Origin of the sequence: Moritella yayanosii, assembly GCF_900465055.1 — a bacterium.
Classification (GTDB): Bacteria; Pseudomonadota; Gammaproteobacteria; order Enterobacterales; family Moritellaceae; genus Moritella; species Moritella yayanosii.
The window spans coordinates 3,460,290-3,517,960 of record NZ_LS483250.1 but is presented as its reverse complement, the minus strand read 5'-3'; the positions used below and the strand labels follow the sequence as shown (position 1 = coordinate 3,517,960).

Below are 57,671 nucleotides of genomic sequence, written 5' to 3'. Positions count from 1 at the left end.
ATTGGTCATGTCACCGAAGATGCCGCCGCGTATACCGGTATTCCGGCTGGATTACCGGTGATAGCCTCGGCATCAGACAAGGCTTGCGAAATTATCGGCTCTGGTGGTAACCGTCCCCACATCGCTTGTTTAAGTTATGGCACCACGGCGACCATTAATATCACCACAGACAAATACGTGGAAGCCACGCCGCATTTACCGCCATTTCCTTCCGCGATCCCACGCCATTATTCTTCCGAGGTGATGATTTATCGTGGTTTTTGGTTGATCAGTTGGTTTAAAAAAGAGTTTGGTTTACGGGAACAACATCTCGCGGATGCCGAAGGTATTGCCCCAGAAGTATTATTCGATCGCTTAGTCACAGACATTCCAGCCGGTTCTATGGGGCTGATGTTACAACCCTATTGGACACCTGGCGCGCGTGATCCGGGTCCAGAAGCTAAAGGCAGTATTATTGGTTTTGGTGATGTGCATACACGAACCCATATTTACCGCGCGATCTTAGAAGGACTTGCCTATGCATTACGCGAAGGTAAAGAGCGGATCAGCAAGCGTAATAAGGTTAACATAACCACGCTACGGGTATCAGGGGGCGGTTCTCAAAGTGATGTGGTGATGCAGTTAACCGCCAATATTTTTAACATGCCCGCAGAACGCCCACATACCTTTGAAACATCAGGCTTAGGTGCTGCTATTGTGACCGCAGTTGGACTCGGGATTTATGCCAATTTTGATCAGGCGATTGCGGGGATGACGCGGGTAAATAAGGTATTTCAACCGCAACCAGAGATCGTGGCGACTTATGATGCACTTTATAAGCAAGTCTATTTGAAAATGTATAAACAACTGCAGCCGTTATACCAGTCTATTCGTACCATCACTGGCTACCCAAAATAATACCGGTTATCCCAAATAGTCCGCTCACCGTTATTTTTCCTGACGGTGTTGAGAACGCCGTTTATCACATCGTTCGTCTCTCAAATTACAGGCATAAAAAAAGCCATGGTTTACACCATGGCTTTATACTGAGATTAATCTAAAGTGATACTTTAAATTAAGCTGCAGCTACAACTTCTAAGTTCACTGTAGCGAATACTTCGCTGTGTACTTGGATGCTGATTTCGAACGCACCAATAGTACGTAAAGCGCCTTCAGGAAGACGAACTTCACTTTTAGCAACTTCAACACCAGCAGCAACGATCGCGTCAGCGATGTCACGAGTACCGATAGAACCGAATAGTTTACCTTCGTCACCAGCTTTAGTTGCAATTACAACAGCTTCTAGAGCGTTGATTGTTGCAGCTTTAGCTTCAGCAGTTGCCTTAATAGCAGCTACGTTAGCTTCTAGTTCAGCGCGACGTGCTTCGAAAGATTCAACGTTTGCTTTAGTTGCTAGAACCGCTTTACCTTTTGGTAAAAGGAAGTTACGAGCATAACCAGCTTTAACGTTAACAGTCTCGCCTAATGTACCTAATTTAGCGATCTTGTCTAATAAAATTACTTTCATTACCTTTCCTCAGAAATGTAGAGTTAGTCTTGACGACCAAACAAAAGCTTACTTATGTAAGTCAGTGTATGGAAGTAGAGACAAGTAACGTGCGCGTTTGATCGCACGACCAAGTTGACGTTGGTACTTAGCACGTGTGCCAGTAATACGACTTGGTACAATTTTACCGCTTTCAGTTACGTAGTTTTTTAACGTAGCGATATCTTTATAATCAATCTCCGTAACACCTTCAGAAGTGAAACGACAGAATTTACGACGACGGAAAAAACGTGCCATAATTAAAATCTCCTAAAATCTTCTCAAATAATTGGATAACTAAATGTTATCCAACAAACAAATACCTATAGCTAAAACGCTATTATTTAGCAGCTGTTGCTTCAGTAGCAGCAGGCGCTTCACGGCGTTCTTCTTTAGCTTTAGCCATTGGAGAAGCTTCAGTAACTACACCTTTAGTACGTAGGAACATGCTACGGATAACGGCGTCGTTAAAGCGGAAGTTGTTTTCTAGCTCATCAATAACATCTTGGCCAGCTTCAATGTTCATAAGAACATAGTGAGCTTTATGAAGTTTGTTGATTGGGTATGCTAATTGGCGACGACCCCAGTCTTCTAGACGGTGGATAGTACCATTTGCTTCAGTGATGATAGCGCTATAACGCTCAATCATGCCTGCAACTTGTTCACTCTGATCTGGGTGAACCATAAATACGATTTCGTAATGACGCATCGTAAGCTCCTCACGGGTTTAATCAGCCTCGGCTCTGGCTTAGTCGGTCCATCGAGGCAAGGAACGTATAGAAAATTGACTAATTTTGAGACCGCGAATTATATAGTGTCACTGCCCACAATACAACTCGACAATGAAGATAATCGTAAATATTTACATTTGTACTTGACGCAACTTGAGTATAGTTCCAGTAAACGAAAGTATTAAACCTAAAGTATTAATCAAAATTCATCTTTTAATTATTGATAAATAAAAGTATTAATAACAAATGCTGATTTATCTTTATATCATCAGACTGTAAAAAACAATGTATAATATGTGCCATATTAAATAATGCATATGCAGGTACCATAGACATTTTCACGGCAACAATATGCTGCCATTAACAAGGATTTGTTATGATCAAAACACTATCACCGTACATGTTATCGTGCATGTTATTAGTCTTGTTCGTTATGAGCTTTTCGAATACTCAGTATTCGCTTGCCAGCGCATACCAACGTGGAGAATTCCATCTTCCAAATATTCTGCCGTCTCAGTAATAAAACCATAGCGCTGATAATAATGTTGCAGATGAGCTTGTGCTGACAGATATAAGTCCTGTTCTGGCCACACTGATTTTGCAGCATTAATACCACGATCTAATAATTGATGGCCGAGTCCTTGTCCACGCCCAGATGCGGCCGTAACCACACGGCCAATCGCCACATCCGGATAACTGACACCTGCTGCTAGGATACGCAAATAAGCCAGTAACTCACCCGCTTCATTATAATGCAATAAATGGCGCGTCTCAGAATGGGTATCTAAACCATCTATATCTTGATAAGCACAGTCTTGTTCGACGACAAAAATAGCCGAGCGTAATTGCAATACATCATAAAGTTGCAAACTCGATAATTCGTTAAACTGACAACACATCCAAGTCATAATTCATCCCATATACTAAAATCAAACATCATCGAGCATGATAACAATAATCCTTACCCTGTGGCGCAAAACTTGAATTGAATAAATAAGTGCGAGTAAATCTTGATTATTACGCTAAGGATTGATTATCATCTAGGTCTAACTCCTGTTAACTAATTTATAGAAGTCATATGCAACCTGAACCGTCGTCATCTCGCCAGTATGTTGAACTTGCTACGTTAGCTCAACGCTTTCAAGCAGCAATATTAGATAAAATCGTTTTCCCGACTATTATGTTAGTCCCGTTTATTCTTGGTTTTGATTTATTGAATCTAAGTGGCGGTATCGATGAAAACTTCACGATCTCATTCGCGACTCAAGTCAAAGTATCGTTACTTGAAATCCTGCTATTTATGGCATTAAACAGTTACCTGCTTAAAGAGTACGGTCAAACCTTAGGTAAACGTATTGTTGGGATTGCCGTGGTCGATGAAAATGGCCTACGCCTAAGCTTGCAAGACATCATTCTCAAGCGTTACCTGCCATTTTGGGTCGCGGCTTATCTGCCATTTTTTGGCTTTGTTATTACTATCAGTAATTTCTTGGCTATTTTTAGAGGTGACCAACGTCGCTGCCTGCATGATGACTTAGCCAAAACAGTAGTGGTGAAGATGCCAAGAGGCCGTAAAATCACGAGTAGTGAAACCCATATCGATAGTGACAGTAAAAGCGCAGCCTCAGACGTAATGGATGCTTAATAACCTAGAGTACTCGGCTAACGAGTAGCATCATGCCGCAAATGATAGTCGATAAAAACTTTAGTGCATAACATAGAGTTAATAAAAAAGCGTCCATTGATCGGACGCTTTTTGTATAGCAACTCATTATTGTTCAACCAATCGGTTAAACCTATTTACGAAACAAGAGCGTATCGTTATTTAGCCTGACGTTGACGTACTATTTCAAACAAGCAAATGCCGGTTGCTACCGATACGTTCAAGCTTGACACACTACCCGCCATTGGAATGCTAATTAGCTCATCACAATGTTCACGCGTTAAACGGCGCAGACCTTTTTCTTCCGCACCCATCGCAATGGCTAATGGACCCGTTAGTTTAGGTTGATATAGATCTTGTGTTGCTTCGCCCGCAGTACCCACGATCCAGATACGACGTTCTTGTAATTCACGCATCGTACGTGCCAGATTTGTCACGGCAATCAGTGGCACTGTTTCTGCTGCGCCACAGGCTACTTTACGCACCACAGATGTCAGTTGTACTGATTTATCTTTTGGTACAATCACTGCGTGAACACCCGCTGCATCAGCACTACGTAAACAAGCACCGAGATTGTGCGGATCAGTCACACCATCAAGAATCAATAATAATGGATGTTGTTCTTTTTCTTCAAGAAGGTTAAGTAACGTATCTAGATCAGTTTCGTTTAATTTCTTACCTTCTTTAACGCGCGCTAATACACCGTTATGACGGCCGCCGTCGCACTTCTTATCCAGTGTGTTACGGTTAACCAATTGCACTGCAATACCAATATCATTTAATTCTGCGATTAATGGTGTTAGACGATCATCTTCACGTCCTTTTAATGCATATACTTCAATGAAACGCTCTGGTTCATGCTCCAATAATGATTTAACTGCATGAATACCGAAAATTAGTTCACTGCTCATTGTATCTCTCTACCTTGTCACTATTATTACTATTGCTATTACTATTTATTAGTATTTGCTTTTTGCTTTGAACGTTCAGCTCTGCCTGGGCGTGATTTAGCCTTAGCTACTGTTTTTTTCTTGGCTGGTTTTTTCTTCGCTGGTTTGGTTTTGCCTTTCGGCTTACTACCCGCGTCAACGGGTGCTTTATCTTTCGCAGCATCAGTTCCCGTTTGCGGTTTCAACTTTTCAGCAAAGCGGGCTTTTTCTCCCGCACTGACCACTGCATCATTATTGGTATCAAGCTTTAATTTATGACGTTTTTTAGCTTTCGGCTCAGCACCTTTTTCCGCTGTGGCAGGTTTGCGCTTACCAGAAAACTCCGCTGGTTTACGTTTACTACGACGACTGTGTGTTACTGCACCTGCGAGCTCAAGGTCAATCTTCTTATCGTTCATGTTGATCGCTAAGACTTTCACCTCAACTTGATCACCGATACGGTATTCGACCCCACTTGATTCACCACGTAACGTTTGACGACTACCATCGAAATTATAGTAATCACCACGTAAGCTAGAGACATGCACTAGGCCATCGATGTTAAGGTTTTTGATCCGCACAAAGAAACCAAAACCCGTTACCGCCGCGATCACACCGTCAAATGTATCACCCAGATGATCTTGCATGTATTCACATTTCAAGAAATCTGATACATCACGCGTTGCATCATCGGCACGACGTTCTGTTAATGAACAATGCTCACCGAGTTTCTCAACATCCGATACTTGGTAGCAATAACCACCCGTGCTCGTCCTGCGCTGAGTTAATGGTTTGCCTGCTTTAATTGCCGCCTGGTTAGCAATTTCAAACTTGATCGCTCGGTGTAATACTAGATCCGGATAACGGCGAATTGGCGACGTGAAGTGACCATACGCAGTTAATGCTAGACCAAAGTGACCGTTGTTTTCGGCTTGATATACTGCTTGTTTCATTGAGCGTAACAGCATCGTTTGGATAAGTTCTTTATCCGGACGCTCTTGAATTCGACTGATCAAATCAGCGTAATCTAGCGGTGTTGGTTTCAAACCACCTCTTAACTCTAGACCGGTTTCACTTAAGAAACGTCTAAAATTAACCAGTTTTTCTTCACCTGGAGTATCATGCACACGCAATAATGCCGCTGCGTTATGCTTGCTTACAAAGCGGGCTGCTGACACGTTCGCTAAGATCATGCATTCTTCAATCAGTTTATGCGCATCGTTACGCACTATCGGTACGATCTTATCGATTTTACGGTGTTCATTAAATACAAAACGCGTTTCTAACGTTTCAAACTCAATGGCACCACGTTCAGAACGTGCTTTTTTCAACACTTTATACATGTTATGCAATTCGTGAAGATGTGGCACTACCGCTTGGTATTCATCACGAAGTTCAGTATCACCATCAAGAATATTGGCTACTTTGGTATACGTTAAACGCGCATGTGAGTTCATCACCGCTTCGTAAAACTTATAACCCGACAAACGACCTGCATCAGAAATGGTCATTTCACAAACCATACATAAGCGGTCAACATGTGGATTCAGCGAGCATAAACCGTTCGATAATACTTCTGGCAACATAGGCACTACTTGCTCAGGGAAGTAAACCGAGTTACCACGGCCTTGTGCTTCTAAATCTAAATCTGAATTGGTTTGCACGTATGAACTTACGTCAGCAATAGCGACCCATAAACGCCAGCCACCGCTTTTTTTACGTTCACAAAATACTGCGTCATCGAAATCGCGGGCATCTTCGCCATCTATCGTTAACAAAGGTAGAGCACATAAATCAACACGCTCTAGTTTGGCATCGTCAGGCACTTCTGGCGACAGTTTTGCCATGTCATCAAGAATATGTTCTGGCCATACATGCGGAATATCATGGGTACGGATCGCCACTTGAATTTCCATACCAGGTGCCATATTTTCACCTAGTATTTCAATCACTTTACCTAACGCAGGTAAGTTATAAGTGGGACGTTTAACAATCTCAGTCACCACCATTTGACCCGCACGAGCACCTAAACGTTCTTCATCACTAATACGTATTTCTTGTTTAATACGACTGTCATCTGGACGTACAAAAGCAATCCCTTTTTCCAGATAAACACGGCCAACCAGTTGCAGTGGTTCCGCATCTAATAAACGTACAAAACGTGCTTCTTTACGGCCTTTAAACTCTTCTTTGACCGGTTGTGCAAGAATACGATCGCCATGGAATAACGTCGACATTTGACGGATAGAGATAAATAAATCTTTACCACCATCATCAGGACGGAAAAAGCCAAAACCATCACGATGACCTAAAACTAAACCTTCTAACAGGTCTAAGTTTTCAGGTAACTCATAGGTTCGGTTACGAGCAAAAATTAACTGTCCATCACGTTCCATCGCCCGTAAACGACGACGTAAAGCTTCTTCGTGCTCTTCACCTTTTAACGTTAATCCAGCAAATATTTGCTCGCGATTAATCGGCTTATCTAAGCTACGAAGATAATCGAGAATGTATTCTCGACTAGGAATAGGATTGCTGTATTTTTCCTGCTCGCGCGTATGGAAAGGGTCTTTACTCATAGAAGGTCCAAATTGGTAGGTATATAGCTCGGATTATATACCCAAAGCACATTAGGATACAGTTTTGTACCCTAAGTAACTCGGTATACGAGAAGGATAGTGCCAAATGAGCATGGGATCGAATCGAAACTAACTCTAAATGATTATGCTGTTAGCTTTTAGGGATATTTAATTCATCGTGTTTAATTGTACTTAGCGGCATTTTTTGCTGCTATAACCACGCGTTTAGGCATTAAATTTTCTAATTTCGCGAGTAATATGGTCAATTTGTTGTGCATCTTTACATCAGCGGTTACGGTATTATACAAATAACTGTATGCGGTTTGATAATCATAAGGGCTGCCATGGCCTTTGATTAATAGCTCAGCCCACTGCACTTTTGCCGGTAAAAACCCCAATTTCGCCGATTGTTCAAACAACGGTAACGCACGTTCTATATCTTGTTGTACAAATTTTCCTTGTACATAATAACGGCCAAGCTGTTCTAATGCACGCGGTAGACCCTGTCTTGCTGCTGCACGCATGAAGTAAATGCCTAACTCGGCATTCTTATCAACACAGACACCCCAGGCTAACATATCGCCCCATAGGAATTGGTAGGTTGGCAATTTTACTAATTCCGCACGGACTTTAATATCAGCAACCAGCTGACACTCATCTGCTCGTACGCGTTTAAGGTGAGTATTCTCTGCAATTAACTGGTTCAGTTCATCATCGCTATATAACTCAATAACACTGGGATAATCACTATATTTAGTGGTTATGTTACCGGCTTTTTCAGCCGCAACAGCACGCTTACCACTGTCAGTAATACGTTGTTCTTTCACGCCAACGGATTGACTAGCTATCGATTGACTCGCCACAGTTTGGTTATCATTTACATCCGCATTAGCGTCATTCATCGCCAATAAAGATACACTCGTGCACGTGACTAACACTGTCATTTTTACATAATACAAAGTGGCCGTTTTCACATAATGACCAATTGTTGTTAAGTTCGTTGTCGGTGTTATAAGCATATCAATCAACCTAAGAGAAAATTTGCAGCGATAATAATTACGGTGGTTATCGTTATATCGACCAAAATCTGGTTTTCTTAACTAAAAAAACCCAAGTTAAAATAACTTGGGTTTCAATTGTCATCCACTTTAACCTAACAGGCTAACTGTAATGATTAACCAGCAACGAATTCTTCACCTAGCGTGATGTTCGCTTTTAGTTCTTCTAACATTGCATCACGTGCGCTTGCTTCAAATTCGCTTAGTTCACCGTATGCGAGTACTTCTTCAACGCCGTTTTTACCTAGTAGTACAGGTTGTGCGAAGAATGTTGCGTGCTCAGAGCCACCATCAACATAAGTACACTCAACTATACCTTGTTCACCTTGTAGTGCGCGAACCAGAGAAAGGCCGAAACGTGCCGCCGCTTGACCCATAGAAAGTGTCGCAGAACCGCCACCCGCTTTAGCTTCAACAACTTCAGTACCTGCGTTTTGAATGCGTGCTGTAAGTGTCACAATTTCTTCAGCAGTAAATTCAACGCCTTTCACTTGAGAAAGTAGCGGCAGAATTGTTACGCCTGAGTGACCACCAATTACTGGTACTTCAACGTCAGCAAGTGAAATGCCTTTAAGCTCACTTACAAAAGTTTCAGAACGGATAACATCCAGCGTGGTGATACCGAATAGTTTACGTTTGTCATAAACACCCGCTTGCTTAAGTACTTCAGCAGCAATTGGCACCGTGGTGTTAACTGGGTTAGTGATAATGCCGATACATGCATTTGGACATACTTCCGCACATTTAGCAGCTAGATTTTTGATGATCCCAGCATTGATATTGAATAGATCTGAACGGTCCATACCTGGTTTACGAGCAACACCCGCAGAGATAAGTACCACGTCAGCACCAACAAGTGCTTCAGTAGGATCTGTACCAGCAAAACCAGCAATAGTAACGTCTGTAGGGATATGGCTTAAATCAACAGCAACACCTGGAGTTACAGGGGCGATATCATAAAGTGATAAATCAGAACCAGCAGGTAGTTGAGTTTTCAAAAGTAGGGCTAAAGCTTGACCGATACCGCCAGCAGCACCTAATACAGCAACTTTCATAGACGTCTCCATTATCTTAATTGTTTATGTAGAATACAATATTCACAAATTCCTTTAATCACCGTTACCTTACTGCAACATTGACTAAAAAACAATTAACAACGCGGATATGCACAATAAATAACTAAATTACACATGAATGTTTAAGTCTTCGCTTTCTATCTATTAACGATTTACTTTCAGGTGAAATGGTTACATTTGCTCACCTATTTCGATGATAACCATCGATAACGAAATAGATGAGCAAATAACAAGGTCAATTAAGATTGGAATGCGAGGGCTTTTTTCTCTAACTGTTTAAATATCAATATCAAGATACCATTCATGCCGAGGTAGATTATACCCGCAGCAGAGAATGCCATTAACGCATCATAGGTTTGACCATTGATTTGATTGGCATAACCCATCACATCCATGATCGTGATCGAACTTGCTAATGAGGTGCCTTTAAGTACCAAAATAACTTCATTCGAATAAGACGGTAATACCCGGCGTATCGCATGGGGCACAATAACTGCTAGGGTTTGCCCGCGGTTCATGCCCAGCGCATTACAAGCATCCCATTCGCCGCGCGGTACTGATTCGATCGCGCCTTTAAAGAGTAGCGCTGAATACGCGGCCGTATTAAACGATAAGGCAATGATGGCGCAAACTTTAGCCTGGCGCAGATAATCCCATAAGAAGCTGTCTTTGATCCACTCAAACTGGGACGGACCACTGTATATCAAAAATATTTGGATCAATAACGGGGTACCAGTAAACAGCAAAATAATAGTCCGAGCTAATAAGTTTAATCCCGGGATCTTATTGATCATCGCCAGCGTTAATAACACCGCGATCATAGAACCAAATAATAAACTGAAAAAAGTAATTTCAAGGGTAGTGCTCAAACCGTTAAATAATAACCAGAAGTGATCTAACGTCATATTGCTACTCCGGCATCAAAACGGTTAATGTAATTATCAAGGTGCTTTAACAACCATTGACTAATCAAAGTAATAATCAGGTAAATCGCCGCAGCCGCCACCAAAAAAGTAAAGGGCTTATAGGTACTACCGGATAATAAATCCGCTTGTTTCATCAACTCAGTTACCCCAATCAGGGAGACTAACGCGGTATCTTTTAGCAGTACCATCCATTGATTGCCTAACCCCGGTAAGGCCAAACGCCATGCTTGCGGCAAGGTAATACGCAAGAAACAACGCACTGGCCCCATACCCAATGCTTGCGCGCCTTGTTGCTGGCCTTTAGGTACTGATTGAATGGCCGCGCGTAACGTTTGCGAAGCATAAGAAGCAAAGATAAGCGACAGTGCTACTACACCACTCCAGAACGGACTGATGTCATAATACTCATCGGTTAATAAAAACAGGATATGGGTGCCACCGAAGAAAATGAAAAATACGATCAATATCTCCGGTAAACCACGTAACACGGTCACGAAAAAACTAATCGGCTTGGCAATAAGTGGGTTCTTTTGCATTTCTGCAACACAGAATAAAATAGCGAGAACCAAGCCAACCAGCAAGGATGTTAGTGCAAGGCCAAGGGTGATTTTTGTTGCATCCAATAATAATTGAAGCTGCAAAAGATCCATAAAAACTCCGGACGTAAAAACAAAAAAGTGCCCCTAAAAGGCACCTTTAAATGAATTCTCTCATTACCACAATAAATTGGCGGTAATTCCCTGATATTGCACTGCAACGCAGGTCGAGATTAAACATTGTTGTTATTTTTTATTTAGCAAAGTATTTTGCGTAAATTTTATCGTAAGTACCGTTCGCTTTAATTGCTTGCAAACCTTTGTTCAGTTTAGCCAATAATTCAGCGTTACCTTTACGTACTGCGATAGCAAAACCAGCACCAAAGTATTTCTCGTCAGTCACGGCTTTACCCACTGTTTCATAGTTACCGCCACTGTGTTTGCTCAACCAATCGTGCGCCACTGCAGAATCTGCGAATACCCCATTGATACGACCATTTTTAAGGTCTAAAAACGCTTTTTGGTACGAGGGGAAATTAAGTAACAATACTTTTTCATCGGCATATGTTTCTGTCATATAAGCTTGGTGAGATGTACCATTTTGTACCCCGACTGCTTTACCGGACAAATCAGCAACAACATTATATTTACCTTTTTCAGCCACCAGTACCGCTGAGTTTTCATAATAAATATCAGAGAAATCAACTTGCTTTTTACGTGCTGGCGTTACGTCCATGGCCGCAATAGCTGCATCATAACGACGGAATTTTAAGCTTGGGATCAGACTATCAAATGATTGGTTAGCAAAACTACATTCCGCTTTTAATTCAGTACAAACTGCGCGCGCGATATCAATATCAAAACCTTGAAATTCGTTGTTTTCATCCATCATTTCAAACGGCGGATAGGTTGCTTCAGTGACGAATTTGATTTGTTCTGCCGCTGTTACTTGTGCCGCTGCTGAAATTAGAATTAATACTGTGAGTAATTTTTTCATTTAGTCGACCTATTCCTAATATTTAAATAATCTAATGTTTTAAATAATTTGTAAATTGCGGCGTTTGTGGTTGCTGGAAGTGCTCAGCACCACCAAATTCAACAATTTCACCGTTTTCAAGATAACAAACTTGACTCGCGACTTTACGCGCGAAATCCACTTCGTGCGTAACCACAACCTGGGTAATACCGGTACTTGCCAGTGATTTAATGATCTTAGCCACTTGATTCGTTACCTCTGGATCTAACGCTGCAGTTGGTTCATCAAATAACAATACTTCTGGTTTCATCATTAAAGCACGTGCAATTGCGACACGTTGCTGTTGACCACCTGATAATGCTAATGGAAATACATAAACTTTATCAGTTAGTTGTAATTGCTCAAGGATCTTCATGGCCTCTTCACGAGCGTGTTGTTTGGTTTGCTTTAAAATCTTAACGGGCGCTTCAATTAAGTTATCCATCACCGACATATGCGGCCATAGGTTGTATTGTTGAAATACCATACCTACTTTTCGTCTTAACATCTGGCTGCGCTTAGCTAATTGTTTATCATTAAGTTTGCCCGAAAAATCAAATGTTTCACCCGCAATACTGATAGAGCCATTATCGGGTGTATCAAGTAAATTAAGTATGCGCAACAAAGAGCTCTTACCAGCACCGCTTGGACCAAGCAGCACTAAGGTTTCGCCTTTCGCACATTTAAGGTCGATGTTTTGTAATACATCCAGTTGACCCCAAGATTTACAGATGTTTTTTAGTTCGATGCTCATAATGGTAACTGAATATAATTTCACTAGATGCGAGTATAATAACCGAATAAACTGCAAAATCAACATAAACATTCACTTTGATGATGTTTTTATGCAAATTTATCGAATTAACCAAATAAGCTAGATACAAATATACCCTGCTGGTATCATATGCATAATTATTCAGTTCATCACGCGTCAAGTTCATTTGCTATTCACTTGAATGACTTAGTAACTGGCTTTATGAACAAGCTATAACGTTAGCTAAGGTTTCATTATAAAGTCGGATTGAATTTAACATTTGCAGCTTGAATTATAGATGAATCAACTGACATGGTAACAAAAATGAGTGAAAAACAAGATCTGTTAGTAAAAGCATTTAAAGGATTATTGAAAGAAGAGCATCTTGGATCGCAAGGCGAGATTGTTGATGCACTAAAGGAACAAGGCTTTGATAGTGTCAATCAATCAAAAGTCTCAAGAATGCTGAGTAAATTTGGTGCAGTACGCACCCGCAATGCCAAAGATGAAATGGTATATTGCTTACCCGCAGAGTTAGGCGTGCCTACCATTAGCAGCCAATTAAAAAGCCTAGTATTAGATATTAGCCATAATGAAAGCCTTATTGTGATCCAAACCAGCCCCGGCTCAGCGCAATTGATCGCTCGCTTATTAGATTCATTAGGCCGTACAGAAGGTATTTTAGGCACCATTGCGGGCGATGATACTATTTTCATTACCCCGACCAGCACCCGCATTATTGCCGACGTAGATAGTGCAGTAAAAGAGTTGTTTGAGTATCTCTAGCGGTAAAACTAGCGTATTACTGACTATGTTTGGCGCTGAGTTGTATCACGCCAAACATCACCATTGATGCATCATTAACGGTTAATCGCGATCAAATAACACCAAATCATGGCTGTCAACCGTGACACTCACCACATCACCAATCACCATTGGCTGTTGCATTGATACCGATAATTCGATTGCGGGCTCTTCCGCTAAAGTAATAGTGCAATGCGTGGTCATCCCTAAGAACTGTTGTTGCGTGATCGTCGCACTCCCCTGCTCGGTGAGCGCTAATTTTAATTGCTGTGGTCGTATTGCTAACAATTTATGCGCACCAACCGTCACCGTTAATTTTTGCTTACCGCTAATAACACCCAATGCGGTGCTGACACTGTATTCATCTAATACTACCGCATCTAAATAGTTAACCTTGCCAAGGAAGTCAGCCACAAAGCGCGTAGCAGGTCGGTTATATAACTCACTTGGCGTGCCGAGCTGCTCAATTTTACCCTGATGGAAAACAGCTAACCGGTCGGCAAAAGCAAATGCTTCTTCTTTGCTGTGGGTAACAAAAATAGCGCTCATGTTATGCGATTTAAGTAAAGCGCGCATCTCTTCAATCAAGTGATGGCGTACTTGGCTATCAATATTAGAGAAAGGTTCGTCCAATAATAGCAACTCTGGTGAATTGGCTAAAGCGCGGGCAATCGCTACCCGCTGTTGCTGTCCACCGGATAGTTGATGTGGATAACGGTCAGCAAACTCGGTCAAATTGACTAATTTCAGCACATTATCCAGCGTCTCTTTTTGCTTGGCTTTAGTTTGCTTATATTGGCTGAATAACACATTATCAGTCACGGTTAAATGTGGAAATAGCGCATAGTCCTGAAAAATCATCCCGACGTTACGCTTTTCAGGCGCGACATTCAGCTCGCTATTGTCAACCACTTGACCATTAATCTCAATACTGCCTTGGGTTGGTGGTAATAACCCGGCAATCAATTTTAACGTGGTGGTTTTACCACAGCCACTTGGTCCTAATAGACACAGGATTTCATTTTTACCTAAATCCAGATCCAGTCCTGTTAAAATATCAACGCCAGCATAACTACAATGTAAATCTGAAATACGTAAAGCAAGTGAAGAAGATGTCGTCATCAGTGCTGTTGCTCCAAAGAACGGTTCAAGAAAATAAGCGGGATCAATCCAACTAACACGATCACAATTGCCGCCAGAGCAGCCTGTTCTAACATTTCATCAGACGCGAACTGGTACACATAAGTGGCGAGTGTTTCATAATTAAATGGACGTAATAACAAGGCAGTAGGCAGTTCTTTCATTGACTCAATGAAGACTAATAAAAACGCCGCTAATACCCCTTTACGGATCAATGGAATATGTACTTTACGGACCATACTATTGGGACTGTGTCCTAACGTACGCGCCACCATATCTAACGACGGCGATATTTTATCAATACTGCTTTCTATCGAGCCAACTGCAATAGCTGAAAAACGAATCAGATAAGCAAAAATAAGCGCAAAGGTCGTACCGGTAAAGACCAGACCGGGTGTCCAGTCCCATAATAATTCCGTTAAGTCATTTAATAAAAAATCAGCCGAGGTCAACGGAATAATGATACCAATAGCTAATACCGTGCCAGGCAACGCATAACCCATGGTGCTAATACGAGCCGGGATCACCGCATATTTAGTGCCGACTAAACGACGATATAAACCCAGTAATATTGCGCAGAGAACCGCTAAGCTCGCCACGACCAGCGCCAGAATTAAACTGTTGGCGCTGTATTGAAAAAACGCTTCCGTCCAAGACTCGGCAAAGTAATGCCATGCATAATTAACTAATACCGCAAACGGTAATAAGAAACCAGCAAACACTAATAACCAACACCAAGCCATCGCCACGTATTTCGCCGCACCAACTAATTGATAACGTACCTCTTGTTCATGCAGCATGCTTTTTTGAAACACTTGCTGTTTACGCCGAGCGAAGCGCTCTAAACCAACAAATAATAAGATCACCGATAATGTCATCACCGACAATTGTGCGGCGGCTGTTAAACTGCCGTGGCCGATCCAAGTATCGTAAACTGCTGTCGTCAGCGTATTTACCGCAAAGTAATTCACCGTGGCAAAATCAGCCACCGTTTCCATCGCGATCAGCGATAAGCCGACAGCAATAGCAGGACGCGCAAGGGGCAACGATACCCGTAAACAACTCGACAATGCGGAACTGCCCAACATACGGCTAGCTTGGATAAGACTGGTTGATTGTTCCAGAAATGAAGTACGGGCTAACAAATAAAGATAAGGATATAACACCAACGCTAACACCGTGGCGGCACCGGGTATGGTTCGAATATCAAAGAACCAATAATCACGGGTACTTTCCCAACCAAATACAGCGCGTAAAGCAATTTGTACCGGCCCAGCATAATCAAACATATCAGTATAAATATAAGCCACGATATAAGCAGGCATCGCCATCGGTAACATCAGCGCCCATTGTAAGCTTTTGCGGCCGGGAAAATCACACATGGCAATAAGCCAAGCAGCAGGCAAAGCAATAATACAGCTGATTAAACAAACCAGAAAAACAAGGATCAGGGTATTTTGAACATAATCGAGGAGAACGGTATCAATAAGGTGTTGAAAAACATCTGCGCTGGGACCCATTGCTTGGTAAAACAATGCCGCAATAGGTAGCGCTAACATAATCGCAATAAACCAACTACTAGAATGCCAAGAAAAGGCTAACTTATGATTCATGAACGGAAAAATAACTCCTGTTTAGATACGCGAAAAGGTTGGCGAGTTACAACGTAACTTTACCAACCTTTAAATCAGTCAATTGGCAACCAATTAAGTTGCAATTTCAACTGTTAACCCCTAACAAGTTTAGGGCTATATGTATTCTACAAGTCGAACTTAACTTCATCAAGTAGTCTTAGTGCAGCTTTACGATGTTTTGCAATTTCTGCGACAGGCATGTAATCTGCGTTAAATTCACCCCAAGATGAAACTAGCTCAGATGCTTTGATACCGGCTTTAACTGGGTATTCCATGTTAACTTCAGCATACATTTTTTGTGCTTTCGCGCCAGATAGGTATTCCATTAGTTTAACCGCGTTACCTTTGTTCGGTGCGTATTTAGCTAATACCATACCAGAAACGTTCACGTGCGCGCCGTGGTTTTCTTGGTTAGGGAAGTTAATGTTAACCGATTCAGCCCAAGCAACTTGTTTTGGATCTTTTAGCATTTTACCTAAGTAGTAGCTGTTACCAAGCGCAATAGTACAAACGCCTTCTTTAATCGCTTTAACTTGTGCACGATCGTTACCTTGTGGTTTACGTGCTAGGTTAGCTTTCACGCCTTCTAACCATTCTTTAGTTTCAGCTTCACCGTGATGCGAGATCATCGATGAGATAAGTGCTACGTTGTATGGGTGTTTACCCGAACGCATACAGATTTGACCTTTATATTTAGGGTCTGCAAGTTCTTCATAAGTGATATTAGCAACGTCGCCATACACTTCACGTGATGTATAAATGTTACGAACACGTGTAGTCAGTGCAAACCATTCGCCATCTGGATCACGGTATTTCGCTGGAATGTTATCTTCTAATACGTCGCTTGAGACTGACTGAGTGACACCACTTTCAACAGCTTCAACTAAGCGGCTGATATCAGTGGTTAGCAATAGATCAGCTTTTGATAAACGACCTTCACGTTTCATTCTATCTACAAGTCCTTTCTTGGCAAATACAATGTTAACCTTCACACCAGTATCTTTAGTGTATTGTTCAAGGATCGGATTAAGCAAATTCGCTTGGCGATTTGAATAAATATTAACTTCTTCACCAGCAACAGCCGTAGCGCTCATGAGTGACGTTGTTAATGCCAAAACAGATAAACCAAATATTCCTTTTTTCATCCTTACCTCTTAAATACGAATTGTTTACATAATTTACAATATGCTGCGGAGTTTATAAGAATATAAAACTTTCCACAAGTGCAAATGATAACAATTCTCATAATTAGTTATGTTAATCTATCATTTACTGATAATGATCAAAAAGAAGTAAATTAGCTGGTTTTACAAAGAAAAAACAGCAAGGACTTAGAGCAATGCATCCATTATCACATTGCTCTTTATTTCAATAATATTAGCTAACACTATCCTCTAGCTATCGCTGAGCATGTTACCTTTATCTTCTAACCAAGCTCGGCGATCTGAAGCGCGTTTTTTGGCAAGTAGCATATCCATCATGGCGAATGTTTTGTCTGCATCATCAATCGTTAAACGGACTAAACGGCGGGTATTAGGATCCATGGTAGTTTCCCGCAATTGTAACGGATTCATTTCACCCAGTCCTTTAAAACGTTGCACGTTGACTTTACCGCGTTTTTTCTCGGCTTCGATACGATCGAGAATGCCATTTTTCTCGGCTTCATCTAATGCATAAAACACTTCTTTACCGATATCGATACGATATAACGGCGGCATGGCCACAAACGCATGTCCGGCTTCAACCATGGTTCTAAAATGTTTATAGAACAAGGCGCATAACAAGGTCGCAATGTGTAGACCATCAGAGTCGGCATCGGCTAAGATACAGATTTTGCCATAACGTAACCCGGAAATATCATCCGAGCCAGGGTCAATACCCAGCGCCACAGAAATATTATGCACTTCTTCTGAAGCAAGTACTTGGGCAGAATCAACTTCCCAAGTATTTAAGATCTTACCGCGCAATGGCATGACTGCTTGAAACTCACGATCACGCGCTTGTTTCGCAGAACCTCCCGCAGAGTCACCTTCCACTAAGAACAGTTCTGAACGCATTGGGTCTTGACCCGAACAATCGGTTAATTTACCCGGTAATGCAGGACCACTGGTCACCCGCTTACGCGCCACTTTCTTACTGGCTTTTAAGCGTTTCTGCGCGTTGTTAATACACAAATCAGCCAGCAGCTCAGCCAGATCGGTATTGGAGTTTAACCATAATGAAAACGAATCTTTAACCACACCAGAAACAAACGCAGCACACTGACGTGATGACAAACGTTCTTTGGTTTGTCCGGCAAATTGTGGATCTTGTATTTTAACCGACAAGATATAAGAGCAACGGTCCCAAATATCATCTGGAGTTAACTTCACGCCACGCGGCAATAAATTACGAAATTCACAGAACTCACGCATTGCATCGAGCAGACCTTGACGTAAACCATTAACATGGGTACCACCGAGCACTGTCGGGATCAAGTTAACATAACTTTCGGTCACCGACTCTCCGCCTTCAGGCAACCAGATCACCGCCCAGTCAGCCGCTTCATGATTGGCATAAAAACAGCCCACAAACGGCGCTTCAGGTATTGTCGGCCACTGTTGCAACGATTCCATTAAGTAGTCTTGCAGGCCCATTTCGAAACACCAGGCATGTTTTTCTTTATTCACTTTATCGTCAAACTTAATGCTTAAACCAGGACACAATACCGCTTTAGCGCGTAAGTTATGTACTAAGCGTTTAGCGGAAAAATTACCCGAATCAAAATAGCTCGGATCCGGCCAGAAATGGACCTTGGTACCCGTGGTACGAATGCCAATGGTACCAATCACTTCTAATTCAGACACCTTTTCGCCATGTTCAAAAGCGATTTGATAGATTTGGCCACCCCGGCGAATAGTGATTTCAATACGTTTCGATAATGCGTTTACCACCGAAATACCTACCCCATGTAGACCACCGGAGAATTGATAACTATCGTTCGAGAATTTACCACCCGCATGTAACTTAGATAAAATCAGCTCAACACCACTCACCCCTTCCACAGGGTGAATATCCACTGGCATACCACGACCATCATCGCTCACTTCTAACGATTGGTCTGCATGTAAGGTAACGGTTATGCTCTGAGCATGACCAGCTAACGCTTCATCGACACTATTATCGATAACTTCTTGGCCAAGGTGATTAGGGCGTACTGTGTCGGTATACATACCGGGTCTACGACGTACTGGTTCGAGACCATTTAGGACTTCAATCGAGCCCGCGTTATATTCTTGAGTCATGAGTTTCTTTTATGCTGTTCGTTACATCTACTTGAATGCAAGAAAGGTTAAAATATCGCTAAGATAGCGTTCAAATCCGATAAAAGCATGATCACCGCCCTGCTCTACCGTTAATTTAGCCGCATTATATTTTGCTGTTGCTTGGTTATAGTCTAACACTTCATCATCGGTCTGTAATAGTGCCCAGATCGTTTCAGGGTGAACTAATGTCGGACAATCCAATCCTCGTAGTTCATCAATGTGCTGTTCGGTAAGGGTAAATACGTGGTCGGTATACGGATTGGTGTTCTCACCTAAATAATCCACCAGCAATTCATAAGGTTTGACCGCCGGATTAACAATGACCGCAGGACAATGATATACCTGATTCACTTTCGTCGCATAATAACCACCGAGTGAACTGCCCACCACGCTTAACTGATAACCAGGATAACCTGCCACAATCGCTTCTATCTGTAACCACGCTTGTTGCGGATAAGGTGATAAATGCGGGATTTCAATAGTTATCTCGGGGTGGTACAAGCCAAGATAATCGGCCAATTGTTGTGCTTTAATCGACTTTGGCGAACTATTAAAACCGTGCAAATAGAGCAGAAGCATGGGAACCATGTATTCATTTACCTCAGCATTGAGGGTGAGTATCGAGGCGTGTTATTACCTCGACAACGTTGATAGATCAGGGCAAAACTAGCCAGAATATGAGTAACCTTTGGATTCTAGGTCGGGATTAAAATCGTTGTTCGACAAACGCCAAACTTGACTGTTAATCGAACCATCACTGTACAACTGCAAATACCGCCAGCCCGGCGCACTAGAATCAAGCGTAAATTCATCACAATGCGGTTTAAATTGGAAGCAAGTCGATGGTGATGCCATAAAGTGAATACCAGCATAGGTTTTATCCAATTGCTGATGAACATGGCCAAATAACACATGATTGGCTTGCGAGTGTTTCTCAAGTATCGCTAAAAATGCATCCGCATTACGTAAGAGATGTTGGTCTAGCCATTTACACCCGACAGGATAAACATTGTGATGTAATACCACTAATGCATATTTATCTGGATGCGCGCTAAGTTGTTCGTCAAGCAGAAGCAGTTGTTCGGGCGCGAGATAACCGGCAGGTGAGCCCGTTAACTGTGAATCGAGTAAAATAATCTGCCAGTCGCCCACAATTTTATATTTATCCGCCAACACACCTTCGGCTCTTAAGGCATCGGACATCAGTGGAATATTGTCGTGATTACCCGGCAACCAATAACACGGCTTATTTAGACGTTTAATATGTTGAGCAAAGTATTGATAAGACGCAGGTGTATTGTCTTGAGAAATGTCACCCGTAGCAAGCACAGCATCAAACGGTTGTTGATTCTGGAGGATAGCATCAATGACATGCCGATAACTCAATTGCGTTTTCACCCCGAGCAGATCTTTCTTAGCTGTGGCAAACAAATGAGTATCTGTCACTTGTAATAAATTAATTACGTTATGCTTTACAGTTAACTTAGAAATATCCGCACCCACAATAATCTTTAACCCTTATCCCTATATGTTATCTAGTAATGACGAATACGACTGCCAATCGACACACTGTTTACAAGATTACTTAGCTACTAGCATACCCTAATACAGGCCAATAAATCTGTTGACCAGCACACATTTCCACAATTCTAATCATCATAGATTCAAATGACTTAGCGATAGAGAGGCCGATTCTCCATTGTAGCGCTACAGCCAAGACTTTTGCAATGTTTGAAAATTCAATTGTAACCACTGGATAGCGATAATAGTCGAGGCGTTATTTATTCGCCCTGTTTGCACCATATTGTAAGCAGTTTCGCGACTCACCACATGTACGCGTATATCTTCACCTTCACTTGCTAAACCATGAACGCCTTCCGCTGTGCTGCTATCGACCTCACCTACGTATAAATCGATAGCTTCACTGCTGCCACCGGGACTAACCAGAAACTGCATAATGAAATCACAACGGTCAATCGTCACACCGGCTTCTTCTAATGCTTCGCGTTTCACGACTTCGGCAGAATCTTCACCTTGTTTATCGATCATGCCGGCCACTAATTCCAGTAACCAAGGTTGTGAGCTTGATTCTATAGCCGGAATTCTTATCTGCTCTATCAGTACCACTTCATCACGACCCGCATCATAAGGGATCACGGCTGCTGCGTTACCCCGTTCAAATACTTCTCGGCTTATTTCACCACTCCAACCACCAGCAAACAGCCTATGTTTAAAGGTATAAGTGTTAATCTTAAAGAAACCATTAAAAACCTGTTGTTTGTTTATGATCTCAATATCAGCAATATCATACTCAGATTGTATTTCTAACTTTCGACTTTTCATTTACATCTCCTAAAATATACTGATAATAAAGGGTTGCGGTGAATACCATGTGGGCTGCTAGGGGTTAAGGATAATTCCTAGTAGATATACATAATTCCATATCGACATTGATTCAACGTTTAAAACTCGAGCTTTGAGATAACACCTAGTATAAGATGGAAATCATCCGATTAATCTAACTATCTCTTTTGGATAATTATTAATTTGACTAAGCAGTATCATTATTTATTGTTATGCGAATTCATAACGGCCACTATTTACACTTAAGGTAACCACCAATGAAGTTTAATAAAATTCTTCTAGCCTGCGGTCTGGCATTTTTTGCTCACTCAGCCAGTGCTGATAATTTACAGCAAATATTTCAACAAGCCTTGACCAAAGATCCTCTTTACTTAGAAGCACAAGCAAACCGAGATGCCGCACTAGAGAAAATTACTGAACAAGAAGCAGCTAACTTACCACAAATTGGGCTAAGTGCAGATCTGGGTTACGGCATTACGAGTGATTATACTACCGCAAATACAACCTCTAACGGTAATGCATTAACAGGCTCAGTTGGCATTGGTTTAACCCAATCATTATATGAAGAAAGTAATTTCATTAATGTTAGCCAAGCTGCTAAGCAAGCAGAACAAAGTGAACTTGCAGTGCAAGCTGAGCTGCAAAATCTGATTTTACGCGTAGCAAATGCGTACTTCAGCGTATTGGGCGCTAACGATACCTTAGAATTCTCTAACCGTAATAAAGACGCGGTAGAGCGTCAACTTGAGCAAACAACGCAACGTTATAATGTCGGTCTAACAGATAAAACAGACGTTTTAGAAGCGCAATCCAGCTTTGATTTATCGGTGGCAGAGGTCATTAATGCTGAAAATACCTTAGCCAACAGCTACGAGTCATTAACTGAAATTACCGGTTTAACCCATATTAACATTGCGACGTTAAATACCGCACGCTTTAGCCCTACAGCACCAGACGGTCAACGTGATAACTGGTTAGCCACAGCTAACAATCAAAACTTAGCCATTCAGATCCAGCGTATTGCCAAGCAAATTGCCGAAGGTAACGTCGAGCTAGCAAGCTCTGCGGATAATATGTCATTGAACTTAGTGGCAAATGCTGGCGCCCAGTACACCGGCTACGGCGATGATTATAATAATGGTGGTGCAGGTTTAGAAAGCACAGTTTCTTCTGCTAATGTCGGCATCGAATTTAGCATGCCGCTATACACAGGCGGCGCGGTAACGTCGGCAAAGAAACAAGCCGCTTATCAAGTCACAGCAAGCCAAGAGCAATTAACCAGAGCGAGTCGTGAAGTACAAACTAAAATTCGTACTTTTTACAACAACGTAACTGCCGGATTAAGCTCTATTAAAGCTTACGAGCAAACGGTTAAATCTTCGCAAAGTGCTTTAGAAGCAACGCAGGCTGGCTTTGGTGTTGGTACCCGTACCATCATTGATGTGTTAGATGCGACAAAGACGTTATATCAATCGAAACAATCATTGTCCGCATCGCGTTATAACTACATCATTAGTATGTTACAGTTGAAACAAGCCGCTGGTACGTTGAACGCTGAAGATATTGATTTAGTCAATGCTGGGTTAGAAACGAGCAACTAAGCAACACGTAACACGTAACACGTAACACGTAACACAGAATACCCAGGCGACCATGTGTGTCGCCTTTTTTATAACTAAAACCTTCTGTAACAGCCACGAAAAGACCAATTAAACGTATAAATATTAGTTGCTTGATTGTGTTTATAATATTAACTCGCGCGAATGAGATTTTTCCATGACAGACAAAAATAAAACCAACAACACCATGGTAAGTAAAGAAAACACCAAGTTTGAAGGGCGGTTTCTACATCCTAAACACTGGCCATTACTGTTAGCCGCCACTGTTTTGTGGTTTACATCCTTATTACCGAACAATATTCAAAATATTCTGGGTCGTGCATTAGGCCGATTGGTCGCGAAAATTGTACCCAAACGTCTAAAAACAGCGCAACAAAACCTAGCGCTGAGCTTTCCGGATAAATCGACGGCCGAAATTACGGCATTAGCCAAAGAAAATTTTGAATATACTGGTTTAGCCGTTATTGATACTGCTAATGCCTGGTTCTGGCCTGATTGGCGTATTAAGCAAAACATGGTTATCGAAGGACAAGAACATATCGACCAAGCCAAAGCGGATGGTAATGGTATGCTGATCTTGGGATCGCATTTTTTATCGCTGGAAATATCAGCGCGTATCTTTGGTCTATTACGACCCGCCTATGCAATCTATCGTCCAAACAAAAATCCATTGATGGAATATTTACAATGCCGTGGGCGCACCCTGTCAAATAAAGCCTTAATCAATCGCCGAGATATCAAAGGCATGTTACGCGTACTCGATGAAGGTGAACCACTATGGTATGCACCAGATCATGATTATGGTCCTCGTCGCAGCGTGTTTGTACCATTTTTTGCGGTTGAAAAAGCTTGTACCATTACTGGCACCACGCTGTTTGCCTCGGGTAAAAATACGAAAACCTACCCAGCATCTTCTTGTCGTCTTCCGGATGGCCGTTACAAGTTAACGATCCGCGCACCACTCGAAAACTTCCCAACCGGGAACCAAGTGGAAGATGCCACTATCTGTAATAAAGAATGTGAAAAATCTATTTTAGAGCAGGTGCCGCAATACATGTGGTTACATCGCCGCTTTAAAACCCGTCCAGAAGGTGAGCCGAGCTTGTATAAGTAATCGGTTTCATCAACATAGTCCAATACATAAAGATCCTATTGATGAAACACGGTAATGTGCACATCAATAGGATTTTTTCGTTTAACTACAGCGCAAACAACTGCTGCCAATAGTCTGTCACGACTTTTCGTTGCGCCGTAAATTCACTATTCGCAACAATTCCTTTCTTACCTAATAAATTAAGTCGATGGATCTCATCACGCATTTGGCAATAACTTGATGTTAAGCTCGCGCCTAACTCTTCAGTCATTAACCCTTCAGCCACACAACGGCTAATAATACGGACATTATCAGGCCACAGCTGTAGCTTGGGTATCTGCGCAGCATGATTTAACACAATATACTGCATCATAAATTCAATATCGGTAATACCGCCTTCTGATTGCTTAATATCAAATTGGTCGGCATTGGCGTTGAGTAAATGGTTACGCATTTTCAAGCGCATTTCCACCACTTGTTTTTGCAATTCGGCGGTATCTCGCGGTTTGGCAAGAATACTGCGTTTCACCTCGTTAAACCGTTTTTGAATTAACTTATCACCATAAACAATACGCGTACGCACTAATGATTGATGCTCCCAGGTCCATGCTTCGTTACTCTGATAATCCAAGAAACGCGATACCGGACAAGCCAGTACCCCTGAGTTACCCGATGGGCGTAAACGCATATCCACTTCATACAAAATACCCGTGCTGGTGCGGGTACTAAATATATGAATAATACGTTGCGCGAGACGTAGATAGAACTGACGACTATCAATCACTTTTGCGCCGTTGGTCATCCCTGCGGTTTCACAATTATGAATGAACACCAGATCCAGATCAGAACCATAACCCAGTTCAATACCCCCCAGCTTACCGTAAGCGACCACCGCAAAACCTTTCTTACCGGTTTCCACGACATTGTGCGGTATACCGTGTTTCTCTTCTAACTGTTGCCATGCTAGGTTGACCACGTTATCAATCACAGCTTCCGCCAACCAGGTCAGGTGATCACTCACTTTCATTAACGCTAACTCACCCGCAATATCGGCGGCAGCAATACGCAGTAATTGGGTTTGTTTAAATTGACGTAATGCTTCGAGCTGCTGTTCCTGATCTTCTTCCGGGATACGCAGCATAAACTGACGTAATTCACTGCGATATTCATGCAATGGCGTGGGGTGATACAAATGCGATGGCACCAACAGCTCATCTAATAAAATCGGGTGACTCGACAACTGCTTCGCCACCATCGGACTGGCACCACATAAACGTAATAACTGGGTTAATGCTAAGTCATTTTCGACTAACAATTCTAAATACGCAGTGCGATTTAAGATCTTTAATAACAACGCAATAATACGGGGTAACAACGCCACAGGATCATCCGCTTTCAGGATCGAAAACAGCAGTTTAGGCAATAATTTCTCGATCGTTTGTCGACCTCGAGGGCCGACGGTTTTACGGGCATAGTCGCTCTTAAAATGATTTAAGTCGTGTGCAAAAGTTTGTGCATCTTGCTGTGTTAAACCATATTCAGCCAATAAAGTGACCACTTCATCCGTTGACAGCTCCAAATGCCATAAATCTAATGCGGGTTGTGACTCTTCATTATCCTCATCATCGCCACCAATCACCTGACTAAACTCGCGATGGATCGCTGCCATCACTTGATAAACATGCACATAAAAACTGTCCCAATCAGGGTAACCTAATACACTAATTAACCGACTGCGATCTAACGCTGACTGCGGTAAAGTTTGTGTTTGTGTATCATTTATTTGCTGGAGAATATTCTCGACTTGACGCAAATAACAATAACTCTCGGTAAGCACGGTATAACTCTCTGCTGAGATCTCACCAAGCGACTGTAATACTTTCAGCGTCGCTAACAAGGATTTAATTTGTAGTACCGGTTCACGCCCCCCCCGAATAAGCTGAAAGGTTTGCGCCACGAATTCCACTTCTCGAATGCCACCACTGCCCAGCTTAATATTATCTTTCAACCCTTTACGACGTACATCTGCTTTAATCATGGCTTTCATATTACGCAGCGCATCAATAGCACTAAAATCCACATAACGACGATAGATAAACGGACGCAGCATTTTTTCGAGTTCAACTCTGGTTTCTGCATTACCTCCCAAAGCACGGGCTTTCACCATGGCATAACGTTCCCAGTCTCGCCCTTGGTTCTGGTAATATTCTTCAAACGCATTAAAACTCATGACTAAGGGGCCAGAGTCGCCAAACGGACGCAAACGCATATCAACACGGTAAGCGAAACCATCGGCGGTGACTTGGTGTAATGCGGCAATTAATCGCTGGCCTAAGCGCAGGAAGAATTTTTGATTCGTCACCGTACGGCCAGCGCCGACAGTCTCGCCGGCTTCTGGATAAGTAAAAATAAGATCAATGTCAGATGAGAAATTCAGTTCGCCACCCCCTAACTTACCCATGGCTAAAATAACCAACTGCTGCTGCACACCTTCGGGGTTAACAGGTGTGCCCTGCTCTGTACATTGCAGTTGATATAACCAGTCCAATGCACCTTCGATTAAACAGTCAGCAAGGTGAGAGGTGTGGGTTAAACTTTCCGTTAACTGGGCAAATTGTAATAGCTCTCGCCAAGCGATAATACACATATGAAAACGGCGAAATTTTCGTATCGTACGTAATAATGTCGGTTCAGAATCACAAGCCGTTAACAACTCACATAAGTGCGCTTCGACGTGTGCAGTTCGGGATACTTGTGAGAGTAGACCAGATTGCCAAATATCGTTAAGTAAATCAGTATTGTTAATACAACTTTCCGCAATAAAATCACTTAACGAAAACACCCGTTGGCTCTGCGCAATTTGTTCGGCAGACAACAAGGCTAAGTCACGCTCATTGCGCTCACACCAACGCTGCCAATACATACTTCCTGTATCCGCTAATACATCCACAATTTGACATTCTGTACTCATAAACGACATCCCTATAATTAAGGCTTGAGATCCAATTAATTCAACAATTTAAACCGGCTGTTCATATCAACAATGCACATATAGACATGCTATGCCTTACATGCTATTACTTAGCGATATTAATTTATCATTAGTACACGATTATGGCAGCTAAAATCGTAACAGAAGGTAACCTTTTATGTCTGTTTTTGAAACTATCTTATCGTCGGATCTGTTGCTGTTTTTACTTGCCGACCTTATCATCGCCTTAGCATTTTTATCTGCAATGCGCTTTTTCACCGGTGCAATCGACAACATAGATACCATAGATGAACTGGCCAAACGTGACAACTTTGCTTTTGGTATTAGTTTAGCGGGTGCTATTTTTGGTTTAGGCATCGTGCTTTCTGGAGCTATTTCAGGTGAAAAAGCCGCCACGCTACCCATCGAAATATTAGGGATGAGCCTGTATGGTCTCGCCGGATTAGTACTGATCAAACTGGGACGCTGGATCTATGATCGCGTTTCTCTCAATCAACTCGATAAAAATGCCGAAATTGCCCAACGTAACGTCGCCGTGGCGATTGTCGATGCCTGTGCAGCAATTGCCACCGCCATTATTATTCGTTCGACGCTGGTTTGGGCTGAAGGCTTGGAACTCATCACCTTCGTTGCTATCTTCTGCGGTTTCCTTATTTACCAAACTATTATGTTACTCATGACCCGTTACCGTGAACACTGTTATTCACGTGGCAATCTCGGCACCTCCATGCAGCAGGCTTTTAAAGATAATAATATTGCGGTGGCACTGCGACATGGCGGCTATCTTATTGGTGTTGCGCTCACGGTAACGATAGCCAGCAACTATATCTATTATGATACCGCCAATCTCCTGACCACATTAGGCTCGTGGATGCTGTTTAGCTTTGTCATGCTGACCACCTTTACTCTCCTTGCCATTATTGCCAAAAAAATAATTCTCAATGGCGTTAATATTAATAAAGAAGTAGATTTACAAAATAATGTTGGCATCGCCGCGATGGATATGGCCATCAATTTATCCATCGCGTTCATTCTTATGGCATTATTAATTTAATATTGTGACGAGATATAGTGGGTAGTTTATTGAATAGATTGAACTTTATGTTAGTAGTAAGACCAAACAAAGTGATCGCTAGATATAAAATAGTATAAATTAAACGCAAGTCGCTTGACATATTATGTCTTGAGGCTTAAAGTTAAACTTACTTAGACATAATATGTCAAAAAGGAACCAGATGAACATACATAAAATTGCAAATTATCTTAATGATCTTGGCGACAAGTCTGACACCGGCTATCAATTTGACTGTACCCCAATTTCTGGTGATGTTGATGTACTACGTGTCGACGTTGAAGGTCGTGAAGAAATTCCCATTTTTGTTTCTGTCACTGATGAGCAAATTCTTTGTATTGCTTATTTATGGGGCGAAGACGAAGTTAAAGCAGAAAAACGAGTCGACATGCTAGAAACGATGTTAGAACTTAACATCCCAATGCCACTGTCATCATTCGCTAAAATTGGTGATATGTATGTAGTATACGGCGCATTATCAGTGCAATCAACCATGATCGATATCGAGCATGAATTAGTTGTATTAAGTGATAACAGTCTCGAAGTTATTACTGAATTATCAGATTATTTAGTTTAACCCCTACTTCGAAGGAGAAGTTTATGAGCATTTTTAAGAAAATTATGACTGCAATCCGTGGTGGCGCCCGTGAAGTAGGTGAAGGTATTGTTGATGCAAACTCAATGCGTATCTTCGAACAAGAAATTCGCGATGCCCAAACTCATTTAACCAATGCTAAACGTAATTTAACTGACGTGATGGCAAAGCAAATGCAATCAAGCCGTGAACTTGATCGCGTTAAAGCAAACCTAACAGAGCACGAAGGTTATGCGGTACAAGCCTTAAATGCCGGTAACGAAGCGTTAGCACTAGAAGTGGCTGAAAAAATTGCTCAACTAGAGCAAGAAATTATCGAACAGCAACAAAATTTAGATAGCTTTACGAGCAGCGCAACGAAACTAAAAGACTTAGTGAAGAGAAGTGAACGTCAATTGTCAGAGCATCAACGCCAACTAACGATGGTGAAAACCACGGATAGTGTACAAAAAGCCACATCCGCTATCACTGACAACTTTAGCGCCAGCAATTCAAAACTGCTCAGTGCCAAAGATTCACTCGAGCGCATCAAGCAAAAACAACAAGATTTTGATGATCGTATGCTTGCCGCTGATGAATTACAAGCAGAAGGCAGCGACCAATCATTAAAAGCTAAATTAGCTGAAGCAGGTATTGGCCAGCAACAAAGCAGTGCTAACTCGGTACTAGAACGTTTGAAAGCAAAGCAAAATAGCTAAACTTAATAACAACATAGACTGAACACAGCCATAACGTTAATGGCGTATCAACAACGCCATTAATTTTTAATAGGAGCAGCCTACGTGAAAACGTGCTGTTCCTTTTTGTCATGCCGCTATATGACAGGAATAATAATGAGCTTCTTCAAAAAATTATTTAAAAAATCCGAATCCACAACCCCAACCCGCGATCTCAACCATGTCAGCAAGTTAATTCTTGGTGATATTATCGAATTTAGCGACAGTTTCACTTTACCCAGTGAAGTGCGTCAGCACAAATTTGAAGTGATCGGGATTGAAACGCTGGAGTTTGAGCACCAACATTACCCACGCTTTAAGCTACAAGGTGAACAACAAACGTATGTTTGGTTGTCACTGCCTGGTCACGATCACAACAATTTCCAACTCAGTCTGGAGCTCACGCGTGAAGAAGTCTCACAGTTATTCGATTTAGACTTATTCAGTGATGTGTTTGAAGAAGGCTTTACTGAGTTACCTAGCCAACTGCCCGTCTCGTTAGGTGATTGGCATGCTGAACGTTATTACCAGCAAGATATTGCCACTGTCGGTTATCACCATAGAACCGACTTTAGAACCTCAGCGCCGTCGCAATATACCGATGAAAACCCAGGTCGGGAGTTTGAGTTTTATCACTTACATGATGCTAAAGAAAACAAACTAATCGATATTATGGTACATAATAACGGTGATACAGATGTGTACTTGACCGTACAGCTTGGTAATGACAGCATTACCGGATACTGGCCAATAGCATAAACACAGGACAAGGCAGATTAAACATGGTTAAATCACGTGAGTTACCGGAAAAATGGCTATCATCCCAAAAGGCGATGAAAGCCGTTCAGGTCGCATTTGATATGGATGAAAAGATCCAATACAAGATCCGAAAAGCGGCACTCGATCATAACTTAAGCCCATCAGAACAGATCCGCGACATTCTCGGTTTAACCGTGAATAAACGCCCGAAAAGACCGCGTCTGACCGTGTCGTTAAATAGCCAAGATTATATTGAGTTAGCTGAAAAATATAGCTTACAACCAGATCAGCAATTAGAAATTAAAAAGTTAGTGATTGAAGATCTGGTGAAATTTTCAGAATAATTCGTCAAACAAGGCTTTATCGGCTCTTATTGATATTTCGCTCTGTGAGGTGAGGTGAGAAGATGTGCTATCAACTATCAATCACGGTGAGCCGTGGCATCTACATGCCACTGCTCACCACTTGTTTACTCTGTTAACCAATAGGGGCGCATGGTTAATGCTTGATGCCGTGTTTGTTCCATCGCATCCAGTAATGAACGCTGACGACGGTCTAACAACTTATTAATTTGCAACACAATCGCTTCTGGTTGCTGCCGAACCACGATCATCAACATATCTAATACGGCTAAATCCTCAATGCCCTGCAAAATATCTTGCCAAGGTAACCGGAATTTATCACGACATTCCGATGCATAATGGTGGCTAAAACAGTGCCCAATTAACAAATTTTGTTTTAATTTTGTCTGCAGCTGTAAATAACCAGCGGCATCCAATTGCGCTTCAGATAAAGGCGAATCAAGTACATTTTGCCAACTTGCTTGTAAATGGCTATTTGAAAATGACAGTATATGACCACTATCAAGCTTGACACTGCTTAAACCTTGACTTAATAGCTGACTGATAGACAGCATAATGCGGGCATATCTTGAGCTATTAAACAGTGTGTCAATGTCGGTAAAATCAATATAACTGCTTTGGAGTGCTTGTAACTCTTTACTAATGCGCTTATGTTCTGGGAATTTACGCAGCAATTGGCCATTATTGATCAGCACATGCTGCAATTGTGTCGCCCGATCAACATTTGACAGCTGCTGTTGCAACCAATTTAATTCTGTCTGCTTAAGGGCAATCTCAGGCAAGATATTAATATACGTGCGCATGGTCTGTTGGATCAACGTTACCCCAACTAATACTTCCGCGAGTGCACCGATATCCTGAGTGTCCAAATACAACTGTTCATGATGCTGCCAATGCGCATAACTTTGAGTCAGAGTCGTTAAAAAAATGTCAGCTAAGGTTTCTTTTTCGCGTTTCGGTATCGTTAGCACCAGGGGCTTAACTTGAGGATGATATAATCCCGCAAGTTGATAACCACGTTTTGCTTTACTGACATTACCCAAACGCACGTTATCTAATTGGGTGATCTGCTGGGCGAGCGTAAAGAGATCAGCAATAGTACCGCGCACCAATTCTAATTCAATTTCACAGATCGGGTAGCTATTGTCACCACTGCGCGCCATACCTTGATCAAATACCACTTCAATCTCAGCACGGTTAGGCAACTGTATATGCCACATAGTCCGTTCAAAATCTGTGGTGAATAAATCGACAAGATCTGCTTGTAGCTGGGCAATATTGGTATTTGGTGGCCATATTTCCGCTGGAAAATCCACCAGTGTTGGCACATCACCATCTAATGGTAAATTATATTCTGGGCGCTGATGTAACCCGCCACGCACAATACCAGCAGTTTTAATCGTTTGCTCGGCAAAATTTAAACTTTTACGCGTGCGTAAACCAAAGTCGAATTGACGAAATTGGGATGTCGTTGTATCAAAATAGGTATTAGATAAAGGCTTAACAGCCTGCTCGAGTATCACATAATCAGCTAATAGTATTTCTAATTGTGACTTAACCTGTGGTTTAACAACAAATTTTATTTCAACTTCCGTACTCATCCAGCCTCGCTAAATTCATAAACGATAAAATAATGCCAAGATAAAACAGCGTATCCCGCACTTTAAAGTATAAAACTTACCAATTATTTTAAAAGCTGTCTAAGGTTAAATACCTAATTAGTGAATATTATTAGTCGTTAAAAACAGACATATATTGATATTGGTCTAATTCAATCGCTAATTAAGTAATTTTTATATTGCAAACTCGTGAGAGTGGTTTAACATTCCCGACATCTTCAAAAGTGCACATATTATTGTCACATACATGGATTATGGCTATGCCAGTAAATACTATTTTAGGACTTTTTGCTAAGTCGCCGATTACCCCCTTACAAGAACACATCACGAAAGTGCATGAGACTTGTGAATTACTTGTGCCATTTTTTGCTGCAACGACGCAACAAGATTGGGATAAGGCTGAAACTATCCGCCAGCAGATCTCACAATGTGAACGAGAGGCTGATGTATTAAAACGTGAAATCCGCTTAAAGCTACCACGCGGTATCTTTATGCCTGTCGCTCGCACCGATATGTTAGACCTACTGACTCAGCAAGATAAGATCGCCAATCTCGCAAAAGATATTGCAGGGCGTGTTATCGGTCGCAACCTGCTACTTCCGGCCGAAATCGCTGATGATTTCACGCTGTATCTAAAACGTTGCATTGATGCAACCGCGCAGGCTAAAAAAGCCATTAATGAACTAGATGAACTACTTGAAACTGGCTTTAGAGGCCGTGAAGTCGATCTTGTTGAAAACATGATCAACGAACTTGATTGTATCGAAGATGATACCGATGCAATGCAGATCGTATTGCGTCAAAAACTACGTAAAATTGAAAATAACTACAATCCAATTGATGTTATGTTCCTTTACAAAATCTTAGAGTGGGTTGGTGGTTTAGCCGATCAAGCCGAAACTGTTGGCTCACGCCTCGAACTAATGCTAGCGCGTAATTAAGATCACTATAGGTATATAAATAATGGAAATCATTCAAGCATACGGTCCTCATCTACTGTTTCTTGCGGCTATCTTCGGTCTTTATATGGCATGGGGCATTGGTGCCAATGACGTAGCAAATGCAATGGGGACCTCTGTAGGCACCAAATCACTGACCGTAAAACAAGCGATCTTTATTGCCATCATCTTTGAATTTGCCGGCGCTTATTTAGCCGGTGGTGAAGTAACCGATACCGTTCGTAAAGGTATTATTGACCTTGCCGTATTTAAAGAACAAGGCCGCCCTGATGCATTAGCATTTGGTATGATCGCGTCGCTACTCGCAGCGGGCACCTGGTTGATGATCGCATCAATTTTTGGCTGGCCGGTATCAACGACACACTCAATTATTGGTGCCATCATCGGTTTTGCGGTTGTCAGTGTCGGTCCAGAAGCCGTACAGTGGGATAAAGCCGGTGGTATTGTGGGCAGTTGGGTGCTCACACCAATACTCTCAGGTGTCATCGCTTACATCACCTTTATGAGTATTCAAAAACTCATTTTTGATACCAAAGATCCGCTGGCTAACGCCAAACGTTACGTACCTTTCTACATGGCTCTAACGACATTTGTTATTGCCATGGTCACCATTAAAAAAGGCCTTAAACATGTCGGTTTACATTTAACTACAGGTGAAGCGTTAGCCGCATCGGCAGTGATCAGTCTACTGATTGCTATTGTGGGTGCCATTTATATCAGCAAACAGAACTACAGCCCAAGTAATGACGAAGACATGCACTTCTCTAATGTAGAGAAAATATTTGGTATCTTAATGATCATTACCGCGTGTGCAATGGCCTTTGCGCACGGCTCTAACGATGTAGCCAATGCGATTGGTCCATTAGCCGCGGTGGTCTCTATTGTTCAACACGGTGGTGAAATTTCCGAAAAAGCCGAGATAGCGTGGTGGATCTTACCACTTGGTGGTTTCGGTATCGTGGTTGGTCTAGCGACTATGGGTCATAAAGTGATGTCAACTATCGGTACCGGTATCACCGAACTAACCCCAAGCCGTGGCTTTGCTGCGCAGCTAGCAACAGCGACAACGGTTGTTATTGCCTCAGGCTCAGGTTTACCTATCTCGACCACACAAACGCTCGTTGGGGCTGTGTTAGGTGTAGGTATGGCGCGTGGTATTGCGGCACTCAATCTAAACGTCGTCAGAACGATCGTGATCTCTTGGGTCGTGACACTACCTGCTGGAGCAGTGCTGTCAATTATCTTCTACAAGATCTTAGAAGCTATCTTTGTAGTGTAATTGGTTACATTGTAATGAAAAGGCCATCAGAATATTGATGGCCTTTTTTTGTAAATCCACTCAATTTATATTTTTGTGACGGTAAACTAGCATTTGAGGCTTGTCGAAATTCGATTTTATACTTATTATGCTTACCATAATACTTCGTTTACGGGACATCTTGTGAAGATTAAACAACTCATTATAGCAACACTGCTAACACTCGTTAGTGTATCTAGCTTTGCAAAAGAAACACGTTATATCAGTGATGATGTAGCGATTTATATGCATTCAGGTCCGGGGACCCAATATCGAATTATTGGTACGGTCAAAGCCGGTGAAGCGGTCACCTATTTACAAACGAATGCTGGCTCTAACTTTACGCAGATCATCACTAGCAAAGACAAAACCGCGTGGATTGACGGTAAATCACTGTCTCGACAAGTGAGTTTGAAAATACGGACACCTAAGCTACAAGCTGAACTGGCAAAAACCAAAGCAGCATTAGCGAAAATAAACAGTAAAAACACCGCGGCTATCGCCAAGTTAACGGATGCTAACCGTGATGAACTAGCAGACAAAGAAGCGGGCATCGCTGCGCAAGCGAATAATATTGCTTCTTTAACGGCAGAAAACAGCGCATTAACTGCAGAAGCAGTGCGTTTACGTGAAGAAAATGAGCAATTATCTACCCGCCTAGATACCAAAGAAGAAGATGAACAACATCGCTTCATTATCCTCGGTGCACTCATTCTTGCTGCTGGTTTAATTGCTGGATTAATCATTCCATCAATTCGCTTCCGTCGCAAGAAAAATAACGGCTGGGACTAATCGGTAAATCGCCTGACGCGGTACTCGCTCTGAGGCACTAACTACGCCGCTAATCGCCAGATGAAAAAAAGGATATTCCGGTGAATATCCTTTTTTATTAACGCTAATTTATAACACTATTGTTACCTGTATAGGCATTAAACAGTGCTGATATTATGAATGCTCGTTATTTAAAGATTTCATCACGCTTAAACACCAATTCAATGTCCGTTGATTCCGCTTCACAATAGTAATAACCATCGCTATCAAACGCCTTCAACTGCTCGATCTCTGTTAACTGGTTAGCAATAATGTACCGCGCCATGAGACCTCGTGCTTTCTTGGCATAAAAGCTAATGATCTTAAATTTACCCGCTTTACAGTCTTTAAATACCGGCGTGATCACTTGGCCTTTTAAGCGCTTTTTTTGCACTGCTTTAAAGTATTCATTAGACGCTAAGTTAATTAACACTTTATCGCCTTGTGCGATAAGTGTTTCGTTAACTTTATCGGTAATGATATCACCCCAAAATTGATACAAGTTAGTACCACGTCCATTGGCAAGCTTAGTGCCCATTTCTAAACGGTAGGCTTTAATCAGATCCAACGGTCGCAATAAACCATATAAACCAGATAAAATACGGAAGTGCTGCTGGGCAAACACCATATCGTCAGCGCTAAAGCTTTCAGCATCTAAACCCGTATAAACATCACCTTTAAACGCAAACACGGCTTGTTTGGCATTCTCAGGGGTAAAGTCTCTCGACCACTCGGTAAAACGAGCGGTGTTTAATCCCGCTAATTTATCACTAATTTTCATCAACGAAGCTAAATCCATTGGCGTTAATTGACGACAAACGTCAATCAGTTCTGCCGAATCAGCCGTCAAGTCTGCTTGGCTATACTGCTCGATGACAGACGGCGTCTCAAAATCGAGGGTTTTAGCCGGTGATACCACTATTAACATAACTCTTCCTTAAACTTGTTTTTAACTGACGTTGACTATTACAAGGCTTCAATCGTGACTCCATCCAACATCCCATCACTGCTCCCTTGACCTTGATTTAACTTAATCATTAAGCGTAAATCATTGGCTGAATCAGCATGATGCAGGGCTTCGGTATAACTGATCATACTACTGTTATAAAGCGCTAATAACGCTTGGTCAAAGGTTTGCATACCCAATTCTACCGATTTCGTCATTACATCTTTAATTTTATGCAGCTCATTGTTACGGATCAACTCACTGATCAATGGCGTATTCAATAAGATCTCGAATGCTCCTCGTCGACTGGTCCCTCCCTGCACGGGAATTAATTGCTGCGCAACAATGGCTTTTAAATTCAGCGACAAATCATATAACAATTGCGCATGTTTTTCTTTTGGTACTAAGTGCAAAATACGATCAATGGCTTGATTAGCATTGGTGGCATGTAACGTCGCCATACATAAGTGACCAGTTTCCGCAAACGCCAAGGCAAATTCCATGGTTTCTTGCGAGCGGATCTCTCCAATAAGAATGACATCAGGCGCTTGGCGCAAGGAACTCTTTAACGCATTTTCAAACGACTCGGTATCAATCCCCACTTCACGCTGGGTGACAATACAACTGCCATGTTCATGCACAAACTCAATCGGATCTTCAATGGTTAAGATATGCCCCGATGAGTTTTGATTACGATAACCCACCATCGCTGCTTGGGTGGTGGATTTGCCCGAACCCGTCGCGCCGACCACCAATATTAAACCACGCTTCTCGAGTGCCGTGTGTTTTAATATTGGTGGCAGGTGTAATTCATCCATGGTCGGGATTTCGGTTTCAATACGACGAATAACCATACCAGCTTTTTCTAATTGCCAAAATGCACTGACACGGAAACGACCAATATCTGGCATAAAAATACCAAAATTAGATTCTTTGGTACGACAAAAAGAAGCATACTCATCCTCAGACATGGCTTCTTTGACTAAGGCTAACGATTGCTCTGCGGTTAATTTATGTTCCGAGATTGCACGTAATGACCCGTGAACTTTAACTGTCGGCGCAATCCCCGCAGAGATATACATATCAGAACCGGCAAGCTTTTTCATGGCACTAAAGAGTTGCGGTAGCATCCCCATGTTATTCATCCTTAAAATTTTTGTTGATCAACGGCTCTAATGCGCGCTTCTTCGCTGGTGACAATACCCATATTAACCAATTCTCGTAACGATTGGTCTAAGGTTTGCATACCGTGCATCATACCCGTTTGGATCACCGAATACATTTGCGCGACTTTATCTTCACGGATCAAATTACGGATAGCGGGAGTGCCCAGCATGATCTCATGGGCTGCCACTCGACCACCACCGGTACGTTTTAATAGGGTTTGCGAAATGACCGCGCGCAATGATTCCGACAGCATAGAACGCACCATGGCTTTTTCTTGTCCTGGAAATACATCAACAATACGATCAATGGTTTTCGCTGCAGAGGTGGTATGCAAGGTACCAAATACCAAGTGTCCCGTTTCAGCGGCGGTTAATGCCAGACGAATAGTTTCTAAATCGCGCATTTCACCTATTAAAATGATGTCGGGATCTTCACGTAACGCCGACCGTAATGCGGCATTAAAACTTTTAGTATCGCGATATACTTCACGCTGATTAATTAAGCTTTTTTTATTTTTATGGACAAATTCAATCGGATCTTCGATGGTCAATATGTGCTTATGCTGGTGCTCATTAATATGATCTATCATCGCAGCCAGTGTGGTAGATTTACCCGAGCCAGTTGGCCCAGTCACCAATACTAAACCACGCGGTAGCTCGACAAGATCATACAAAATATCTGGCACGCTTAACTCGGCCAGAGTTTTTATGTCACTGGGAATAGTACGAAAAGTTGCTGCTGGACCACGGTGTTGATTAAACGCATTAACACGAAAACGGGCAACATTATTAATTTCAAAAGAAAAATCGACTTCCAAATTTTCTTCGTAGTCTTTACGTTGTTTATCATCCATAATGTCATAAATCAGCGCATGCACTTGTTTAGCGTCAAAAGCTGGTAAGTTTATTTTACGTACATCACCATCCACACGGATCATTGGAGGTACACCCGAAGAAAGGTGTAGATCTGATGCGTTATGCTTTACACTAAATGTAAGTAACTCTGTAACATCCATATTCTTCTTAACCTCATTGCAAGTAACATCATGACTAGTATATCAACTCGATTACAACAGGTTCTGACTCAAATTGAAAACGCGGCAAGCACATCTTGTAAAAAAAGCGGTGAAATTAACCTGCTTGCAGTAAGTAAAACCAAACCCGTCGAACAAGTGATGGCAGTTTACGCACTGGGGCAACGTAAATTTGGTGAAAACTATCTGCAAGAAGCGGTAGAAAAAATTACTCATCTGCAGCACGATGGTAATTATGACGATATCGAATGGCATTTTATTGGTCCAATTCAATCGAATAAAACCCGTCCGATTGCCGAGCATTTTGATTGGGTGCAAAGTATCGACCGTTTAAAAGTGGCGCAACGACTCAATGATCAACGTCCAGCAGATATGCCTAAATTGAACGTGTGTATTCAAATTAATATCAGTGCCGAAGACAGCAAGTCTGGCGCTAACGTGCAACAAGCACGCCGGTTAGCGGAACAAGTGGCTAATTTACCTAACTTGGTGTTACGTGGGATAATGGCGATCCCAGAAAAAACAGCTGATATCGACAAGCTTAAATCACAATTTAGCCAGCTTGAATCGTTGTATTTATCACTTCAGCATCAATATAACCAAATAGACACTTTATCGATGGGCATGACCAACGATATGGAACTTGCAATTGCGCAAGGTAGCAACATGGTACGTGTTGGCACAGCCATTTTTGGCGCACGCGACTGATCACTCCGTTTTATGGAATTAAACAGTAACGAGCAAGTATAAGGAATTAAACAGTAATGATCACGAATAAAAAAATCGCCTTTATCGGTGCAGGAAATATGGCGAGCAGCCTTATCACAGGCATGATCGCAGATGGTTATCCTGCCGAGTTAATTTATGCAGCCAGTCCAACACGAGCGCGCTTAGATGTATTAGCAGAAAAATTTGCCATTCATACCACCCAAGACAATCACGCGGCTGTGGCGGCGGCAGATATCATTATTCTGGCGGTAAAACCGCAATTGATGGCAGCGGTTTGCTCCCACCTTGCAGAACAAAGTAGCAATTACCGTGGTAAGTTATTTGTGTCGGTTGCCGCAGGCGTAACCGTTGAACGTTTACAGAGTTTACTGGCTGATAATCAACCTATCGTACGGTCGATGCCAAATACCCCAGCGTTAGTTCAAAAAGGCATGACGGGTTTATTCCCATCACCAGAAGTGTCTGATAACGATATCAAAACGATTGACCAGATCATGATGGCGGTTGGTAAAACATGCTGGGTAGATAACGAAGCTGATTTAAATACTATTATTGCCGCAACGGGCAGTTCACCGGCTTATTTCTTCCTTTTCATGGAAGCAATGCAAGACAGCATTATCAGCATGGGATTTAGCAAGCAGCAAGCAAGAGAGTTAGTCCAGCAAGCGGCGGCAGGTTCAGCCGAATTAGTGATCCAAAATCCACACATTGATTTAGCCACATTACGCCAAAATGTCACCTCAAAAGGTGGCACGACAGCAGAAGCCATCCGTACTTTTGAAGAACACGATCTACGCGGTACTGTCAATACAGCAATGCAAGCAGCGGTGTCCCGCGCTGAAGAAATGCAAAAACTATTTTAACGATTAACCAACGAACAATTAACTCACCACCAATTAACTTGAAGGGTAATTTATGAACGCGGCTAACTTTTTGGTCAGTATCTTATTTGAAACATACATCCTCATCATACTACTACGCATATGGTTACAACTGGCCCGTGCTGATTTTTATAATCCAATGAGCCAATTTATTGTCAAAGCAACCCAACCCGTTGTCAGACCATTACGTCGCGTGATCCCAAGCCTAGGCGGCCTAGACCTCGCTTCTGTGGTATTTGCTTATGCAGTAGCCTGCGTGATGATTTATACCTTATTCGGTCTGCAAACGGGTGCGGTCGCACCTATCCAAGATGTAGTAATCTTAGCTGCTATCAAACTGGTTAAACAATGCTTTAGCTTAGTTTTCTACGTTTTGATCTTACGTGCAATTTTAAGCTGGGTTAGTCAAGGCAATAGCCCAGTTGAACACGTATTATCACAACTGAGTGAGCCAATTTTAACGCCTATCCGTCGTATCATTCCTGCTATTGGGGGTCTTGATCTATCAATGTTAGTGGCGATTTTAGGCCTGCAATTTTTACAAATGTTAATTGGCGATCTTACCGGTCTACCGTTCTAATACCAATTGCATTAAATAAGTGATCAATTATTTCGCCGGGAAAATTGACAATAACAAGACGTTAATTTCCGTAACTAGTTATTCTAATTACAAAATTAACAACGCAGTTAGTGACAGTTTTAACCAGAAAGAATGATCATCTATTTATTGTGATTGGTATAATAAGCCAGTATCAATGCCGGGGAAACCTTGCATTGATACGTGACTAATTCAAGTTAGCTATACTATTTATATCCAACTATATATCCTCTTTGCTCAAATTTAATTTCGGAGCCAACATGCCAGCATTATTGAAATATTTATTACTCTCTATTACCTTACTCGTCTCAGCAACCGCCAATGCAGAACAAATGCAAAAACTGGGTGATTGGGATGTGCATTACATTGCTTTCCCAAGCACATTCTTAACCTCTGACATCGCCTCGGATTATGCTATCAACCGGAGTAAATACCTCGGTATTATCAATATTTCAGTGCTTGATAGCGATACCTTAAAAGCGCAAGCGGTTACCATGACAATAACAGCACGTAATTTACTCGGTAATATCCGCGAGTTAGACGTGCGTGAAATTCGCGAAAAAAATGCTATTTACTACATTGCAGAAGTGCCACATCGTAACGAAGAAACTTACCGTATCAAGGTAACGATAAGCAGCGGTAATCAAACCCAAGAGCTAAAATTCCAGCAGAAGTTTTATGTTGATTAGGCTTTATCAGTGATCGCTGATCCTGTATAACCTGACCCGTAGAGGAGTGGTATAACTCATCTCATTTAACTTTTTTTTATAAATAATAAAGGCGCACCATGTCTAAAGTTGTTCTCGCTACTGGTAATCCAGGCAAAGTTCGTGAAATGTCAGCACTGCTTGCTGAATTTGGTCTGGAAGTGCTGCCACAAAGTAACTTCAATATTGTCGAAGCGAATGAAACTGGCACCACCTTTATTGAAAATGCCATCATCAAAGCGAAACATGCAGCAGCATTAACGGGTCTGCCTGCGATTGCTGATGATTCAGGCTTAGCCGTTGATGCGCTACAAGGTGTACCCGGTATCTATTCTGCCCGTTACGCCGGTGTAGATGCCAGTGATCGTGATAACCTACTTAAGTTATTAGACGCACTTAAAGGTGTACCAACGGCGCAACGTACCGCACGTTTTCATTGTGTATTGGTCTACATGACCCATGCAGAAGATCCAACACCGTTAGTCTGTCACGGCAGCTGGGATGGCGTTATAACCCAGCAGCCAAGTGGTGAAGATGGGTTTGGTTACGATCCTATTTTCTTTGTGGAGTCGGAAGGCTGCACATCCGCAGAACTGACTAAACAACGTAAAAGTGAGTTGAGCCATCGCGGCCAAGCGTTAACCAAATTGTTAGCGGCAATGCACGAACAGCACACTCGATTAGCCACAAAATAATGACAGATACCATGATGACGACGACAACTGATACAGTAACAACTGTAGATCAGATTACAAATATGCCAATGCGACTACCGCCATTGAGCTTATATGTGCATATTCCATGGTGCGTACAAAAATGTCCGTACTGTGATTTCAACTCACATACGCAGAAGGGTAAGATCCCGGAAGACGAATACATTGCCGATCTACTGGCTGACTTACGCAGTGAATTACCACGCGTATTCCAACGTTCATTGCATTCGATCTTTATTGGCGGCGGTACACCCAGTTTGATCAGCGCTGCAGGTATCGGCAACATACTTGATGGTATTGAAGCCATGATCCCATTTAGTGACAATATCGAGATCACCATGGAAGCTAACCCTGGGACTGTCGAAGCCGATCGTTTTCACGGTTATGTCGCCGCCGGTGTTAACCGCATCTCGATAGGTGTGCAAAGTTTACAAGCCGAAAAGCTTAATTTATTAGGCCGTATCCACGATCCTGATGAAGCGATCCGCGCGGCCAACATTGCCAGCGAATCCGCGTTAAACTCGTTCAATTTAGATCTGATGCATGGCCTGCCACATCAAGATCTGAACGATGCCTTATATGATTTGAATAAAGCGGTCGAATTAGCGCCTCAACATCTGTCTTGGTATCAATTAACCATTGAGCAGAACACCCAATTTCACTCTAAACCGCCCACCTTGCCGGATGAAGATGTCCTTTGGGATATTTTTGAACAAGGCCATGCACTCTTGAGTGCAGCCGGTTATGAGCAATATGAGATATCCGGTTATGCGAAAGCCGGTAACCAATGTCAGCACAATTTAAATTATTGGCGTTTTGGTGACTATATCGGGATTGGCTGTGGCGCGCACGGTAAGCTAACGGAACCAGAAACAGGTCAGATAGTCCGCCGCAGTAAAGTAAAGCACCCACGCGGTTATATGGACGCTGATAACGCCTTTTTAGACAATGAACATGTCGTAGCCCAAGATGAACTGCCATTTGAATTCTTCATGAATCGTTTTCGGTTAACCGAAGCAACCCCGAAGCAGGATTTTTGTGACTTTACCGGATTGCCGTTGTCCACGGTTAGTAAGCAGATTGACGCCGCGATAAAAAAAGGTCTACTCACTGAAACCGCAACCCATTGGCAAGTGACCAAACTGGGTCATCGTTATCTAAATAGCTTATTCGATCTGTTTATTTAGAGTAAAAGGGGCGCAATAAGTAACGGCTGCTCACGAGCAGCCGTTACCGTTAGAAAATTGAATGGCCAAAACGTTCACTAAACAGCTCTAACAATGCCGTGCCCGCCAACGAATTACCTGAATCATTCAGTTCTGGCGACCACACACAAACCGTTAATTCGCCGGGGATCACGGCAGCAATACCACCGCCAACGCCACTTTTCGCTGGCATGCCGACACGGAAAGCAAAATCACCTGATTCATCATACAGACCACACGTAGCCAACAACGCATTTAAGCGGCGCGTACAACGTTCACTAACCAGGCTTTTGTTGCGATGACAAGGTATCCCTTTTCTCGCTAAAAATGAGAAGGCAGTCGCCAATTCCACACAATTCATATTAATCGCACAATAGCTAAAATAGCTCTGTAATACCGTTTCGACGCTATTAGTAAAGTTACCGTGTGATTTCATCAAATAAGCGATAGCCGCATTACGCGCCATGTGTTCAAATTCTGAATCTGCCACATTGTGATCAATATAGATATCAGTCGAGTTAGCCAGTTTTCGCAGTAATTCCAACATCCGTTGTTTCGGTGCAGAAAGGCGACTTTGCAACATATCAGCCACCACCAATGCGCCCGCATTAATAAATGGATTACGCGGTTTACCTTTTTCAAACTCTAATTGAATAAGTGAATTGTAGGCTTGCCCAGAAGGTTCTCGTCCCACCCTGGTCCATAATTCATCTTCAGAAAAACGGGTTAACGCCGCAGTCAATGCAAAGACTTTGGAAATACTTTGGATTGAAAAACGGGTATCGGCATCACCGGCCGTAAACACATCACCGTTTGCCATGCACACAGCAATACCTAATTGATTGGGATTAACGTTCGCTAACGCTGGAATATAACTGGCAACATTACCTTCGCCAATGAGTGGGCGGATTTCGACGAGCAATTCTTCTAGAGATGCGTTAGATAGCATAAATAACCTATTTAAAATGCGGTGTTCGATGTGCTGTAGAAAGCGGGAACAACAATGGAAAAATAGCAGCTGTCGAGCGTAGACATAAGACAACAAATAACCGACCGTGTTAAGGTGATATACCTGAAAACAGTCGGTTTTAGGGACTAGTAAATGGGCTTATTCGCCTTCTTCACCGTACCACAAATCAAATAATGGACTAACAATTAGGTTTTGAACACCTTTTGCTTCTAACCAAATTTTCACTTGTTCACGTTGTTCCTCTGTACATTTACCGTGGGTCTCAGTACAAACCATACCATCCCATTGCAAGTTACCGTCAGCAGCAAAAGCCAGTTTGTTCGGATCGATAACTTCAGCAATGAAACCATCTAAGATAGCGTCAATTTGCGCGTCAGTTGTCCCTTCAGCGAAGTCCCAAGAAAGATCAAAACCCAATTCTTTAAATTCATCAACATGGAGTTTTTTACGTAGACGACGATTACGATTTTTAGCCATTATTACCTCGAATTATTTAGTACGTTTATACATAATATCCCAAACGCCGTGCCCTAAACGGTGACCACGTAGTTCGAATTTAGTTAATGGACGCCAGTCTGGACGTGGCACAAAATTCCCTTCTGTTGCGGTATTTTCATAACCTGGTGCAACAGCCATTATTTTAATCATATGCTCGGCGTAGTGTTCCCAGTCCGTCGCCATATGGAAGATACCACCTAAGCTAAGTTTTTGGCGAATACTTTCTGCAAATTCTGCTTGTACAATGCGACGTTTGTGATGACGCTTCTTATGCCAAGGATCTGGGAAGAATAACTGCATGCCACCTAAACTAGTATCAGGGATACAATCCGCTAATACTTCAACTGCATCATGGCAAAATACGCGCAAGTTGGTAATGCCGTGTTCACCCGCAGCCATCAGACATGCACCAACACCGGGTGAATGCACTTCGATACCGATAAAGTTTTTCTCTGGTGAGCCCGCCGCCATCTCGACTAACGATGCGCCCATACCAAAGCCAATTTCTAATGTTACAGGGTTATCGTTACCAAAAACTTCAGCAAAGTCGAGCATTCCCATGTCATGATCTAGACCCATAGTCGGCCAAAAATCTTTCATCGCGGCGTCCTGACCTTTGGTTAAACGCCCTTCACGTAATACAAAACTTCTAATCTTACGGATGCGTTTGCCGTCTTCAGTTAATTCAGGATCCGCAATTCTTTTATGTTCAGTCATCTTTTATCCAGTCGCCGTTATGACAGTTTAATCGCCATAAACATTATAAATTTATCGGTTAATTTGGGCATTATCCAAAGATAGCTGAATTTGGCAAGTTTTGTGTGGCATAATTTCACCCTAAATCCCCATATTTGCTAAAAACACCCGATGACATCGCTACTAGAGAATAATAAAGACACATTTGCCCCGCGGGTACTTGCTTGGTTTAAAGACTTTGGCCGTAAGGATTTACCTTGGCAGCAATATCACGAACCTTATCCTACATGGTTAAGTGAAGTGATGTTACAACAAACCCAAGTCAGCACCGTGATCCCTTATTTCACCACTTTTATGCAAAAATTCCCCACCGTCACCGATTTGGCGAATGCGCACATCGATGAGGTTTTACACTTATGGACCGGACTGGGTTATTATGCACGCGGTCGTAATTTGCATAAAGCTGCGCAGTTGATCCGCGATCAATATCAAGGCCAGTTCCCAACCGAGTTTGCACAAGTATTAGCCTTACCCGGCGTGGGACGTTCAACCGCTGGCGCGATCTTGTCATTATCATTAAATCAGCCCCACCCAATTTTAGATGGCAACGTCAAACGCGTATTAACCCGTTGGGGCGCAATTGAAGGTTGGTATGGTAAGAAGGCTGTTGAAAATACCCTGTGGGCGTTATCTGAAGCACTCACACCGCAACAACAAACCGCTGATTATAATCAGGTGATGATGGATCTAGGCGCTACAGTTTGTACCCGTAGCCGACCTGATTGTGATATTTGCCCGGTTAATGATGATTGCAAAGCCCGCGCGATGGGCACCCCAACTGCATTCCCAACCCCGAAACCGAAGAAAACAATTCCGGTGAGAACGGTGCAAATGCTATTACTAAAGCAAGGCTCAACGGTGTGCTTACAGCAACGACCACCGGCGGGTATTTGGGGCGGTCTCTGGTGTTTCCCCGAGCGCGATGACACTGTATCGCTGGAAGAACAACTCGCAAAATTTGGCATTAGTGAGTTTAGCACCCAAGAATTAGTTGGATTTAGGCATACATTTAGCCACTTCCATCTTGATATTAGTCCATTGTTAGTGGAAATAATTGCCACAACAAGTACACAAATAATGGAACCTCAAGGGACTCTTTGGTATAACATAGAGCACCCGGCAACTGTGGGATTAGCAGCTGCAACTAAAAAATTATTAACATCTCAAGCATTGAGAGAGGCATAACATGGCTAGAATGGTTTTCTGCACACGCTTACAAAAAGAAGCGGAAGGTTTACGTTTTCAACTTTATCCTGGTGAAGTAGGTAAACGTATTTTTGATCATATTTGCCAAGAGGCGTGGTCTGAATGGCAGCAAAAACAAACTATGCTGCTGAACGAAAAAAAATTAAACATGATGGATGAAAAAGACCGCATATTTCTTGAACAAGAAATGGTCAAATATCTGTTTGAAGGTCAAGACGTGATCATTGACGGCTTTACCCCAAAAGCTTAATTCGATTGCCTAGCGTGATACTCTAGCGCTAGGCAAGTTTAACCCAGAGAACCAATCAGTCCCATGGCAATATTCCGCACACTACTAATCGCTGTCAGTTGCAGTGTCTTAAGCGCCTGCTCGATAAGTGACTATCAGCATTCAGTCGAACTCGCTAGTCTCAATAATACCACTCAAGCGCTAGCACGACTTTCTTATCAGCAGCCAAATTACCGCGCCAAAACCGAAAAATCCGACGACAAAGACAATACGGCGCTTAACACCTTACAAGATAATTACCGCAGCCAAGTAACCAACCTTTGGGGTGATACTGAACGGTCGTTTTCAACCAATTATCGCTATATCAAATATACCAACGATTACCGCAGTCGCTCCATTATCGACTTTCAACAAGGTAACGTCCGTGTCGAGACACTCGCACAACCAAATAGTCAGCAATACCTTAAGCAGGCGATTGAGTACACTCTACTTGCCCCTGAGCAACCTGCATACACAGATTTCTACACCAGTTATAGCTCTGAAGTTAAAGGGAAGCCATTTCTTTATCTACAAGTTAAAGATCATGATGGCAAAGCCATAAAATGGCATTGGCGCGCCTCTCGTTATGCTAACTATCTTATTCAGCACCAGCGTAAGCAAATAACGATCAATGGGCGTTCAGTAGACGCTGTGACGTTTACATTAACCGCTAACCATACCAAGGTGCGCATGCAGCGTTATCAAACCCTGATTAAACAATCAGCGCAACGCTATAGCATTGATAGCCACATAGTCACCGCCATGATCCAAGTTGATAGTTTATTTAATCCGTATGCACTCAGCAGCACGGGTCGTATTGGCTTAATGCAAATTTCCAGTTCTATTGGCCAAGATGTATTTCATCAGCAAAAGAAATATCCCTTTAAACCGCAACCAAACTGGCTATTTAATAACAATAATAACCTGGATATTGGCAGCAGTTATTTATCTTTACTAGATAAACAGTATCTGAAAGGGATAAACAACCCTAAATCTCGCTATTATGCCATGTTGGCAAGTTATATTGCCGGACCAAAAAACATGCTGCAAACCTTCTCAAAGAACAAAAAAGAAGCATTCACCATCATCAATGGCTTATCTTCTTACGAGGTTTACCAAAGTTTCACTAATACTCAATCTCGCGCCGATATAAAAAACTATGTATCCGCAGTAAACCGTCATTTTCGTCAACTTAACCGTTAAACGTCAACAAAACACACGTATTGATGGTTAATCAGCCAGTTCATAGGGTTAACCTATATTATTTTCACTAAACTTGGCGAAACAGTTGACTGAACGACCTAAATTATATTTAATAGCGCTCCATTGCCCGAATAGCTCAGTCGGTAGAGCAGAGGATTGAAAATCCTCGTGTCCCTGGTTCAATTCCGGGTTCGGGCACCAAAATTGGACAGCATAAAAAAGTGTAATATTGACTTGTTTTTTTAAATGAAGATGATATTATGCGACACGCATTTAGTGCCGACTTAGCTCAGTAGGTAGAGCAACTGACTTGTAATCAGTAGGTCGCCAGTTCGACTCCGGCAGTCGGCACCATTTGCCCGAATAGCTCAGTCGGTAGAGCAGAGGATTGAAAATCCTCGTGTCCCTGGTTCAATTCCGGGTTCGGGCACCATATTAATAAATAGAGATATACTACTATCTTTATGAAAAAGCATTTAGTGCCGACTTAGCTCAGTAGGTAGAGCAACTGACTTGTAATCAGTAGGTCGCCAGTTCGACTCCGGCAGTCGGCACCATTTGCCCGAATAGCTCAGTCGGTAGAGCAGAGGATTGAAAATCCTCGTGTCCCTGGTTCAATTCCGGGTTCGGGCACCATATTAATAAATAGAGATATACTACTATCTTTATGAAAAAGCATTTAGTGCCGACTTAGCTCAGTAGGTAGAGCAACTGACTTGTAATCAGTAGGTCGCCAGTTCGACTCCGGCAGTCGGCACCATTTGCCCGAATAGCTCAGTCGGTAGAGCAGAGGATTGAAAATCCTCGTGTCCCTGGTTCAATTCCGGGTTCGGGCACCAAATAATTCCCCTTTAGTTCAGTTGGTAGAACGGTGGACTGTTAATCCATATGTCGCTAGTTCAAGTCTAGCAAGGGGAGCCAATTAAAAAGACCCAGTTATTTATATAACTGGGTCTTTTTTTATCCAAAATTTAAATACCATGTCCCCTACTCCTGCATTAGCTGAACGCTTTAATTTATAGCTATAAAAAAACCGAACACAGGGTTCGGATCTCGGTACAACCAACAACGATAAATATAACGTCAACTGGTCATGCCTATATGCTTACTGCTAATTAATTAGCAGTAATACTAATTTCTACACGACGGTTAGCAGCACGACCACTTTTTGTCTCATTAGACGCAATAGGACGACGCTCACCATAACCACGCGTTGATAAACGACCTGATTTGATACCACGTTTATTGAGGTACTCACTGACAGATTCAGCGCGTTCTTCAGACAGTGTTAAATTCGATTGTGCGCTACCGACACTATCCGTGTGGCCAACAATACGCAGTGATGACTTAGGATACTCATTAAGGATTTTAGCCACGCTGTTTAAACTTGAGTAAATATTACCACTTAAATTATAACCCGCGGTTTGGAAACCAATCCCCTTCGCCATAATCAACTGCAATTCATTCTCACCCACACGCTTAACTTGCACACCAGAGCCGATCAGCTCTTGACGTAATTCTTCTTCTTGACGATCGAAGTAATGACCAATACCACCGCCAATCGCCGCACCACCTAATGCACCAAACAAAACAGCGTTTTTCTTACCTGTCGAAGCGCCAATTAATGCACCCGCAATAGCACCGCCAATCGCAGACTTGGTGGCGGTATTCGTTTCTTCTTCGCCTGTTGTCGCATTTTGGCGAGCACAGCCAGTAAGGGCAGCAACAATCATTATTGCGGTTAGTGTTTTTTTCATCATTAAATAAGCCTTAAATATAGAAACGATATTGGAAGTTAGTGATCGCGAACACTGTAACTTAAATAAACTACAAGCGCATCAGTATATTTACTAGTTAATTAACCGAATCAGCACAAATAAGTGATATCACTCTCACTATTTTACAAGCTTAGTCACTTCTTACACAGTTTTACACTGCCTCACCTTGAATTGTGACAGTGCGCACTCATCTATTACTCTGTATCAACATACAATGATGCGAATGCGTTTTCTTAAAAAGGATACCTATGTATAGCTTTCTCAGAACATCATTAATTCTAGTACTAATGCTAGCCGGTAAAGCGCCGCTCGAAGCCGCTAGCATGCTTAGCCTTAATCAAGCCTCTAATAACGGCAGTGCCACTAACCGAGTGCGCACACAAATAAGCAAAGACTTAGCCGGCCTTTATCAATTGTCTGATATAAGTAACACTCATATCATTCAACCTTATTCCGATTTTGATTCGCTTTATTCATTAGCTAAAGCAGCACAAGATGAACTCGCCACACTCACCCAACAAATCGCATTAATGTCACAAACCAATGCCGTGATCCCAGCCATTAAAAGTATTGAACGTGCCCAAGCCAAAATCACCAATAAGCATGATGGTGCGGTAGAAAAAATCACCGATTTAGCCCGTAGTTCACTGATTGCTAAAAACAGCCTACAGCTAATCAGCGCGTTTGAGTTACTCGAACAAGAAACCGATATAGTACAAATAAAGAATCGTTTTAATAACCCCAAACAAAATGGTTACCGTGATATCAATTTATTAGTACGACTACCTAAAACCCAGATGGTGGTTGAAGTGCAGTTACATTTAGATCGTATTGAAGCGATTAAGAATGGTCCTGAACATGACAATTACGTCAAGATCCAACAAATCAGTCATAATGCCCAGCAGCAACAACGTGAAATTTCTGAAATTGAAGCATTTAAAGTGGCGCAGTTAAAAGTAGAATCAACCAATCTGTACCAAGTGGCTTGGCAGCAGCAGTTGATGGTTGAACTCAAAACCAGTTTTAAACAAATGGCATAACCGCTTATTGAGTATATTTAAGTTAACCATATCCTAGTGACGAAAGGCGCCATTAACCAAACGCTCTAAGAAACTTTTAAGCGCCCTGCCCTGAAAACCAAATAAGAGATCAAACGTTTATTTATTTTCTTGCCAAAAAAAATGAGGCCTCCATTGGAGACCTCATTTTAACAATTCTGTGTGTTTATTATTCGGTAATAAACTCGCGCAGTTTTTTCATGGCATTTTTTTCTAACTGACGAACACGTTCAGCAGAAACACCATAACGATCAGCTAAGTATTGCAGTGTGGCTTTGTCTTCCGCTAACCAACGAGATTTAACGATATCTTGGCTACGTTCATCTAATTCAGAAATTGCGTTAGTTAAACGTCGAGATGCGCTTTTATCCCAGTTTTCACGTTCTACTTGTAGCGCTACATCCGAAGAGTTGTCCTCCAAATACTGTGCTGGCGAAAAACTCGTTGAACCAGAGTCCTTATCACTATCATCATCAGCGTATAAATCAAATGCTTGATCTGAGTAAGACATTCTTGATTCCATTTCCACTACATCTTTAGTAGAAACGCCAAGGGTCTCTGCAACGGTTTTCACTTCAGCACTGGTAAACCAGCCTAAGCGTTTTTTTGATTTACGTAAATTAAAGAATAGTTTACGTTGCGCTTTAGTCGTCGCAACTTTTACTACACGCCAATTACGCAGTACAAATTCATGGATCTCAGCTTTAACCCAATGCACGGCAAAAGACACCAGTCTTACACCTACCGCGGGATTAAATCGTTTCACCGCTTTCATTAAGCCGATGTTGCCTTCTTGGATCAAGTCAGCTTGAGCAAGTCCATAACCTGCGTAACCACGAGCAACGTGAACTACAAAGCGTAGATGTGACATGATCAACTGACGTGCAGCATCAACATCACCTTCATTCTGCAAGCGTTCGCCTAGTTCCTTTTCTTGTTCAGCAGTCAACATTGGAATATTATTCACGCCTTGGATATAGGCTTCAATGCTACCCTGAGGAACTAATGCCATACTTTGCATATCTTTGCTCATCAACAATTCTCCCCTTATTACACATTAATCTGCGCAATCTTATCACGACTGAGGCCTACCGACAAATTCAACCATCAGCATAACTGCACAAATAAACTATATTTTCTTAAATATTAAAAATAGTTGTATTAAGTATTTAAAATAGATAATTCAGTTTGTTGATAAACAGATAAATATCACCATATCTAACGACAGCTGTATTATTTATGTACAATCAAGTTTAACCCTAGATTGGAAAATTTCTAGTCTCATTACAGACAATTACATTAACATGACAATTGAAAATTAATCAATCGGCTAATGCTAATCTTTTAGTATGACTTTAACTTATCGATAAGATTCAACACTTCGCTAACCGTCTCTAAATTAGTATTATCTTCATAAATAACAAAGGCAGCAAGCGCTGCCCTTATCACACCTTTCCTGCGATTTATCGTCAGTCAGATACCATTTACTACAAATCAGATACACCCCATTAATGCAAGTCAGGTATAATACCCACTTGTGGCATATCTGCTAAGCCAACATCACGAGCATGTTGCTCAAAGCCTTTATTTTTCCAAAAGAATGCACCTGGCATAGTGGTCGGAATAACAAGTACATAAAACAGCGCACGACTGACGGTTGACGCTAATGCAATGGATGCCATTGGCAATAACCATAACAGACTTAAGATACCAGATGGTGCTAATACAGCCAGTAAGGTTACCGCAAAAATATTAATGGCCACGGTAAGATTACGTAACTTATACGTTTTACCAAATGTTGTGCATTGTACGTAATGCGAAGCCGCACCTTCCCCCTGCTCTACATTGAGGTGTTTAGCATGTGAATAGAGACCAAACGCTTCAATCACTAAACCGGTGATGGCAACAGGCGCTAACTCGGTAAGTAATGGATAAAGCTCAACGCCACCCATCACAGCGACCAAAGCCGTTAATAGCGACCCGAGTGCAATTGCAGAACCAACAAACGAACAAGCGGTTTGCCAATGATCCCAGAACGGACGCGCTTTGATACGGTAACTGCGGTACATGTAAAATATACCACCAGCACTACCGATTAAGGCCAGCACACCAAAGACATTCGCCACATAATTAAAGATGTTAACGTCAAAGTACCAAGCGAGCCCTTGGAAGAACATAAATGCGCCCATGAAGCCAAAGAATAAGGCCACACCTAAGCCCTCTCGACTGACAGGAGAATGTGCTAGGTTGTTAAAGCCACGATAGAAACGCTTAGGTTTACCAAGATGCAGTGTCGACATTAATAAGCCAATCGCTTGCATCGCCATTAATATAACCAGCAATGACAAACCCGCGCCAGATCCTGTAAATCCAGTTAAGCTTTCGATGCCCAGTAATGGGCCAAGAAAGATAAGCGCAAATGCGCCCATCGCCGCTTGTGAAAACAGGGTAAATATCACCAGTGGATTTTCACGTGAACTCAAACGACCCAAGTTCCACGATTGTTCCTTACCGTCTTTTTCATCCACCACCGAGCGGAACGAGCCATCATCTTGTTTATGGTATTTAAGCGGCATGTTATCAGTACGCGTCATTTCACGCTGAGTACTGGTGGTCTGCTGGAAACGGATATTCGGTTGGGTGATACTAGGATCAGGAAACCCCGGCATCGATGTTTTCGCCTGAATACGGTTTTCAGGGGTATTTTCCACCACCCCAAAGTTAAGTGCATTACCCAGGCATGCGGCGACACACGCTGGTTTTAACCCGACTTCCAGACGATCTACACACATATTACATTTGGTTACTTGACCTTTAATTGGATCGAGTTGTGGCGCATTGTATGGGCAAACCCAAGTACAATAACCACAACCAAAACAAGTATCCGGATCTTGCAATACCGCGCCATATTCAACATGTTTGGTATAAGCTTTGGTTGGACAACCTTTTAGACAAACCGGATCATCACAGTGATTACACGCCATGGATATATTAATACGTTTGTAATCAGGGTAACTGCCACTCTCGACATAGCCCACACTGCGGAAGGCAATATGTGCAGGGTTGTCATTCTTTTCACTACACGCGGCTTCACACGCGTGACAACCAATACAGTTATCCGCGGTAAAGTGGAAGGCATGCTGTTTATTACGATTCGGGTTATCACCTACCGCTTTATTTTCATTAATATTCATTGAACGACCAACCGGCAGTTTACCTTCGGTACGTTCGATTAAATCAATTTTATTGCCGTAAGTATTAACATCAAATATTTCTACATCTGCTAATTTGGCGTAATCTTGCTCACCAACACGGTGCTCAAAGATCGGCGTACCATCTTTAACAACCGGTTTTTCTGGCGCCCCGATTTGATCAAGGCGGTCTCTAAACTGTTCTAATTTATCTAACATAATTTATCCCTGTTATGTTCTCGCTCTAGTCGCTATAAATAAACGTAACTGTCTATAAAAAATCATGTACAAAAATAGCTAGTACGTACGTCTCTCACGGTTCATTTTCGCGGCCAGTTTCTGATCTACATGCTCAATACGAATTGAACTCTGTTTGAATGCAGGTTGACGTGAATGCGGATCAAGTAGACCTAACGACAAGCGATTAACACAATCATGGAAATGGAATGGAATAAATACCGCGTTTGGTGCCACACGCTGGGTTAATTGCACCATGACGATCGCATCACCTCGACGCGAAGCCAAACGCACATAACTTTGATGTTTGATACCCAGCTTGGCAGCGGCGTCTGGATTCATTTCCATATACGGGGTTGGACTATATTTGTTGAGATTACCCATTTTACCGGTACGGGTACGGGTGTGAAAATGTTCCACCACACGACCACTGTTTAACCAGAATGGGTATTCATCGCAAGGGTGTTCATTATTATCAATCCAAGGCAGTGGAATTAAATTGGCTTTGCCTGTTGGCGTGGCAAATTTACCATCGGTATATAAACGCGCGCCTTCGTCATTGTCCGTGGCACCTTCTCGATACGGCCACTGTAGACCACGGGCTTGTTCGATTTTTTCGTAAGTCATGCCTGAAATATCAAGATTACGGTCAGCACCTTTGGACAGCGTTTTCATTTCTTCAAATGCTTCCTCTGGCGTGGCAGGAAAGGTTATTTTTTTACCATTTTCAAAACGCTTCGATAATTCAGAGAAGATCCAGAAGTCAGATTTAGAGTTCCCTTTTGGCGGCTGCACATTACTGACGCGGTTAACGCGGCGCTCGGTATTGGTGAAGACCCCTTCTTTCTCGGCCCAAACTGCAGCAGGTAAAAACATGTGCGCGTATTGGGTAGTCTCTACATCTTGATAAGCGTCCTGCACCACTAAGAAATCTAACTTCTCTAATGTTTTACGAATACGCGAAGTATTCGGCATCGAGGTCATTGGGTTGGTCGCCACCAGCCATAGCCCTTTAATTTGACCTGTTTCTATCGCAGGAAAAATATCGGTTTGTGCTAACCCGCGTTTTTTCGGGAAGAACTCTGGGTCAATGCCCCAAAATTCAGCAATATCGTTACGATCCTTTTCTTTCTCTAATGCGCGATAACCCGGTAAGCCAGAACAAGAAGACCACTCACGTGTGCCCATCGCATTACATTGACCAGTAATAGATAAGCTAGTGCCACCCGGAACACCAATATTACCCGTGATCAGCGATAATGAATTACAACCCGTGATGGCGTCACTGCCATGGGTACTTTGATTCAGGCCCATGGTCCAGATACTCATGGCACGACCTGCGTTAGCAAATAAACGGGCCACATGACGGATAGTATCTTCATCGATACCACAGATCTTAGCGGCTGATGTCGGGTCAAAATCGGCGACACAGGCTCTTAACTCTTCAATGCCATTGGTGTGTTTTTCGATATAGTCTTTATCTTCGAGGCCTTCTTTTAAGATCACATGCATTAAAGCATTTTGTAAAACGATATCGGTACCAGGACTAATCGGCAAATGGATATCGGCAAACTGCGCCAGCATAGTGACTCGCGGATCAACCACGATAAGCGGGAAGTTGCGCTGTTCTTTGGCTTCTTTTAACCGCCAATAAATAACGGGGTGCTGCTCTGGCAGGTTAGAACCCCAGGCAATTAGGCAATCGGTATGCGAAAAATCATCGTAACAGCCAGGAGGGCCATCCGAACCAAATGAGCGTTTATAACCCGATACGGCAGAGGCCATACATAAGGTGGTATTACCATCGTAATTATTGGTACCAATACAACCACGCGTTAACTTACCTAGGGTATAAAACTCTTCCGTTAATAACTGCCCTGTAGAGACAATGGCAAATGCATCTTTACCATATTGGTCTTGAATCGCTTTAATTTTTTCGCCCATGGTATCGAGTGCTACATCCCAACTTATTTCTTTATACGGCTCATGAATTTGATCGCGCACCAGGGGATGGTTACCACGTCCTGCTGCGTCAAATAACTCATGCTCAAAGATACCTTTAATGCACAACTTACCTCTGTTTACATCAGCGTCAGCCACGCCCCGACTCGCAACTGCATTCCCTTGCTCATTAACACCGATCTCGATAGAACAACCTGTAGAACAATATCCACACGTTGTATATTTCCATTCTTTAATCTGTTTATCCGCAATGCGAATAGGCTTTTGATCCTTGCGTCCGAAAATCATAAGACGTCTCCATTGAATTGCTCAGCACATTGTTTATTGTTTTATTTTTATAAATACATTCTCTATCAAGACAAGTGAGCAATAACCAAGCCAGCTTACTTTAAACACCTATAAAAAGAATGATGTTCTTCTTAACCTGCATAAACACAGAGATCTTCCTGCCTATTGCCCACACCCCCTCGTTTTAACGACATCTATCCGCAACCACTCAGCCTTAGCTGCACCATGGCTGTGCGAGAATGAAAAAACTGGTGCAACATCACACTACTTAATCATCTAAAAAACCTTATACAAATCAATGTATATAAACAAACACTTAAATATCAATAACTAACACTTGAATTA

54 protein-coding genes and 8 tRNA genes (1 of these 62 only partly in view) are annotated in these 57,671 nt (G+C 42.3%); 31 read left to right on the top strand and 31 right to left on the bottom strand.

The genetic code is table 11. The features are described 5' to 3' along the window. Positions 1–897, top strand: the 3' portion of a protein-coding gene (locus tag MORIYA_RS16320) for an FGGY-family carbohydrate kinase (RefSeq protein WP_112716857.1). It extends 711 nt beyond the left edge of the window; 897 of the gene's 1,608 nt are visible here — the last part of the coding sequence; the start codon falls outside the window, past its left edge; the stop codon is at positions 895–897. 157 nt (positions 898–1,054) lie between these two features. Here the strand turns inward: MORIYA_RS16320 and rplI are convergent, their stop codons facing one another. From rplI to MORIYA_RS16300, 4 genes are all read right to left on the bottom strand, one after another. After that, a complete protein-coding gene (gene rplI / locus MORIYA_RS16315; protein WP_112716855.1) occupies positions 1,055–1,507 on the bottom strand; it encodes a 50S ribosomal protein L9 in 453 nt (150 codons plus the stop codon). A gap of 48 nt (positions 1,508–1,555) precedes the next feature. Next, a complete protein-coding gene (gene rpsR / locus MORIYA_RS16310; RefSeq protein WP_006030173.1) occupies positions 1,556–1,783 on the bottom strand; it encodes a 30S ribosomal protein S18 in 228 nt (75 codons plus the stop codon). 82 nt (positions 1,784–1,865) lie between these two features. Then, positions 1,866–2,234 carry a 30S ribosomal protein S6 gene (gene rpsF, locus MORIYA_RS16305; protein ID WP_112716853.1) on the bottom strand — a complete coding sequence of 123 codons (369 nt, stop codon included), beginning with the start codon at positions 2,232–2,234 and terminating at the stop codon, positions 1,866–1,868. Positions 2,235–2,687: 453 nt separating this feature from the next. Continuing rightward, positions 2,688–3,164 carry a GNAT family N-acetyltransferase gene (locus MORIYA_RS16300; protein ID WP_112716851.1) on the bottom strand — a complete coding sequence of 159 codons (477 nt, stop codon included), beginning with the start codon at positions 3,162–3,164 and terminating at the stop codon, positions 2,688–2,690. A 170-nt stretch (positions 3,165–3,334) separates the two neighbouring features. Between MORIYA_RS16300 and MORIYA_RS16295 the strand changes: the two genes are divergently transcribed. Next, positions 3,335–3,901 (top strand): RDD family protein, encoded by a 567-nt coding sequence (locus MORIYA_RS16295; RefSeq protein ID WP_112716849.1) that lies wholly within the window; start codon positions 3,335–3,337, stop codon positions 3,899–3,901. Between the two features lie 176 nt (positions 3,902–4,077). Here the strand turns inward: MORIYA_RS16295 and rlmB are convergent, their stop codons facing one another. From rlmB to artP, 8 genes are all read right to left on the bottom strand, one after another. Beyond that, positions 4,078–4,830 carry a 23S rRNA (guanosine(2251)-2'-O)-methyltransferase RlmB gene (rlmB, locus tag MORIYA_RS16290; protein WP_112716847.1) on the bottom strand — a complete coding sequence of 251 codons (753 nt, stop codon included), beginning with the start codon at positions 4,828–4,830 and terminating at the stop codon, positions 4,078–4,080. A 41-nt stretch (positions 4,831–4,871) separates the two neighbouring features. After that, positions 4,872–7,427: a ribonuclease R gene (rnr, locus tag MORIYA_RS16285; protein WP_112716845.1), complete on the bottom strand. Its 2,556-nt coding sequence runs from the start codon at positions 7,425–7,427 to the stop codon at positions 4,872–4,874. 182 nt (positions 7,428–7,609) lie between these two features. Further along, on the bottom strand, positions 7,610–8,446 hold the full coding sequence (locus MORIYA_RS16280) for a tetratricopeptide repeat protein (RefSeq protein ID WP_112716843.1): 837 nt from the start codon (positions 8,444–8,446) through the stop codon (positions 7,610–7,612). Positions 8,447–8,601: 155 nt separating this feature from the next. Continuing rightward, positions 8,602–9,540: a malate dehydrogenase gene (mdh, locus tag MORIYA_RS16275; RefSeq protein WP_112716841.1), complete on the bottom strand. Its 939-nt coding sequence runs from the start codon at positions 9,538–9,540 to the stop codon at positions 8,602–8,604. Positions 9,541–9,800: 260 nt separating this feature from the next. After that, positions 9,801–10,466: an arginine ABC transporter permease ArtM gene (artM, locus tag MORIYA_RS16270; protein ID WP_112716838.1), complete on the bottom strand. Its 666-nt coding sequence runs from the start codon at positions 10,464–10,466 to the stop codon at positions 9,801–9,803. After that, the gene (gene artQ / locus MORIYA_RS16265) at positions 10,463–11,137 is read right to left on the bottom strand and encodes an arginine ABC transporter permease ArtQ (RefSeq protein ID WP_112716836.1); all 675 of its coding nucleotides are present in this window, start codon (positions 11,135–11,137) and stop codon (positions 10,463–10,465) included. Before artQ ends, artM begins: the two co-directional genes overlap by 4 nt. A 139-nt stretch (positions 11,138–11,276) precedes the next feature. Next, positions 11,277–12,020, bottom strand: a complete 744-nt coding sequence (locus tag MORIYA_RS16260; protein WP_112716834.1) for a transporter substrate-binding domain-containing protein — start codon at positions 12,018–12,020, stop codon at positions 11,277–11,279. 31 nt (positions 12,021–12,051) lie between these two features. Then, positions 12,052–12,792, bottom strand: a complete 741-nt coding sequence (gene artP, locus MORIYA_RS16255) for an arginine ABC transporter ATP-binding protein ArtP (protein ID WP_112718649.1) — start codon at positions 12,790–12,792, stop codon at positions 12,052–12,054. A gap of 324 nt (positions 12,793–13,116) precedes the next feature. Between artP and argR the strand changes: the two genes are divergently transcribed. Further along, a complete protein-coding gene (argR, locus tag MORIYA_RS16250) occupies positions 13,117–13,578 on the top strand; it encodes a transcriptional regulator ArgR (protein ID WP_112716832.1) in 462 nt (153 codons plus the stop codon). 81 nt (positions 13,579–13,659) lie between these two features. On the opposite strand, the gene MORIYA_RS16245 is transcribed toward argR, so the two are convergent. From MORIYA_RS16245 to nudF, 7 genes are all read right to left on the bottom strand, one after another. Beyond that, positions 13,660–14,718 (bottom strand): ABC transporter ATP-binding protein, encoded by a 1,059-nt coding sequence (locus tag MORIYA_RS16245; RefSeq protein ID WP_112716830.1) that lies wholly within the window; start codon positions 14,716–14,718, stop codon positions 13,660–13,662. Next, complete coding sequence (locus MORIYA_RS16240) at positions 14,718–16,349, bottom strand: ABC transporter permease (RefSeq protein ID WP_112716828.1); 1,632 nt, start codon at positions 16,347–16,349, stop codon at positions 14,718–14,720. The genes MORIYA_RS16245 and MORIYA_RS16240 overlap by 1 nt, the downstream gene beginning before the upstream one ends. Before the next feature lie 146 nt (positions 16,350–16,495). Next, on the bottom strand, positions 16,496–17,515 hold the full coding sequence (locus tag MORIYA_RS16235; RefSeq protein ID WP_112716826.1) for a Fe(3+) ABC transporter substrate-binding protein: 1,020 nt from the start codon (positions 17,513–17,515) through the stop codon (positions 16,496–16,498). 249 nt (positions 17,516–17,764) lie between these two features. Beyond that, positions 17,765–19,654, bottom strand: coding sequence for a DNA topoisomerase IV subunit B (gene parE, locus MORIYA_RS16230; RefSeq protein ID WP_112716824.1), 1,890 nt, complete (start codon positions 19,652–19,654; stop codon positions 17,765–17,767). Positions 19,655–19,681: 27 nt separating this feature from the next. Further along, positions 19,682–20,254 carry an esterase YqiA gene (gene yqiA, locus MORIYA_RS16225; protein ID WP_232011649.1) on the bottom strand — a complete coding sequence of 191 codons (573 nt, stop codon included), beginning with the start codon at positions 20,252–20,254 and terminating at the stop codon, positions 19,682–19,684. 87 nt (positions 20,255–20,341) lie between these two features. Further along, complete coding sequence (gene cpdA / locus MORIYA_RS16220; protein ID WP_112716820.1) at positions 20,342–21,178, bottom strand: 3',5'-cyclic-AMP phosphodiesterase; 837 nt, start codon at positions 21,176–21,178, stop codon at positions 20,342–20,344. Positions 21,179–21,382: 204 nt separating this feature from the next. Beyond that, positions 21,383–22,018: an ADP-ribose diphosphatase gene (nudF, locus tag MORIYA_RS16215; protein ID WP_112716818.1), complete on the bottom strand. Its 636-nt coding sequence runs from the start codon at positions 22,016–22,018 to the stop codon at positions 21,383–21,385. A gap of 278 nt (positions 22,019–22,296) precedes the next feature. Here nudF and MORIYA_RS16210 point away from each other — a divergent pair, with 278 nt between their 5' ends. After that, positions 22,297–23,640 (top strand): TolC family outer membrane protein, encoded by a 1,344-nt coding sequence (locus MORIYA_RS16210; protein ID WP_112716816.1) that lies wholly within the window; start codon positions 22,297–22,299, stop codon positions 23,638–23,640. A 175-nt stretch (positions 23,641–23,815) separates the two neighbouring features. After that, positions 23,816–24,772 carry an LpxL/LpxP family Kdo(2)-lipid IV(A) lauroyl/palmitoleoyl acyltransferase gene (gene lpxL, locus MORIYA_RS16205; protein WP_112716814.1) on the top strand — a complete coding sequence of 319 codons (957 nt, stop codon included), beginning with the start codon at positions 23,816–23,818 and terminating at the stop codon, positions 24,770–24,772. Between the two features lie 85 nt (positions 24,773–24,857). Here lpxL and glnE read toward each other — a convergent pair whose 3' ends face one another. After that, complete coding sequence (glnE, locus tag MORIYA_RS16200; protein ID WP_112716813.1) at positions 24,858–27,722, bottom strand: bifunctional [glutamate--ammonia ligase]-adenylyl-L-tyrosine phosphorylase/[glutamate--ammonia-ligase] adenylyltransferase; 2,865 nt, start codon at positions 27,720–27,722, stop codon at positions 24,858–24,860. 178 nt (positions 27,723–27,900) lie between these two features. Here glnE and MORIYA_RS16195 point away from each other — a divergent pair, with 178 nt between their 5' ends. From MORIYA_RS16195 to MORIYA_RS16175, 5 genes are all read left to right on the top strand, one after another. Beyond that, positions 27,901–28,797: a DUF350 domain-containing protein gene (locus MORIYA_RS16195; protein WP_112716812.1), complete on the top strand. Its 897-nt coding sequence runs from the start codon at positions 27,901–27,903 to the stop codon at positions 28,795–28,797. Positions 28,798–28,978: 181 nt separating this feature from the next. After that, positions 28,979–29,392 (top strand): YjfI family protein, encoded by a 414-nt coding sequence (locus tag MORIYA_RS16190; protein WP_112716811.1) that lies wholly within the window; start codon positions 28,979–28,981, stop codon positions 29,390–29,392. A 23-nt stretch (positions 29,393–29,415) separates the two neighbouring features. Then, complete coding sequence (locus MORIYA_RS16185) at positions 29,416–30,108, top strand: PspA/IM30 family protein (protein WP_112716810.1); 693 nt, start codon at positions 29,416–29,418, stop codon at positions 30,106–30,108. A 135-nt stretch (positions 30,109–30,243) separates the two neighbouring features. Next, positions 30,244–30,885, top strand: a complete 642-nt coding sequence (locus MORIYA_RS16180) for a hypothetical protein (protein ID WP_112716809.1) — start codon at positions 30,244–30,246, stop codon at positions 30,883–30,885. Positions 30,886–30,908: 23 nt separating this feature from the next. Then, a complete protein-coding gene (locus MORIYA_RS16175; protein WP_112716807.1) occupies positions 30,909–31,229 on the top strand; it encodes a hypothetical protein in 321 nt (106 codons plus the stop codon). A 125-nt stretch (positions 31,230–31,354) separates the two neighbouring features. Here MORIYA_RS16175 and MORIYA_RS16170 read toward each other — a convergent pair whose 3' ends face one another. Continuing rightward, positions 31,355–32,848 (bottom strand): CYTH domain-containing protein, encoded by a 1,494-nt coding sequence (locus MORIYA_RS16170; RefSeq protein ID WP_112716805.1) that lies wholly within the window; start codon positions 32,846–32,848, stop codon positions 31,355–31,357. Between the two features lie 278 nt (positions 32,849–33,126). Between MORIYA_RS16170 and MORIYA_RS16165 the strand changes: the two genes are divergently transcribed. From MORIYA_RS16165 to MORIYA_RS16155, 3 genes are all read left to right on the top strand, one after another. Beyond that, positions 33,127–33,807, top strand: a complete 681-nt coding sequence (locus MORIYA_RS16165) for a TIGR00153 family protein (protein ID WP_112716803.1) — start codon at positions 33,127–33,129, stop codon at positions 33,805–33,807. Positions 33,808–33,829: 22 nt separating this feature from the next. Further along, positions 33,830–35,104, top strand: coding sequence for an inorganic phosphate transporter (locus MORIYA_RS16160; RefSeq protein WP_112716801.1), 1,275 nt, complete (start codon positions 33,830–33,832; stop codon positions 35,102–35,104). 162 nt (positions 35,105–35,266) lie between these two features. Further along, entirely contained in the window at positions 35,267–35,914 is a 648-nt protein-coding gene (locus MORIYA_RS16155; RefSeq protein WP_112716799.1) for a TIGR04211 family SH3 domain-containing protein, read from the top strand. A 166-nt stretch (positions 35,915–36,080) separates the two neighbouring features. On the opposite strand, the gene yaaA is transcribed toward MORIYA_RS16155, so the two are convergent. From yaaA to MORIYA_RS16140, 3 genes are read right to left on the bottom strand one after another with little or no spacing between them, the layout of a single operon-like run. Further along, positions 36,081–36,860: a peroxide stress protein YaaA gene (gene yaaA / locus MORIYA_RS16150; protein ID WP_112716797.1), complete on the bottom strand. Its 780-nt coding sequence runs from the start codon at positions 36,858–36,860 to the stop codon at positions 36,081–36,083. Positions 36,861–36,898: 38 nt separating this feature from the next. After that, complete coding sequence (locus MORIYA_RS16145) at positions 36,899–38,014, bottom strand: PilT/PilU family type 4a pilus ATPase (RefSeq protein WP_112716795.1); 1,116 nt, start codon at positions 38,012–38,014, stop codon at positions 36,899–36,901. A gap of 11 nt (positions 38,015–38,025) precedes the next feature. Continuing rightward, positions 38,026–39,060, bottom strand: coding sequence for a type IV pilus twitching motility protein PilT (locus MORIYA_RS16140; protein ID WP_112716793.1), 1,035 nt, complete (start codon positions 39,058–39,060; stop codon positions 38,026–38,028). 30 nt (positions 39,061–39,090) lie between these two features. Between MORIYA_RS16140 and MORIYA_RS16135 the strand changes: the two genes are divergently transcribed. The 6 genes from MORIYA_RS16135 (at position 39,091) to hemW (ending at position 43,893) form a co-directional block, all read left to right on the top strand. Beyond that, positions 39,091–39,786, top strand: a complete 696-nt coding sequence (locus MORIYA_RS16135) for a YggS family pyridoxal phosphate-dependent enzyme (RefSeq protein WP_112716791.1) — start codon at positions 39,091–39,093, stop codon at positions 39,784–39,786. Positions 39,787–39,842: 56 nt separating this feature from the next. Continuing rightward, positions 39,843–40,670 (top strand): pyrroline-5-carboxylate reductase, encoded by an 828-nt coding sequence (gene proC, locus MORIYA_RS16130; protein WP_112716789.1) that lies wholly within the window; start codon positions 39,843–39,845, stop codon positions 40,668–40,670. 52 nt (positions 40,671–40,722) lie between these two features. Further along, the gene (locus MORIYA_RS16125) at positions 40,723–41,268 is read left to right on the top strand and encodes a YggT family protein (RefSeq protein WP_112716787.1); all 546 of its coding nucleotides are present in this window, start codon (positions 40,723–40,725) and stop codon (positions 41,266–41,268) included. Positions 41,269–41,546: 278 nt separating this feature from the next. Next, positions 41,547–41,975, top strand: a complete 429-nt coding sequence (locus tag MORIYA_RS16120) for a DUF4426 domain-containing protein (protein ID WP_112716785.1) — start codon at positions 41,547–41,549, stop codon at positions 41,973–41,975. Between the two features lie 98 nt (positions 41,976–42,073). Further along, complete coding sequence (locus tag MORIYA_RS16115; protein ID WP_112716783.1) at positions 42,074–42,688, top strand: XTP/dITP diphosphatase; 615 nt, start codon at positions 42,074–42,076, stop codon at positions 42,686–42,688. Next, a complete protein-coding gene (gene hemW / locus MORIYA_RS16110; protein WP_408632087.1) occupies positions 42,688–43,893 on the top strand; it encodes a radical SAM family heme chaperone HemW in 1,206 nt (401 codons plus the stop codon). Before MORIYA_RS16115 ends, hemW begins: the two co-directional genes overlap by 1 nt. Before the next feature lie 49 nt (positions 43,894–43,942). Here the strand turns inward: hemW and glsB are convergent, their stop codons facing one another. The 3 genes from glsB to trmB all read right to left on the bottom strand — a co-directional run bounded on the left by glsB (position 43,943) and on the right by trmB (position 46,096). Further along, a complete protein-coding gene (gene glsB, locus MORIYA_RS16105; RefSeq protein WP_112716781.1) occupies positions 43,943–44,860 on the bottom strand; it encodes a glutaminase B in 918 nt (305 codons plus the stop codon). A 159-nt stretch (positions 44,861–45,019) separates the two neighbouring features. Continuing rightward, entirely contained in the window at positions 45,020–45,358 is a 339-nt protein-coding gene (locus MORIYA_RS16100) for a YggL 50S ribosome-binding family protein (RefSeq protein WP_112716779.1), read from the bottom strand. 12 nt (positions 45,359–45,370) lie between these two features. Further along, entirely contained in the window at positions 45,371–46,096 is a 726-nt protein-coding gene (trmB, locus tag MORIYA_RS16095) for a tRNA (guanosine(46)-N7)-methyltransferase TrmB (protein ID WP_112716777.1), read from the bottom strand. A gap of 150 nt (positions 46,097–46,246) precedes the next feature. Here trmB and mutY point away from each other — a divergent pair, with 150 nt between their 5' ends. The 11 genes from mutY to MORIYA_RS16040 all read left to right on the top strand — a co-directional run bounded on the left by mutY (position 46,247) and on the right by MORIYA_RS16040 (position 49,733). Then, complete coding sequence (gene mutY / locus MORIYA_RS16090; RefSeq protein ID WP_112716775.1) at positions 46,247–47,320, top strand: A/G-specific adenine glycosylase; 1,074 nt, start codon at positions 46,247–46,249, stop codon at positions 47,318–47,320. A 1-nt stretch (position 47,321) separates the two neighbouring features. After that, a complete protein-coding gene (locus MORIYA_RS16085) occupies positions 47,322–47,591 on the top strand; it encodes an oxidative damage protection protein (protein ID WP_112716773.1) in 270 nt (89 codons plus the stop codon). Positions 47,592–47,654: 63 nt separating this feature from the next. After that, positions 47,655–48,812, top strand: coding sequence for a murein transglycosylase domain-containing protein (locus MORIYA_RS16080; protein WP_112716771.1), 1,158 nt, complete (start codon positions 47,655–47,657; stop codon positions 48,810–48,812). A 125-nt stretch (positions 48,813–48,937) separates the two neighbouring features. Continuing rightward, positions 48,938–49,013 (top strand) — tRNA-Phe (locus tag MORIYA_RS16075). Positions 49,014–49,090: 77 nt separating this feature from the next. After that, a tRNA-Thr gene (locus MORIYA_RS16070) sits at positions 49,091–49,166 on the top strand. Between the two features lie 3 nt (positions 49,167–49,169). After that, positions 49,170–49,245 (top strand) — tRNA-Phe (locus tag MORIYA_RS16065). A gap of 48 nt (positions 49,246–49,293) precedes the next feature. Further along, a tRNA-Thr gene (locus MORIYA_RS16060) sits at positions 49,294–49,369 on the top strand. A gap of 3 nt (positions 49,370–49,372) precedes the next feature. After that, positions 49,373–49,448: transfer RNA gene (locus tag MORIYA_RS16055), tRNA-Phe, on the top strand. Positions 49,449–49,496: 48 nt separating this feature from the next. Further along, positions 49,497–49,572 (top strand) — tRNA-Thr (locus MORIYA_RS16050). Positions 49,573–49,575: 3 nt separating this feature from the next. Beyond that, positions 49,576–49,651 (top strand) — tRNA-Phe (locus MORIYA_RS16045). 6 nt (positions 49,652–49,657) lie between these two features. Next, positions 49,658–49,733, top strand: a tRNA-Asn gene (locus MORIYA_RS16040). Positions 49,734–49,927: 194 nt separating this feature from the next. Here MORIYA_RS16040 and MORIYA_RS16035 read toward each other — a convergent pair. Further along, complete coding sequence (locus MORIYA_RS16035) at positions 49,928–50,572, bottom strand: OmpA family protein (protein WP_112716769.1); 645 nt, start codon at positions 50,570–50,572, stop codon at positions 49,928–49,930. 266 nt (positions 50,573–50,838) lie between these two features. Here MORIYA_RS16035 and MORIYA_RS16030 point away from each other — a divergent pair, with 266 nt between their 5' ends. After that, the gene (locus MORIYA_RS16030; RefSeq protein WP_112716767.1) at positions 50,839–51,630 is read left to right on the top strand and encodes a RelA/SpoT domain-containing protein; all 792 of its coding nucleotides are present in this window, start codon (positions 50,839–50,841) and stop codon (positions 51,628–51,630) included. A gap of 187 nt (positions 51,631–51,817) precedes the next feature. Here the strand turns inward: MORIYA_RS16030 and rpoH are convergent, their stop codons facing one another. From rpoH to MORIYA_RS16015, 3 genes are all read right to left on the bottom strand, one after another. Then, the gene (gene rpoH / locus MORIYA_RS16025; RefSeq protein ID WP_112716765.1) at positions 51,818–52,681 is read right to left on the bottom strand and encodes an RNA polymerase sigma factor RpoH; all 864 of its coding nucleotides are present in this window, start codon (positions 52,679–52,681) and stop codon (positions 51,818–51,820) included. A gap of 475 nt (positions 52,682–53,156) precedes the next feature. Further along, positions 53,157–55,058, bottom strand: a complete 1,902-nt coding sequence (locus MORIYA_RS16020; RefSeq protein ID WP_112716763.1) for a DmsC/YnfH family molybdoenzyme membrane anchor subunit — start codon at positions 55,056–55,058, stop codon at positions 53,157–53,159. 78 nt (positions 55,059–55,136) lie between these two features. After that, on the bottom strand, positions 55,137–57,326 hold the full coding sequence (locus MORIYA_RS16015) for a molybdopterin oxidoreductase family protein (protein WP_112716761.1): 2,190 nt from the start codon (positions 57,324–57,326) through the stop codon (positions 55,137–55,139). Positions 57,327–57,671: the final 345 nt, after the last annotated feature.

Excerpts from the sequence above, each read along its gene's own strand:
- MORIYA_RS16120 (WP_112716785.1), top strand. The coding sequence starts at position 41,547 with ATGCCAGCATTATTGAAATATTTATTACTCTCTATTACCTTACTCGTC.
- MORIYA_RS16140 (WP_112716793.1), bottom strand. The coding sequence starts at position 39,060 with ATGGATGTTACAGAGTTACTTACATTTAGTGTAAAGCATAACGCATCA.
- MORIYA_RS16125 (WP_112716787.1), top strand. The coding sequence starts at position 40,723 with ATGAACGCGGCTAACTTTTTGGTCAGTATCTTATTTGAAACATACATC.
- trmB (WP_112716777.1), bottom strand. The coding sequence starts at position 46,096 with ATGACTGAACATAAAAGAATTGCGGATCCTGAATTAACTGAAGACGGC.
- MORIYA_RS16235 (WP_112716826.1), bottom strand. The coding sequence starts at position 17,515 with ATGAAAAAAGGAATATTTGGTTTATCTGTTTTGGCATTAACAACGTCA.
- MORIYA_RS16280 (WP_112716843.1), bottom strand. The coding sequence starts at position 8,446 with ATGCTTATAACACCGACAACGAACTTAACAACAATTGGTCATTATGTG.
- mutY (WP_112716775.1), top strand. The coding sequence starts at position 46,247 with ATGACATCGCTACTAGAGAATAATAAAGACACATTTGCCCCGCGGGTA.
- parE (WP_112716824.1), bottom strand. The coding sequence starts at position 19,654 with ATGACTCAAGAATATAACGCGGGCTCGATTGAAGTCCTAAATGGTCTC.
- MORIYA_RS16015 (WP_112716761.1), bottom strand. The coding sequence starts at position 57,326 with ATGATTTTCGGACGCAAGGATCAAAAGCCTATTCGCATTGCGGATAAA.
- MORIYA_RS16085 (WP_112716773.1), top strand. The coding sequence starts at position 47,322 with ATGGCTAGAATGGTTTTCTGCACACGCTTACAAAAAGAAGCGGAAGGT.
- MORIYA_RS16295 (WP_112716849.1), top strand. The coding sequence starts at position 3,335 with ATGCAACCTGAACCGTCGTCATCTCGCCAGTATGTTGAACTTGCTACG.
- glnE (WP_112716813.1), bottom strand. The coding sequence starts at position 27,722 with ATGAGTACAGAATGTCAAATTGTGGATGTATTAGCGGATACAGGAAGT.
- argR (WP_112716832.1), top strand. The coding sequence starts at position 13,117 with ATGAGTGAAAAACAAGATCTGTTAGTAAAAGCATTTAAAGGATTATTG.
- MORIYA_RS16175 (WP_112716807.1), top strand. The coding sequence starts at position 30,909 with ATGGTTAAATCACGTGAGTTACCGGAAAAATGGCTATCATCCCAAAAG.
- yaaA (WP_112716797.1), bottom strand. The coding sequence starts at position 36,860 with ATGTTAATAGTGGTATCACCGGCTAAAACCCTCGATTTTGAGACGCCG.
- MORIYA_RS16240 (WP_112716828.1), bottom strand. The coding sequence starts at position 16,349 with ATGAATCATAAGTTAGCCTTTTCTTGGCATTCTAGTAGTTGGTTTATT.
- glsB (WP_112716781.1), bottom strand. The coding sequence starts at position 44,860 with ATGCTATCTAACGCATCTCTAGAAGAATTGCTCGTCGAAATCCGCCCA.
- MORIYA_RS16100 (WP_112716779.1), bottom strand. The coding sequence starts at position 45,358 with ATGGCTAAAAATCGTAATCGTCGTCTACGTAAAAAACTCCATGTTGAT.
- rpoH (WP_112716765.1), bottom strand. The coding sequence starts at position 52,681 with ATGAGCAAAGATATGCAAAGTATGGCATTAGTTCCTCAGGGTAGCATT.
- MORIYA_RS16160 (WP_112716801.1), top strand. The coding sequence starts at position 33,830 with ATGGAAATCATTCAAGCATACGGTCCTCATCTACTGTTTCTTGCGGCT.
- MORIYA_RS16135 (WP_112716791.1), top strand. The coding sequence starts at position 39,091 with ATGACTAGTATATCAACTCGATTACAACAGGTTCTGACTCAAATTGAA.
- MORIYA_RS16260 (WP_112716834.1), bottom strand. The coding sequence starts at position 12,020 with ATGAAAAAATTACTCACAGTATTAATTCTAATTTCAGCAGCGGCACAA.
- MORIYA_RS16030 (WP_112716767.1), top strand. The coding sequence starts at position 50,839 with ATGTATAGCTTTCTCAGAACATCATTAATTCTAGTACTAATGCTAGCC.
- MORIYA_RS16190 (WP_112716811.1), top strand. The coding sequence starts at position 28,979 with ATGAACATACATAAAATTGCAAATTATCTTAATGATCTTGGCGACAAG.
- artM (WP_112716838.1), bottom strand. The coding sequence starts at position 10,466 with ATGACGTTAGATCACTTCTGGTTATTATTTAACGGTTTGAGCACTACC.
- nudF (WP_112716818.1), bottom strand. The coding sequence starts at position 22,018 with ATGAAAAGTCGAAAGTTAGAAATACAATCTGAGTATGATATTGCTGAT.
- MORIYA_RS16165 (WP_112716803.1), top strand. The coding sequence starts at position 33,127 with ATGCCAGTAAATACTATTTTAGGACTTTTTGCTAAGTCGCCGATTACC.
- mdh (WP_112716841.1), bottom strand. The coding sequence starts at position 9,540 with ATGAAAGTTGCTGTATTAGGTGCTGCTGGCGGTATCGGTCAAGCTTTA.
- MORIYA_RS16185 (WP_112716810.1), top strand. The coding sequence starts at position 29,416 with ATGAGCATTTTTAAGAAAATTATGACTGCAATCCGTGGTGGCGCCCGT.
- MORIYA_RS16300 (WP_112716851.1), bottom strand. The coding sequence starts at position 3,164 with ATGACTTGGATGTGTTGTCAGTTTAACGAATTATCGAGTTTGCAACTT.
- rpsR (WP_006030173.1), bottom strand. The coding sequence starts at position 1,783 with ATGGCACGTTTTTTCCGTCGTCGTAAATTCTGTCGTTTCACTTCTGAA.
- MORIYA_RS16210 (WP_112716816.1), top strand. The coding sequence starts at position 22,297 with ATGAAGTTTAATAAAATTCTTCTAGCCTGCGGTCTGGCATTTTTTGCT.
- MORIYA_RS16180 (WP_112716809.1), top strand. The coding sequence starts at position 30,244 with ATGAGCTTCTTCAAAAAATTATTTAAAAAATCCGAATCCACAACCCCA.
- rnr (WP_112716845.1), bottom strand. The coding sequence starts at position 7,427 with ATGAGTAAAGACCCTTTCCATACGCGCGAGCAGGAAAAATACAGCAAT.
- hemW (WP_408632087.1), top strand. The coding sequence starts at position 42,688 with ATGACAGATACCATGATGACGACGACAACTGATACAGTAACAACTGTA.
- yqiA (WP_232011649.1), bottom strand. The coding sequence starts at position 20,254 with ATGCTTCTGCTCTATTTGCACGGTTTTAATAGTTCGCCAAAGTCGATT.
- artP (WP_112718649.1), bottom strand. The coding sequence starts at position 12,792 with ATGAGCATCGAACTAAAAAACATCTGTAAATCTTGGGGTCAACTGGAT.
- MORIYA_RS16020 (WP_112716763.1), bottom strand. The coding sequence starts at position 55,058 with ATGTTAGATAAATTAGAACAGTTTAGAGACCGCCTTGATCAAATCGGG.
- MORIYA_RS16170 (WP_112716805.1), bottom strand. The coding sequence starts at position 32,848 with ATGAGTACGGAAGTTGAAATAAAATTTGTTGTTAAACCACAGGTTAAG.
- rlmB (WP_112716847.1), bottom strand. The coding sequence starts at position 4,830 with ATGAGCAGTGAACTAATTTTCGGTATTCATGCAGTTAAATCATTATTG.
- artQ (WP_112716836.1), bottom strand. The coding sequence starts at position 11,137 with ATGGATCTTTTGCAGCTTCAATTATTATTGGATGCAACAAAAATCACC.
- MORIYA_RS16145 (WP_112716795.1), bottom strand. The coding sequence starts at position 38,014 with ATGGGGATGCTACCGCAACTCTTTAGTGCCATGAAAAAGCTTGCCGGT.
- MORIYA_RS16195 (WP_112716812.1), top strand. The coding sequence starts at position 27,901 with ATGTCTGTTTTTGAAACTATCTTATCGTCGGATCTGTTGCTGTTTTTA.
- MORIYA_RS16115 (WP_112716783.1), top strand. The coding sequence starts at position 42,074 with ATGTCTAAAGTTGTTCTCGCTACTGGTAATCCAGGCAAAGTTCGTGAA.
- MORIYA_RS16080 (WP_112716771.1), top strand. The coding sequence starts at position 47,655 with ATGGCAATATTCCGCACACTACTAATCGCTGTCAGTTGCAGTGTCTTA.
- rplI (WP_112716855.1), bottom strand. The coding sequence starts at position 1,507 with ATGAAAGTAATTTTATTAGACAAGATCGCTAAATTAGGTACATTAGGC.
- MORIYA_RS16245 (WP_112716830.1), bottom strand. The coding sequence starts at position 14,718 with ATGACGACATCTTCTTCACTTGCTTTACGTATTTCAGATTTACATTGT.
- lpxL (WP_112716814.1), top strand. The coding sequence starts at position 23,816 with ATGACAGACAAAAATAAAACCAACAACACCATGGTAAGTAAAGAAAAC.
- rpsF (WP_112716853.1), bottom strand. The coding sequence starts at position 2,234 with ATGCGTCATTACGAAATCGTATTTATGGTTCACCCAGATCAGAGTGAA.
- proC (WP_112716789.1), top strand. The coding sequence starts at position 39,843 with ATGATCACGAATAAAAAAATCGCCTTTATCGGTGCAGGAAATATGGCG.
- MORIYA_RS16035 (WP_112716769.1), bottom strand. The coding sequence starts at position 50,572 with ATGATGAAAAAAACACTAACCGCAATAATGATTGTTGCTGCCCTTACT.